We start from the raw sequence: 53,869 nt of genomic DNA on the forward strand, positions 1-53,869 counted from the left end.
GCCGATTTGCCTCCTCGGTCAGAGCGTTCGTATGAGAGTGTCGGAGAGCGCGCCCAGCGCGACAACAACGAGGAAGAGCGACTTACGACGGATCGGTGTCCACCAGGGCCGGCGTGGCGATGCTCGGCGAGGTCACTGCTCGCTGCGGGACGCGCGTCCCCCGCGGTCGCCACCCGTCGCCGAACCGAAGGCGTGCAGATCGAGCTCGACGCTCAGAAGGTCGGAGGCGACTCGCCCGCGCACACTCGTCCCCTGCTCATCGAGAGGCGGGCTCATGACCGCGGCACCGAGCCGCCCAGGGGCGGAGAGCACGATCGCTCCGGAGACACTGGACTTCGCGGGGATGCCGATTCCACGCATCCAACGGCCTGAGCCGTCATACACACCGCAGGTCGCCATGACCGAGACGACGTCGCGAGCCACGGCCGGTGGAACGACGCGCTCCTCCGTCACCGGGTTGACCCCGCCGCAGGCGAGGGTCGCCCCCATCACCGCGAGTGCCTTCACGTCGACGAGGACAGCGCACGCGCGAGCGTAGACGGCGACGGCATCGTCGGCACCGACGTGCAGGGTTCCTTCCGCCCGCATGAGGTGTGCAAGCGCGTGGTTCCGGTCACCGAGGAGGTGCTCGTTATGTGCGACGCTTTCGTCCACTTCGAGCCGACGCCCGGCGAAGGCGGAGAGACCTCGGAGGATCCGCTCGTGACGCTCGTCGACATCGCTGCCATCGATGAGCGATGCCGTGAGCAGCGCTCCTGCGTTGACCATCGGGTTGGGTGGGCGGCCGGTGCCGCTCTCGAGCTTGATCGCGTCGAAGGCTTCGCCGGTCGGTTCGATTCCGATGAGATCCAGGGCCTCGCCGTCCGTGTCCAGCAGCGCCAGGGCGAACAGGAACGGTTTGACCGCCGACTGCACGCTGAACGGCGACTCCGCCTGCCTAGTGCCACGCACAGTCCCGTCGGGCAAAGCCAGGGCCAGCGCGCATTGGTCGGCGTCCGCGGCGGCGAGTTCGGGAATGCTGTCGTCCACCGATCCGCCGTTCTTCTGCATGACCCGCGCCCGCAGATCCTCGAGGTCATAGGTTGCTGCGTCCGGCGTCATCCCCCTACAGTGACACAGGTCGTGCTCAATGAAGGCAGTAACGGGTGCGATCGGCTGCGTGCAGGAATATGGCCTGCCACGACCCATCCGGCTGACCATTCCCTAGCGTGTGTTGGTTGTTGTGAGGATGGCTCTCTCGCCACGGTGGAATGATGGGCCTGTGGGGCTGACTCCGCTGCAAGCATTGAATGGAACCCCGCAATGGCAGTTGCCCACCAGTGCGGCTGCTGAGGACATAAAGGTGCGCGTCGTCGGCGCAACAACCATCCAGAGCATCGGCGTGCTGTTGCTGATGCATATCGGTGAATCCGGCGCCCCCGCCACCGACATGCGGCTCGGCCTGGCCTTCGGTGCCCTTCACATAGCCGTCGGCGCTGCGGTCCTCGACTTCCGGCCGTCCGTCCCAGCCGTGGGCGTGTTCCTTCTCCCGGAAGCCTCCTCGCCCTCATCGCCGCACTCGGAGGAGGGTACTGGGCCGGCGCCTGGGCCTTCGGGCTCACCGCCCGGGCCTTCCTATCCCGCGAACTCACCACAAGCTCACGACGAAGCTGGTCTCACCCGGTTCCACAAAGGGATCGGCTCACGAGCGGTGTTGGGCGTGCTACGTAGTGAGATGGAGCTCTACCTGCTTGATTGCTGAGGTGTTGGTACGCAGCGGTGCGATTGCTTTGCGTGCACAGAGGGCCGCCGCAATCCGCCGGCTTCAGCGGCCATGTGCGCTGTGGCACTCCGACCACACATGATCAGGCTCGGAAGCGGATCGTTCAACCGGACGGTTAGCGGTACTTCAATCGCGTACAGCGGCCACAGCTTCGATCTCCACGAGTTGATGCTTGTATCCAAGGACTCTCACACCCAACAGAGAGCTCAGGACGTCATGTGCACCGAACGCTCTGCGGACAACCTCCCAGGCAGTGACGAGATCATTTCGATCGGTCGATGCCACGAGCACGCGTGTACTGATGACGTCCTCGAGTGTGGCTCCAGCTGCCTTGAGAGCGGTCACTGCTGACGCCATCGAAACTCTGCTCTCCCTCGTGCCTGCGAAGCTTCAGCTTCTCACCTGTCACGACACGGAGGAGTACCGTTCACCGGACTGCCGAGCTTCCTGGCAGCAGGGGCTCCCACCTCAGCACGGCGTCGCGGAGTTCCGCTACAGACATTCCGCTGCTCAGACGCAGAACTGGTCGATCGAGTTGATCGAGCCATGCTTCATGACGTGCCCGGCTTCTGCCGTCGAACGCCGGATCGTCATATCCTTTCGCCCAATCCAGGAAGTCGGACCACGCCGCCTCATCAAAGGCTCCGCCGGCCCGGCGATGGACCTCGCGGGCTTCAAGGCGTCGCAATCTCTCACGCGGGTCCAGCGTCAAAAAGACCACGGCATCGCATTCTTCGATGATGCTTTCTCCCCAGCCCATTACTGACCCGGACAGGACCCACCCCTCCCGCGGAACGAAAACGTCGCGCATCAGAGCCCGCCGAGCGTCCTCCGGACGCTTCACCACGTATGGCGGGACGGTGGGCACCCAGAAGTAGTCGTCGGCGTCCGCGTGAGGAACCGACCAATAGTCAGCTAATGCCCTACCGAGAGTCGTCGTACCACTTCCGCTTGCCCCCATCACATGAACCTTCGCGCGCTGCATGACTCAAGTATCGGACGCCTGCTCTGCGAGAAGACCCATGCTGCGCGTCCTCTTCCTCCGCAGCGATGCTGTCTCGACTGCCGCTCGTCAATCGGGCAGGTGCCGGCCTGAGGAGAAGTTGTTGGTTCAGTGAGCGGCGGAGGTCGAATTGCCCTTCACTCGCGTCTCTTCACTTGTTTCACGATGACGAATGACCAGCGAGGCCGTGATGGGTATCGCCGAGAGCAACACGCAGGGAACCAGCAGGACAGCCGCTGCGATGCCGAACCTCAGGCCGAAGCGACCGCTTCATGACATCCATCGAACTGCACCGTGCCCGTCGAACTCCTGCCGGCAGCGGGAGCGGCTTGCAGGCAGCTGGGGTATCAGGCGCAGCCGAGTAGACCTTTACAGGCTAACTACTTAGAGACACAATCTAGTCATGGAAGTCTCCACCTCAACGCCCCGAGACGCAGCAAGCGTGGACTGGCCAAGCGACTGGCTCAGGGCCACCCTGGGGTTTCTCGCCCTCCGTGCCCTATCCCCTGGTCCCTCCTACGGCTACGCGATCATCAGCGAACTTGAGCGCTACGGCTTCGGCACGATCAAGGGCGGAACTCTGTATCCGCTTCTCACCCGATACGAAGCAGCGGGCCTGGTCACGACGGAATGGAGGGCCGGCGACGGCGGTCCGGGCCGCAAGTACTTCGCCCTGACCGACCAGGGCCGCGCTGAAGTGACACGCCTCAGCGCCGACTGGCTGCGTTTCACCGATGTCACTACCCGCTACCTCGACCAACCTACCAGGGAGGGCTCCCCATGATCCAGCAGACCAGCGATAAGAAATGGTTCGACCAACTCGTCATGGAACTCCGGCTCCGCCAAGTCCACGGAAACGCCATCGGTGACACCGTCGCAAGCGCGAAGGAACTCCTCAGCGATACCGGCCAGCAGGCCGAAGAAGCGTTCGGTCCCGCCCGCGACTACGCTGCTGCGCTCGAGCTTCCCGCCGCGCCGAAACACGACTGGGTGCGAAAAGCACTCTGGCCGTCACTGCTCGGGCTTTTGGCCTTCCTGCTCTTCAACCAGGCGGTCGTGTCCTCGACCCGGTCTGAACTACTCCTGATTTCACCAGCACAACTGGCTCTCCTCGCCACGCCCGTGGTGCTCGTAGCCTTCCTGCCGCTCTACCTCGACGCCATTGTCCGACGAATCTGGGTCTGCATAGCGATCACCGCTATCTGCGCCCTCGCCGGCGTCATGTCCGGCGTCGCCACCCCGACCGACCAGGCCGAAGCATGGCTAGCGCTCGATCCGTTGCCCTGGCTCATCGGCAGCGCCCTGGTCATGGTGGCACTCTCGGTCAGGAACACCATTCGGTCATCCTCCACGACGGACGACGATGACATCACCGACCCGAGCTCGGGGGCAGCGAGTAGCACCGGAACCGGCGCGAGAGTCATCGTTCAGGTCACGAACTGGATGTTTCCCATACTCGCCCTCGCCATGCTCGGCCTTGCACTAGCACTCCGTTGAGTCGGGGGGGCTTCCTACTCGACGCTGCAATCCAAACATGGCAGGAGCCAGCCCCCTCATCACCGCTCGACGGGCTCGTGCCTCCCTCCCCCGGATCGATCGGGCGCTTGCCAGTCCCGTTTAGAGTTGGAGGGTGGTTGCCATGGGGGATGTGCTTGAAGCTGATGGTCTGCTGGTCGGGTACGTCGGCACTCCTGTCTGTGGGGAGGTAAGCCTCGGTCTGGCCTCCGGTGAGGTTCTCGCGGTGGTCGGTTTCAATGGTGCCGGTAAGTCCACTGTTGTCCGGACCCTGGCGGGGCGTCAGGACCCGTTGGCAGGGGACGTGCGGGTTCATGGTCTACCGGTGATGCCCGACGCCGTGGAGTTCCGCCGACAGGTCGCGGCCGTGTTCGATGAGGATGTGTTCTTTCCGTCACTGACGGTACGGGAGCACCTGCTCCTGGTGGCACGGGGTCACTCGGTGAGTTCTCCTGAGGAAGCCGTCGATGCTGAGCTGAAGTTCTTCGGCATCGCGGACAGAGCTCACGCGGTCCCTGACGCACTGTCTTCCGGGCAACGCCGGCGCCTGCTTCTGGCCGCGGGTTTCATCCGTCCGTCGTCACTGTTGTTCCTCGATGAGCCCGAGCAGCGTCTGGATCCGGTGATGCGCGATGCGCTGTCCCGACGGATCCAGGGATGCGCTGATGCCGGGACCACAGTCGTCCTGGTCACCCATGATCCCCGGCTGCTGGTTCAGACGGCGACGGCGTGCCTGGTCATCGACGAGACCGTCAAACCCGTGAGTACAGAGCGGGGAGCGCAGATCATTGCAGGTGCCTGAACCCTGGAGGGCAACTGCAGGACTGGCGACGCCCGAGGCTGATTCGGTGCGCCTGGCCCGGAATGTTGTGAGCTTCACCAGGCGCGCGGCCCGGCAGTACAACAGGGCGCGTTCATCAACCCGCGATCTCTTCGTCGACCTGTACTCGAACGCGCTGGCAGGTGCCTGTGTGGTGATGATTGTGGCGTCCCTCGTCGTGGCACTCCGTGGCGAGATCGCGGCGAGAAACATCGGCGGGACGACCCTGGTGGCCGCACACTGGCAGGTCGTGCCCGCCGGTATCGTATGGATGCTTCTGACCTATCTGGCATTGGTCGGGGTCGTTGTACTGGCCCGCCGGCTAGGACCTGTCACCGTCGGCCAGGCCGAAGGAGCCTGGTGGCTACCGCTACCGGTCGACCGCCGGCCCATGGTCCTCCCGTCGTTTCTCCGACGCCTGGTCGCCGTCGGCGCCGTCGCATCGGTCGCCTACGTGCCGTTCAGTCTCCTGACCGCGCTCGACCGGTCACCTTGGGATCATGCGAACTCGGCAGTGATCTTCGGTGGCGCCTCTATCGTGGCTGTTATCGGAGCCGCGGCCTTGCAACTGACATCTGCGGCCGGTGCACTCCGCGCTACGATCCTTCTCGGGCTCATTCCCGTGGCTGTCCTGCCGTTCCTGGGCTTTTCGATGTGGCCGCTCATCCTGGTCCTCAGCCTGGCTGCGGTGCTCCTCGCCTACGTGGTCCCCCGCGTCGGCGACGTGCGCGGTGTGGAGTTGCAGCGTGGGGGTGCCGTCTCGGGCCACGCCGCGGCATCCATCTTCTTCATCGACATGAACGAACTGCGCCGCTCATTGGTGGCCGCACCCTCCACGCGCGTCAGCCGCCGCGGCTCACGCTATTACGGACGACCCACCCGCCGGCCTCTCACAGCCGTGATTCGCGCCGACGTCGTGGCGTTCCTGCGCCTGCAACCCCCGCCCACCGCCGCCCTGGTATGGCTGGGATTATGCGTCAGCATCACCCTCATCACCCCAGCCCTTCCCGTGTTCCTTCAACTGACCGTGACCCTCATCGCCGGCTGTCTCGTGACGGCAGGGACGGGAACTATCGCCCGACGGACAGCCGTCATCCCCGAGCTCGACGCGCTCCTACCCGTCAGCCCGGTCCTCGTGCGGTGCAGCCGGATGATCATGCCCGCATCAGCTATGGCAGCATGGATGGGCGCCCTGACCGGAACACTGGTAGTACTCGGTGCTGGCACTCCTTTTCTCGTGCTCCTAGGCGTCCTCGCCGGTCTCGGCATGGGAGCCGGGGCCGCTCGCGCGGCAACACGCCCCGCTACGGACTGGACCACACCACCGGTGGAAACACCCTTTGGCTCCGTACCGCGAGATCAGGTGTCCTCGCTTCTACGCGGGACAGACATGACCGTCCTCTCGATGGCCCCGCTCCTCCTCACGCTGTACCTGGATACCGTCCACCCCTGGCTGCTTCTCGCTCAGATCACCGCGAGCATCACCGCCATCACCGTCCAGGCCTCGACCCCATCCGCACGATGAGGGATCCGCTTCCGCGCCGACCCCGGGGAGTAGGGTGACGCTGACGGAACGGCTGCAATGTGTTCTCCGCACCAGGAAATCGATGACGGCTCAGTATCAGACCGGGTCTTCTTCTGGTGCCCGAACGCCGACGTCCGGTAAGGGATTTACAGACGTACTGCGTCGGGGCGACACTGCGTGACCTCTGAACCCTCGAACGCTTCTATCGCACAAGCCGAAGAAGGACTCCAGACGAAGGCCACCTGAGCGGATCGGCGCTGAGGCGTTCGGGTGCACCCTTGCAGTACCCGCCTAGGGCTCGAAGTGTTCGAGGAGGGCACTGATGATGCGATGGGCTCGCTCCCGCGTCATGCGCTCGGCCTCGGTCGCCCGCGCGATCGCAATCCCGTCGAGCAGTGCCATGAGCGTAGCCGCGTCGTCGCTCCCGAGAACCGGGTCGACCTGCCGCAGCAACTCCGTGAGCCCGCCTTCCAGGAGACGCCAGGATTCCTGATGTGCTCGGCCGATCAGCTCGCTGGTTGCCGCCTTGGATGCGAACGCCAACCAGACCACGGAAGCCGTCCTGGATTCGTCGTCGACTCCACCAAGGATGTGACACACAGCTGCGAGATTCGCGGTCGGCGTCGCGGTCGGTGTGGTCACGGACATCACTCGCTCCATGAATTGTCCGCTGACCCTGTCCATGGCCGCCATGAGCAGGTCATCCTTGGTCCGGTAGTGATGCTGAACCGCGCCGAGGGAGACGCCGGCAGCCTTCGCGACGTTGCGGATAGTCACGTCCTCGATCCCGTCCGACACGAGGATGTCCTGTACCGCCATCAGGATCCGCTCAGTGGCAGGACTAGTCATTCTCCGAGGCTACCGCCATCTGAACAATACAATCGTATTGTATGGTTGCGCCATGACGCGACTTCAATGGGGTGCCACGCTGTGGATCCTCGGCATGCTGACCCTTCCCGCGCAGGCCCTTGCAGCGATGCTCTGGCCTCAGGGTTACTCCTGGGGTTCGAACTTCATCAGCGACCTCGGTGTGACGGAATGCGGGACGTTCGACGCCGGTACGCGGGTGGAGCGCTACATCTGCTCACCGGGGCACGTCCTGGCCAACGGTTCGACGATCGTGAACGGCGCGTGCCTCGCACTCGGCGCTGTCCTGCTGTGGTCGGCCTGGCCGCGAGCGCGGACAGGCAAGGTTGCGATGGCCTTCCTCGCAAGCGGCGGCCTGCTGGTAATGCTGGTCGGGTTTCTGCCCTGGGACGTTCACCCGGAGGCTCATGACACGGCGGCCCTCGCTCAGGCGGCCATGCAATGGATCGGCATGATCCTCCTTGTCTTCGCGCTGCGCAGGAACACTGATGTTGGACGAGCAGCCCTGCTGACGGGCATGAGCGTTCTCGTTTCCATCATCGGATTCGCCCTGTTCGTCGACGCGATCAGCGGCGGCCCCGCACTGATGCTCGGCGTGGGATTCACGGAACGGATCGCCTTTGACACTCTCACCCTCTGGGGTGCGGCGGTTGGCTTCATCCTCCTCGCATCAACCAGGAGGAAGGCGTGATCCTAAGCCTCATCATCGCCTGCGAGGTCGGGTTCTGGATTGCCATCGTCGCCGGGCTGGTCGCCCGGTATGTCTTCCAGCTGAAGACCGTCAGCGCGCTGCTGCTCCTGTGCGCTCCACTGATCGACGTCGTGCTTCTGGTAACGGTCACGATGCATCTGGCCTCCGGGGCGACCGCGTCCTGGCACCACGGACTGGCGGCTATCTACATCGGATTCTCCCTGGCGTATGGGCACCGGATGATCAGCTGGGCGGACATCCGTTTCGCCCATCGATTCGCAGGCGGGCCGGCTCCGCAGAGACTGACCGGGTGGCAGTACACCCGGCGCTGCTGGAGTGACGTCGGGAGGACCCTGGGTGCAGCTCTCATCGCAGCGGGAATCATTGCGCTCATCACATGGTCCGTGGACGACTCCGACCGCACGGCCGCACTCTCCGGATGGATTCACCTACTCGGGATCGCCATCGCGATCGAGGTCATATGGGCGCTCAGCTACACCATCTGGCCGCGCAAAGCGGCCCTACGATCCGGTCGTACGACCACTTCAGGCTGACATGACCCGGCCATCGGGATACCTGAGGCCTTTTCATCGATGGTGATCCTAGGCGGGCGAACAGTAACCATACGCCCCGTGGCGAAGAACAATCGCTGCACGTGCCTGTTCTCGCAGTGCTGCCACGCTCGTCGGATGGAGCCGCGCGATGGTTCACCCTCATCGGCACGCAGCTGTGAGCGAGAACCGAACGACGTGACGAAAGGGAGGACCACTAGCCGGTAGTAAGGTAGCGGAGCTTCACGAGCTCCGACCCCGGCAGAATGGTTGCGTCGACCAACCGTAGGCCGGCACGGGAGCCCGCATAAAGCTTGTTTCCCGTTCCGAGTAGAGCGGCGCCGACTAGAACGATCAGCTCGTCGACCAGCCCTAGCTCGAGCAGTGGATTCCACGTCGTTGCACTGCCGAACATCAGCACGTCGCCATCGCCTTTTTCCTTGAGTCGGGTGAGCTCTGCCGGCGCCGCGGTTCTGGGGACGATCCGGGTAGTCCGCGCCCATGGAGCGTCCGGATCCGGCACCATGGAGTCGCTGATGAGAATCGAGGGCAGCGTGGTGACGAAGCGCGCAATGCCGTGTTCGCGCTCGTCCGCAGACGAATCTGCCGCAACCTTCGACCAGAAATCCCAGTTCTCCAAGTACCACGTACGCCCGTACACGAGGGTGCCCGCAGTACTCAGCAGCTCGAGATTATGTGTGTTGAACGCGTCCTCGAAGGGCATCACTGTCAGATCACCGCCAGGGCCTTGGAAGTAGCCGTCGAGCGATGTGAGGACCGACACCACGAGTCTGCTCATGCCGTGAGCATACAACCCCTCCACGCGCGCCCTGCAGGTCGGCATCTGCTCCTCCCCCGTCAGCATCAGGTTGCTGATCACGATCGGCGAATCCGGCATCTTTCTCGGAGAGCTCGATCTCCTGGCCGTTGTCACCCAGCCAATAGTAGGAACGCGGCCCAGTATCAGGCTCTGAACGCTTGACCATCGTGTACGTCACACCACCGTGCACCTTCACCGTCGTGGGAAGACCAGAGTCTTCATGGCCTTGGGAAGAGGCTTTCGTGAGGCTGCCCGCGATTCTTCTCTCTTTTGCCGATGGTCTCGACTGCTGCAGCCATACCGAGCATGGCGGCTGAGCCGAAGGTCGCGCCGAAGGCGAGAAGTACTGCCCCTACCGCCCAGAGGCCGCTTGCATCCATTGCAGAAGCCGTGCTGATCCAGGCGAGCGTGAAAGAGGCCGAAAGTACCACCACGGCAACAAAGAAGTGCAGAAGGCGATAGGCAAGTCCCACTACCACGATGCCGCACAGCAGGGCAGCCACGCCCTGCCATATCTCGTACGGGCCGGTCATCCTGCCGGTGTCCGGATCGGACTGGTACTCGGTATCCCAGCCGAACCACCCGAACCAGAGCCCTGCGGACAGGAGCGCAATCAGGACGACGGCGGCCCCTTGTTCAAGGGGAGACCAGTCACGGCTGCGTGTCAGGCGCATCCTTCACTCCAGATCGTTGCCGGTTCACGTCTTCCGCCCAACCGGCGGATGATCACGTGCTATCACAAGCCGACTGCCGCTGCATGGAACAGCGCAGGGTGGAGCTGCCGCCGACAACGAGAACGACGACCAGGCAGACGTAGGAAAGCAGGCCCATGCCCCGGAAGAGGAGGTTCACCAAGGCACCGGCGAACGCCGGCGCGACGATGATTCGTTCGGTTCTGGTCACTGAAGTGTCGTGGCGTCAGCTGGTCAACGGCATGCGCTGCGACACCCAGATCGGGCCGATCTCGGTCATGAACTCGTCGTCGCAGGCCTGCATGATCTGATCGGAAGGCGGTCCATCGCCACTGTAGGAGGACTGGAAGCCGAGCTGGTTGCCGTTCTGTTCAACAAGTGGTCCGACGCCGAAGCCTTTGTCCTGGAGGCAGCCGCGTGTCGCATCAACTGCGTCGCGATACTCGGCCTCGGTCACGACCAGGTCTTCCAGGACCGCCTGCTGGTATCCGCTTGCGCTGTCCCTCATCTGCTGCTTCTCATCCTCGGAGAAGGACGGAGCACTGGCGCAGCCGGCCAGCAGAAGAGCTGAACATCCGATGACACCAGCCACAGCTGCGGTGTGCCTGGTGATCATGCTCGGGTAGTCGATCATCGGGACCCGGACTGCGGATCGGGGCCAGGAGTCCGCGAAGCGCCGGCGTAATAGGACCGCATGCCGTGCTTCACACCCAGCCGGATGATCAGGTACAGCACAAGACCCATAGCAGCTATTACGACAAGCCATACCAGCAGGACGATGAAAACTTCCGGTCCACCAAGAGCCATTGCAACCCCCATGTTCGCTGTCAGTCGCTCGGTGATCAGAGCCTAGTCCCGCTCTGATCACGGAGCACTCCGGACATGCCAGGGCAGCGCCAGCTGTAGCGGGCGCTCACCGAACCGGGTGATCACCCTCGTCGTCGTTCCATTTGCCGGTTGGCACCTGCGCGGCGAACAGCTGATCGTTCGACGACGCGTCTTGGCCAGCGAAGTCCATCTAGTTCACGCTGAACCCGTCTTGAAGGGTCGACTCGTGCTCCACTGCGGCGGCACAGGTCCAAAAGCGGGAGTAGTTGGCTTCAGCTATGCGGTAGGCCTTGACGCGATCGACCTCGCGGCCACAGGCCGAATCAGTAGTTCCCAGCACGGTGATCGCAGCGAAGAGCTTCGGCACCCAGGTTGTGAAGGGTCTGGCAGGCGGAGATCCCCATCGATAGGATCAACCGAGCTCTACACCTTGTGCCTTCGATACCTGTTCCGGACGGCATCGGATCGTCTGCTCTGCTGTGGCTGATGCGCTCGGTGACGATGTCTCTGCATCGCCTCGTAGGGTCGATGCACAAAGGCCTGCCAGCGCCTGTCCCATGGGGGTTCTCGTGACCGTTGCTTCGCTTCTCGTCGGCTGTGCGGTGGGGTTCTACACCGATGTCAGCAGACGAGATGATCAGGTAACGAGGCGCCGCCTGATCTGGCTCATCGCCGCCATAGCCTGGTGTGCGATCATCCTCACCGCAACCGATGGGCAGGGTGAGCTCGAGAATTCTCTTCTGGCCTACGCCAGCGGGACATTCGTCGGTCTACTCAGCCGGGAATACCACCGCGCTGGACCCCGATGAGCAGTGCGTCCGCTCGTGCTACGGTCCTTGGGTTCTTGCCGCGTCGGGCCCGCGCCGTGCGCTACACCGCTGCATGTCAGGGTTACGCCATGTCCTGCTTCGTGGCTGGCACACTGGCCGCATGGCCTTCGAACGATTCCCGATCCGGAGACTGACCGAGCATCCCTCCAACGCCCTTGATCGACGGATCTGGCCGGCGACCTTGGCACCCGTCGCTACGATCCTCGATAGCGGACTGGATCTCGGCCCGGCTACCGTCCTGGTGGGTGAGAACGGGTCCGGTAAGTCCACCATCATCGAGGCGATCGCGTTGGCCTACGGGCTGTCCCCCGAGGGAGGCTCGACCGGAGCGCAACACAGGACGCGTACAACAGAATCGGTACTCGCTGATCACCTCCAGCTGGTCCGAAACGCCGGCACCACCCGACGTGGGTACTTCCTGCGCGCCGAGACAATGCACGGCTTCTACACCTACCTCGAGTCGAACCCCAGCACGAGCGGGCCGGACGTTTCCTTCCACGAGATGTCTCACGGTGAATCGTTCCTCGAGCTCGTGGTCGATCGGTTTCGTGGATCGGGTCTTTGGATCCTCGACGAGCCGGAATCAGCGCTGTCCTTCTCGGGTTGCCTGGCGTTGCTCGGCGTACTGAAAGAACTCGTCGCGTCGGGGAAGTCTCAAGTGATCCTCTCGACGCACTCACCGCTCCTGGCTGCCATGCCGAATGCGCAGATCTTCGAAGTCGGCAGCTGGGGCCTACGTGATCGACAGTGGGAAGATCTCGACCTCGTCACAAGCTGGCAGGCCTTCCTCACCTCGCCCGAGCGCTACCTCAAGCACCTCTAGCTGAACGCTGCCCCGGGTACGCATACGCTGCACGGCAGTGCGCTGCCGCTGCAATCCTGCTTCCCGGCCTACGAAGGCTGTTGCCAACCGTCCGAGAACGCCCGTGACATCGTTGTCGCTGCAAGCACCGGTACCGGCACCGGCCGTGGCAGCGGAGGCGTCACGGGTGTCGTCCAAGGCGATCCCGGCGTCGGTCATCGTGCGGATCCACAGCAACCGGATCATCTCGTCAGAACCGCAGCGGCGGCGATCATCGCTGCCTCGCTCGGGCTCGGGAAGCAAGCCGATCTCGTGGTGGCGACGGATCGCGCGCGGTGTAATGCCGACGAGCGAAGCCGCATCACCGATGCTGACCGACGCGGCGGAATGAAGGACGACGACATGAGCGGGCCTTCCTCCGGAGGGCGGGTGCAAGTCCACCGGACCACGTAACGCTACGGAAGGTGCACCTCCGAGTACTGCGCCCGGCATCCGTGCCAGCAGACGGCTATCAGAACTGGAGCCTCACGAAGCACGTCCACGCGAGTGGGAGGGCCTCCGTCGACACTGGCGACGCTCGCAGTATCAGGAGTATCGGACCAGAACCTTCCTGTGATCGACCGGTCATTCTTGGGCCCGTCCCGCTGAAGGATCCTCTGCCGGGGCTCTTCAGTCTTCGGGGCGGGCTTCTTCCAAATGGTGGTCAGGCCCTCCAGCCGAGGACTGCACCGCCGGTCACCATCGCACTGAACAACGTGGCGAGCGACACCGCGGGCACAAGAAGGACCCAGTAGGAGCGATGCAGCATCAACCTGACGCCGATGTAGGTCATGACCGCCCACCACCCAAGAAACAAAGCTACAGCCCAGGGCGGGGCGGCAAGGCCGCTGATCAGGGAGAGATATCCGACCCCAAGCTGCGCCACAGCAGCGCAGGCGGCCACCACTACGAAAAGCACAAGACTTCCGCCATGCCTGACAGCCGGCGAGGGATGGTGCATACCTCAAGTCTATTGGGCCTCAGAGCTGAAGGTGCTGCAGCCAGGACACCACTTCACAGGGAAGGGCCAGTTCGCTTTGTCAGTGCCCGCAGCTCCACCCTGCAACGGACGGGCTCGAGGGTAGCGGCGCCGTCGTCGTGTGCCTGCCACGAGTCGGCCGAAGGGGCCGGGTTAGAGTCGTGGGAGCCCTTGATGAAAGCAGGATCCGATCTTCCGCCGTATTCCACGTAGCAGTGTTCCCCTTGCTGTGGCGATAGTCCTTGTCATGACCGGTTGCACATCGGGTCAGTCACCCATGCCGACCGTCAGTGAATCGGCGGCGGACGCCGATCCCTCGGTGGTGCTTGCGGCCCCCGCGGCCGGCACGCGCGAGGTTCTGGCGGGCACCGGCGGGCAGACCTCCCTCGAGATGAGCCGCGCGCTGTTCGACACCAGTCCTGCCGTCGTGGTGTTCGTCCGTCAGGCGGAGACTGTTCCTGATGTCGCGGACGCCGCTCTCATAACGGCTGTCAGTGCTGCGGTAGGTCTGCGCGTTCCCCTGCTGGTCGTAGGGCCGGGAGGGTCAGATGCCTCAGAGGCTATGGCTGAACTCGACCGCCTCAAGGCTGAGACGGTCGTCGGGTATGGTGATGCGACGGCGGACTGGACTGCCCTGGCCGGGCAGCGAGCCCTCGTCATCGGTCCTACCGGGGAGACCGATTTCGCCGCCGTCCTGAACCTGTCGGTCACCCCGGTTTCTGTTCCGGAGACGGACGTCGCTGCCGCAGTGAGTGAGCTTGATGCGAGCGAGCCACGCCTGATCACCCTGCAACCCCGTCACGGAGCAGCTCCCGCACCGCAGCAGGGCGGACCGGCTGCAACCGCCCGCCCCACGCCCACGGCCCCCGCCCACTCGGCACTGGTGGAATCCGCCACGACAGAGAAGGTCCCACGCTTCACACCTGCGGGCCGAGCAACGGACGCCCTGATTCTGGTGACTCATTCCTCTGCTGTAGCACCGCTGGCCACGGCACGGGCTGCAGGCGCTGATGTCCAGATGGTCGCCGACGCGGACCCACGATCGACCAGCAGGGCGATAGATGCCATCCGGTCCAACGCCGGCCATGCGGTATTCGCGATCGGTGATTCGTTCGGCTCCCGGGATACCTTCGCCCAGCGGGTTCGTGTTGCGGCAACAGCACCCCAATTAGCGGGCGGTGGCCAGACAGTATTTCCCGGCCGTCGGATGGTGGCCCTGTACGGGCACCCCAGCGGCCCTGCCCTCGGAGCGCTGGGTGAGCAGGGCATCGACGAGACGATCGCCCGCGTCAAGGATCTCGCCGCCCAGTACCAGCCGTTCAGCGACGAGCCCGTTGTTCCCGCCCTTGACCTGATTGCCACGGTCGCCAGCGCGGAGCCCGGCCTCGACGGCGACTATTCGAGCGCGACGTCCATCGAGGTCCTTCGGCCCTGGGTCGACGCCGCCGAGGAACAGGGCGTGTACGTCGTGCTGGACCTGCAGTCGGGGCGGTCCGATTTCCTGTCCCAGGCCAAGATGTACGAAGAGCTTCTTGCCCGACCGTCCGTCGGGCTCGCACTGGATCCGGAATGGCGGTTGCTCCCCGGCCAGCAGCCTCTTCAGCAGATCGGCACCGTCAGCACCACGGAGGTCAATGCAACCACCACATGGCTTGCCGACCTGACGCGGGACCGGCACCTACCCCAGAAGCTCCTCATGATTCACCAGTTCCGCATCGATATGATCAGTGACCGCGCGGCCCTCGACCTCTCACGCACCGAAGTAGCTGTGACGCTGCACGCTGACGGGCATGGGACTCCGGAGCAGAAACTCGACACCTGGTCGGCGCTGCAAACCGTGTCCCCGGCAGGGGCTTGGCCCTCATGGAAGAACTTCTACGATGAGGACCAGCCGATGCTGACACCCGAACAGACGTACTCAGTCATCGACCCCAAGCCGTGGCTCATCACCTACCAGTAACGATCTTCGCGGGCCATCCAGAGCCCGGCCAGGGCTGACTACTCCAGCCCGTGATGCTAGGCCTCCTTGAGGGCCGCCATAGGATCTGCCGATGTCACCATTCCTTGGTGCTGGTGGCTCCGGAGTGAGGGTCGTCGCCTGAATCGTTTGTCGAACGAGGAGTGGAGCCAGTGGCGGGATGAGGGTCGGGTGGCGCGTCCTTTAGCGCGTCCTGCCGTGAGGCAACAGGGGTCCGTTCTTCCAGTAGGGAGGAGTGGGCGTGGGCCTCGTCGTACTCCTTCACGTGATCTCCCGCGGGGCGCTGAGCATCCGCGCCGTCCACGTTGTCCGGGCTATCCGCTGTATCGCGAGGATCGGGGGTGTTGCTGGGTCCGTGGCCTTGCTCGTCCATGAGGGTGTGGGCTTCGGCTCGAATGATCTGGTGATCGGTGATGTCCTCGTCTCGCTCAGCGTTCCACGCTTTGATGCCTGCCCAGGCGACGGCGGTGAGGGGGACGGAGAGAACAGCGCCGATGATGCCGGCGAGGACGGTACCTGCGGTGAGCGCGACCAGGATGACCAGAGGGTGGACGTTGAGGGTGTGGCCCATGACGACGGGCTGCAGGAAGTTCCCCTCGAGCTGATTGACGAGGACGACGACACCTAGGACGATCAGGGCGGTCACGGGTCCGTTGGTGACCAGGGCGACGACGGTGGCGAGGGCTCCGGCCAGTGTCGCGCCGACCAGCGGGATGAACGCTCCGATGAATACGATCGCAGCCAGCGGCAGGGCTAGCGGTACTCCGAGGATGACCAGGGCGAGGCCGATGAAGAATGCGTCGACAGCTGCGACGATCGCTGTTCCGCGGACGTACCCGCCGAGCACCGCTACGCTCTGGTCTCCGACTTTCCGCGCCTTGACCAGGCGGGTTCCCTTGAAGGCCCGAAGGACGAACGCCCAGATCTTCTCGCCGTCCTTGAGGAAGAAGAACAGGATGACCACCAGCAGCAGCAACCCGGTGATGAAATTCGTGGCCGCACTGAGCCCGGCCAGCGCGGTGGTGCCGGCGGTGCTGCTGGTGACGAAATCTGCGGCAGCTTCCCGGAGGGCGTTCAGTTGCCCGTCATTCACGGGGATGGGCCCGTCCTGCACGAAATCGATGAGCTGGTTCACGCCCTGTCCGGCGCTGCTGACGAGGGTGTCGGTCTGTCCGATGACGGCGAACACGACCCCTGTCAGGAAGCCACCGATGAGCGAGAGCAGAAGGGCGAAGGACACCCCTGTCGCCAGGGAACTCGACCAACCCTTACGCCGCAGCCAGGACACGAAGGGTCCTATCGCCGACGCCAGGATCAGCGCCAGCAGCAGCGGGATGACGACCAGGCGGACCTGGACCAGGGCGTAGACCACCACGGTGAACAGGGCCAGCAGGACGAGCACCTGGATCGCCTTGTGAGCTGCGCGCCCCAGCGGACCTCCCCAGGGGTCCGCCATGGTGGGTGGACGGACGATCGCTTGTCGTGGAGCTGGTTGCGAAGTGGTAGAGCTCATGAGCAGTGGCCTTTCGGTCCGGTCCGGGTCGGTGCTGAGCTGCGTGAATGACGCTGCTCATTCAAGGCCAAAACGATACTGTCGGGGGCGAGAGTCAGAAGTGGCAATCGTCGTCAAGATGTGTCGCCGGCAGGAGTGCGTGCACCAACGACTCGCCGTTTCCGACAGCTTTGGCTCGAGCTTGACGGAGACCTCTAGTAGGCAGGCGACAGGATGAAGGTAGTGTTCACGAATCCCGCTACCCTGATCTGTCGGAAAGCTAGCCGCTGGGGTCGGAAAGATCGAGGAGAAAGTATCTCGAGGACATCGACGTCAGCGCTTCAGCCGCGTATGTGCAACAGGAAGGCTTGCGGGTCGCGGTCGCCGGGTGCTTCTGGTGCTGGTGACAGGACGCGGGTCTCCTGGTCGTCAGGGGAGAACGAGGGCGAGGGCGAGGACTGTGGCACCGAGGCCGAGCAGGAAGGTCCCTGCCGCGAGCAGCAGGAGTGGCCATGCACCGAACGGGGTGTGAGGCCGCGATACATGATGGTGGTAGAACGCGCGGTAGCGCCATTCGGAGGTGGCCCAGATCAGTGCCGCGCACAGGACGCCGACGAAACCTGTAACCGACCAGGAGGGGTTGCCGAGTAGTTCTGGCAGCAACCTGAAGGCGACAAGAGATCCTAGAGCAACGGACAGCGCAGTGCGCCTCCAGGCCAACGCTGTTCGTTCGGGCTGCAGGCCGACGTCGAACAGCTCCCGGTCACCGCTCACGCAAGCACGATGCCGAGGATGACACAGATACCGGCGGCGCAGACGAGGACGGCGATGACCAGCCCCGAGATCGAGCTCGGGAGGGAACGCTGATGCCGCAGCGACCGCTCCGTACTGAGCCAGCCGAACCACGCCTGAACGGGCGCCAGGACCCCTGCCCCGATGAGCAGGAAGGACGCCGTCAGGCGGAACCCGGGATGCAGGCTCAGCCCGAAGACTTCAAGAGCCACACCTCCGGCGATCAACGCCAACGCGGTGCGGATCCAGGCGAGGAATGTGCGCTCGTTGGCCAATGTGAATCGCGGATCCGGATCCTCACCGGCGCGGAACAGGTTCTTCGGGAACCGTTGATCGGTCATGCGTGTACCTCCAGACAGGCGATCATGACGCCCTTACCCTCGCAGCCATGGCAAGCACAGAAGCCGCACATAACCCTCGACCAACTCTCAGGTGGCCCTCACGCGGACTTCTTCAAGGAGGACCAGCGGTGACGTTATCAGTGACCGAGGTCACCGGCGTTGCAGCGACAGGATCGTCTTTCACGTCGTGTCGCTCATTCGCCTCTCGTGTTCGCTCGTTAGCGTAGTGGTACGAGGTGCTGATGGTGCCTGCGCCGTGGTGGCCGTCTGGGGAGGTCGCCAACCGAGTTCATTGCCGAGGTTTCACCATGCACAATCCACCGAGCCCCTTCTCCTGCCCGGCATCGTCGTCGCTTCCGGTACCGACGCCGCGAGTGCTGATCGTGTCCACGGGACGTGATCGAGGGGCCCTCGCCGCGGCCCGAGCTTTCAAGAGGGCTGGCTGGTACGTGGGCGTAGGAACTCCTGATGGCGGCGGTGTCCTTGGTTCCTCGAGCTCGTGCGATGTGACCTACCGTGTTCCACGGCCTCGCAATGACGGAATGCCTTTCGTCGAGGGGGTCCGTCGCGCTGCGGGCTCGGGCGGCTTCGACCTTGTGTTCGGTGGTGGAGATGACTGGATGGCGGCCCTGGCCGCGTACCGCACGCAGATCCCCGTTCCCGTAGCCCATCCAGACTATGACGTCGTCGAAACAGTCCTGGACAAGGTCAGGCTTGCACAGTTCGCCGAGAAGGCCGGACTGGCGTCTCCGCACACGGAGCTGGCGACCGATCAAGCGTTGGCTGCATGGTCGGGGCCGCTGGTGATCAAGTGCAAGGAGCACTGGGCGCCGAATCAGACCCATCCCTTGCGCATCGAAGCCAAGCTCTTCGCCAACGTTGCTACCGCCCGCCCGCAGGTCCTCCGAATCCGGGCAGCCGGAGCAGAGCCGATCCTGCAGCGACCCGTCAATGGCAGCCTCGGGGCACTGATCGGGGTCTTCCACGACGGTCGGTTGCATGGGCGGACACAGCAGGTTTCGACCCGCCTATGGCCGACCCCGAACGGGGCATCGGCCCGCGCCTACACGGTGCCCGTGAACGAGGACCTGGTTACGAAGGTCGAATCGATGCTCCTGGAACTGGGGTGGCACGGCCTGGTGGAACTGCAGTTCCTCACCGGCGATGACGGTGTGCCCCACCTGATCGATTTCAACGGGCGTTTCTTCGGGTCTCTCGCCCTCGCCGAATCGGCACGTCCCGGACTCGTTGCAGCCTGGGCCGAGTCCGTTCTGGGATCGAAGAGCCCCGATCTGGGAGACGCGCGTATCGGCGCCCGGTACTCCTGGGTCGCCGGGGATCTGCGACGCGCACGGATAGAACGACGCGGCGGTCTCCTCCGGGACCTCGTCGACACCCTGCAATGGTCTGCCCGCGCCCGCCACAGTATCTGGGACCCGCAGGACATCCGCCCCTCGGTGGTGCTGACGCTGGGGCGCTTCCGCCGGTCCTAGCTCCTGGCTTCTGTGGTCCGATCTCATCGGAACCTGACACAGTCAGCGTGCCCCCTGTTGCGGGGCGATCGCCCTTCCCGATCTGGTTGTGCGGAGGTTCGGAGAAGCGCGGATGGGTCGCTCTCAGGCTCGACGTCGCCGGGCGGCCTTGAGCATGTCCAACGGTACGCGGCGTTCCGGGGCCCGCATCAGCACCAGACCAGCGACGTAGGCAGCGAGGACGACGAGTCCGGTCAGTCCGCCCTGCAGCAGTGCTGGTGTTCCTTCGCTGAGACGCAGGGCGGTGAGGCCGGCGACGACGGCGACGATACTGATCGCCGTGCTTCGTCCTATCAGCCTCATTCCCTCCCCCACAGCCAGTGCCTGATGCCGGCGCGCCAACAGCCATCCGTTGGCGATCGCTGCGAAACCCAATGAGGCGCTGGTCGCCAGCGCGATGCCGGCCACTCCCATCACGGGCGCGAGGGAGATATCGCCGGCGACGTTGATGACCATCGCGATCAGGGACACGACCACCGGCGCTTTGGAATCCCCCAGCGCATAGGAGGTGCTGACCATGACTTGCCTCACGCCCATCGCCACCAGGGCAGGCGCGTACCAGAGGACCGCTACGGCGGTCGCCCGGGCGTCCTCGACGGTGAACTCTCCACGACCGTACGCGACGAAGGAGAGTGGGAACGCCGCCACCATCAGGACAAGCGTCAACGGCACCAGGATCGTGACCGTGACCGACAGGCCCCGGTTCACCAGCCGCCTGATCTCCGGGAGGTTGCCGGCCGCTGCCCCGAGCGCCGGGTACAGCGGAACAAGGAGGGATGCGATCAGCAAGGTCTCCGGCAGGTTCACCAGGCGCCACCCGTAGGACAGGGCAGTGATCGCGCCGTCGCCCAGTGTGGAGCCGACAGCCCGGTCGACGAGCGAGTTCACATTGCTGATCGCACTGCCGACGAGCAGCGGTGGCATGAGCCGAGCGATCTCACCGAAGCCTCGATCCCGCACGTCCCAGCGCGGTCGCACCCGCAGACCCAGCGACCGGAGGGGGGGAAGCTGCAGGAGCAACCTGGCCGCGGATCCGATGACGAAACCGACGGCGAGGGCCTCGATGCCGAAGCGGGGGCCGAACAGGCCTGCAGCACCGATCATGATGATGTTGAACGGGACACCCTGCAGGGAGGACCAGACAACTTTTCCATGAGCCTGCGCGACGGCGGCAAGGAGATCCGTGCCCGCGATCAGGACGGTGGCGAGCAGCACGATACGGGTCAACAGGACGGCGAGATCGGCCTGCTCGCCCTCGAACCCGGGCGCGAGGAGGGCTGTCACCGGACCCGCGCACATCCCCACCACGATGGCACCCAGACCGAGAACCACCATGGTGACGGTGATGGCAGTGTCGAAACTTCGATGACTCGCGCAGGTTGATCCTTCAGCCGCGACTTCGCGCGCGATCACGGGAGTGACCGAGCGTGCCATCGCATACGCCACCAGACCCAGAACCACGTTCATCAGGCCCTGCGCCACCAGATAGGCATCCAGTGATGGGCCGGCTCCGTATACGGCTGCTATCACCACGTCCCGGACGAAACCGAAGATTGTGGAGACCGCCGTCAGCGCCGTCACGACGACGGCAGCACGGGAGACACTCACCTGTTTGCCTCCCGACCCGATGCCTTACCCAAACCTTCCCATTCAAGCACGAGCCCGAAAGGGCCGCTAATCAACTCGCCAGCAAGGGCTGGGCGAAGAAGTACCGGGCAAGTGCGCCCGACCTGTTGACGAGGTGACGAAGGAGTGGCCTCGGTGGAGGACTTGGTATTCTCCTCCCTCCCGCGAATCTGATCCATCGTCGGATTCCATCCTGAACGACACCAACCACCCCGGCGTGAGGCTTGGTGGCTGGTCCTACCGTTTCTGACCGACTATCACCTGTTGTTACCGTTGAGTACACTCAAGCTTTGCTTTCCAGGACCTACGCCTGGCACGGTCTGACCGGACCGAGCAGTCACGGGCACTGCTCGATGGGGTTCCAGCATCAGGACAGACGCAAACTACTATCGAAGTGAATCTGCGAGGTTTTCAGTGTCCAGAACTCCGCCGTCCCCCCACCTATCGGGCCCGCAAGAGGCACGGCATGCCAATGTGTCGGGCGAAGGCGGAGGATGGGAACAGATCCGCCTGATCAAGACCTTCCTGATCCTGCTCATACCGTGTGCGGTCCTGAGCTTCATCAGCGGCGCCCTTTACCTTGCCCTTGGAAGAACCAGCCCGGAAACCTTCGATGATGTTCACTTCTGGTTCTATTTCTTCGACGTAGGCCGAGAGATCAACATCCCCACCTGGTACAGCTCGATCATGTGGGTGGTTGCCGGTCTCCTCGGCGGCTATTTTGCGCGCAAAGCAACTCGCTTCCGACTCTCGTGGGCCCTGTTCGCATTCATCTGCGTGTTGTTCTCCCTCGACGAGATGCTCGAGATGCACGAAAGACTCGATGTCATCGGGGCCGAGTTGAGCAAGCACATACCTCTCGACCTCCACTTCGTATGGGTGCTCCCCGGCTTGGTCATCGCAGCACTCTTCGTAGCCCTTCTCCTACGCATGGTGCTGTCCCTACCCGCTGGAGTGCGCAACGGACTGCTCCTCGCTGGCGTCACCTTCGTCGGTGGAGGTATTGGAGTAGAGACACTTTCCGGACTGGCACTGGCCGACAGCGGATTCGAGTCAGCCTTTTTCGTTCTCACTCTGCTCGAGGAGACTCTGGAGATGAGCGCCATCGCCCTGTGCATAGCCTCGCTGATGCACTTCATCGAGTATCGGCCGAGCGAAGGTGGCACGACTTACCGCCTGACCAGCCGCTCCAAGCCGAGCTAGTAGCGGGGAGACACACTCACCAACCCCCACAGAGGTCGAAGCGAGCTTCCGCTCCGAACCGGCCGATGTGCTCGGTCAGGTGATGCTGCTGGCTGAGAACCACAACATCGATGTGGAGTCGGCCCTCCAGGACAGGTGGTCGGTATGGCTGCCGGACGACACCTGCAACAGTGACCAGCGGTTCGCATGCCGGCCTGATGCGCGGGCAGGATGTCGTTGTCCACGCGGTCCCCGACATACATGATCTCGCCAGGGTCGAGCTGTGCCGCCTGAATAATCTGGGCGAAGAGGGCTGCCGAGGGTTTCGCCGCGCCCCAGGCGGCTGAGGAATCGACGAAGCCCGCATCGAAGCCGAGCCCGCGGAGCTGGGTTTCGACGCCGCTTGGCTGGTTTCCGGCTATTCCAACGACGAGGCCGGCGTGTCTGGCCGCCCGCAGGCAATCCAGCGCGTCCGGGTACAGGTCAATGTGCTCGATCCGGGCAGGATCTGCTGGGCGCTCAACCCCGAGCATCTCCCACACCCGACGGTGGTCCTCGTCCCGCGCGATGAGGGCACCTAGCAGCCCCATCAACGCGAACGGTGTAACTCCCGCGCGTTCGGCCTGTATCGTCCAGGCGCGGGACTCATCGACCAGTGTCTCCCCGACGTCGAAGACCACCCCGCGGACTCCGGCTGGAATGCTCATCGTTCCAACCTTCCCATCCCGTTATCCCGCGTCGTACGGAATTGCAGGTAGTAGCTGTCCTTGCCTAGGAACACACCGGGCCCACCCTCCCCTGTCTCCTGCATCCCCACGGAGCGAAGGATCTTCACGGATGCGATGTTCGCGGCGAGGGCTTCAGCCCAGACGCATTCCAGGGTCAGTTCCTTGAACCCGTACGTAAGCGCGGCTTCTGCGGCTCGTCGGCCAAGCCCGGATCCCCAGTGGCGTGAAGGGCCGATCACGAACCCGAGCTCCCTCTCGCCCGGGTTAGAGCCATGAAGATCCACGTACCCAACTAGCTCTCGGTCGGCGTCTTCGGCTGCCAACCGGACCAACCCATCAGGCGGCTCCTCAATGTGCCTCACCCAGAAATCATCCAGGGCTGCCGACGAGGTCACGGTCCATCCGGCGTGCCAGCAGAAAAGCTCATCCTGACCCCAGCCGGCTAGGGTCTTCGCATCCTGGTGCTGCAGGGGTCTCAGACGCAACGCCGTCGGGTGCATGCCCCCCCAACCTACCGGCCCGCCCATCAATGCTGGTGGTGCCAAGCTGGCAGACTCGGAGGATGAATCTGCCCGAACTCACCGACCTGTGGCCTGCCATCGACCCGGCCTTCGGGAACGTCACGCTGCGGGCGTTCCGCCCGGAGGACGCCCCCATGGCCATGGAACTCTCCCGGGATCCCTACGTCCCCGCGATGGGGACTCTTCCCCTCAACGCGGCAGATGACCAGGCACAGCAATGGATCCATCGTCAGCAGACACGGCACACAGCCGGCACGGGATTCTCCTTCGCGATCGTCGACCACACGGAAGGGCGCTGCGCAGGATTCACCGGCCTGTGGGTGCGCGAGCTGCCGGCCGGCCGCGCGACGATCGGCTATGGAATCGCCCCGTCCTGCCGGGGCCGACATCTTGCAGCCGATGCGTTGCGCGCTGTCACCTCCTTCGCCTGGACGATCCCCGGACTGCATCGGACAGAGCTCTACATAGAGCCCTGGAACACTGCCTCCATCAGGACAGCGGAGCGGGCCGGGTACCTCCGCGAGGGACTGCTCCGCTCCTACCAGGAGATCGCCGGCCGGCGACGTGACATGCTGTTGTACTCCGCCGTACGCAATTGAAACCGCCAGGTCAGCAGGCGCAAACCGTAGTCTGGCCCGATGACTGACCGATACAGTGCCGGCATCACCATCGAGGCGCTGTAAGACAACACCTGGCTGATGAGCCCGGCATGGACATACACCGGTACATAGCCGGCAGGTCCGCTGTGCTGCAGGACATCCTTGCCGTCTCAGACCTCACCGCGGAGGAGAAGCAACAGATTCACGACCTGAACAGCCGCCAGTAGTCATCGACGCCCCTCGATCACGTTCTGAAGTGCCTGCTACCAAAGGCGGAACCCGCCGACATCCCTCGAAAAGCCCGCCTGACTCGAAATAGCTCACAGTGTCGCCGACCGCTGACGGATGATCGGCCGCCTAGGCCCCCCATATCAGGAACTTCATCGTTGGTTCAGGGGTTCCTAGCAATACGGCTTCGGCGACGTACGGGTTTGTCGGCTGACGATCGTGAAGCGCACCATCCGCTGGATCATGACCGGATATCCGTGCAGCACGAATCCAGTGAGCAGTAGCTGAGCAGATCCTTGAGCATGTCCCGTGGCCGCTGCAAGAACCGCCAGTAGTGCTGTTGCAACAGCACCGAGGAGATGAGCAGTCTCTGACTGCTCCGTTCCCCTGAGAAACCGGGACACCATGGAGGATCCGCTCTCCGAATGTCGCATCCGGCTGATGATTCGGTTCCAGCCCACGGAGTCAAGGACGCGACGGACCGCCTCAGCACCGACCAGCGCGTAAAGCCGGGGTTCAGTATCCCTGACCCGATAGCGGGACCGTCCGACGTCGACCAGCGCGGGTCCCACCAGCAGGGCCATGAGGAGGAAGCCGGCCTGTGCGACGACGGCGAAGACAGGATGATCCGGACCTATCGCTGACCAGCCCGCAACGGCCAGGCCGACGCCTATCCCTAGACCTGCAACCACTGAGCCGAAAGGCTTCCCGCGTTCGGCCATCGCCGGCTATCCGGCCGTCGTGCGCGCGACCCGATTGGCAGCTGCAGCAGACCGGGAAAGGATCATGGTTTGTATGACAAGCGCCACGAAGGCGGTAACGGGTCCGGCCAGACCGCCGGCCAGGAAGTGAGCACCCACTGCTATCAGGATCCCGGCGACACCGGCCACCCACATCCTCCTCACGACAGGAAGAGCTGCGGTGTGCCCTGCGATCCATGCTTCATCGGAGGCTTGGGTGTACCTGGTCCGGATCCCGGCACTGGCGTTCCGGCTGATGAGGCCTTCGGCTGCTTGGCGGGTCACGAAGACGCAGACAGCAGGCAGAAGGATGAGGGTGAGAAGTAGGACGGCCAGGCCGATCGTTTCTTCAGACACGGTGCGCTACCAGCAGGACGCCCAGGGTCAGTGGCCGCTGGCAATTCGCATGGCCCGATCGTGATCGTGGTTGTCCGTTCCTTCCCAGGGTCATGCTCGTGAGTCTAGACCGAGGTGCTCGACGTATACCGCGGTCGCGCCCGAGCGGGCCGGGAATGTGCAGCGACGCAGGCCGAGGAGTGTGGTGCAGGTCAGGCCTTGTGGTCGAATGACGGAAAGGCCCCTGTCTCTGAAGCGTGTCTCGCCACTGGGAAGAGCAGATGCGGGCGGCGGGGCATCGGCCCCGCCGCCCGCACCTGCGATATTTCCGTTCAGTTCTCCTGATTGCGCTACTGAGGTTTGCTGTTGCCCGGTCGCACGGTGATCTCGGCCGTGGTGGTGGTTTCGATACCGGCGTGGTTGACCGCGGTGGCAGTCAGTTCGAAGCTGCCTTTGAGGCCTTCGATGGGCAGCTCGTAGCGGCCATCGATCCCGGCGAGCTCTTGTCCGTTGAAGGTGACGGTGAGTGAGCGGATACCCGACTCAGCATCTTCTCCTCTCACGTCGACCGTGAGGCCACGCTTGGCACCTACTTTGGTGTCCTTGAGCTCGGTGACCAGCGGTGCTGTCTTGTCGGGCGCCGGGGCGTTCACGTAGGCGATGCTCGGCGCGGGCGGCGTCGTCATTCCCTCGCCGAGGAAGAAGCTCGTGTGAGGGGGCTGGTTGTAGGCGGTGTTCTGCCACGCAACGCCCAGCCGGTACACCGGGTCGTGCATCAGGGTGCGGATCCGGTGCTCGGTGAGATCGGTGGTGGTGAAGATCTTCAAGGACGAATGGTCCGCGCTGCGATAGACGAGCTCCTCGCGCCAGTCACCGAACAGGTCGGCCTGAAGAGCCGGGTTGCCCTTGGTGCCGTTGCCGGTGAGGGTGCCGTCAAGTGTGAGCAGGCGGTCCTCGGTGCTCGACTCCCAGTTCCACTTCGAGATGGTGGGCGTCGCGCCGGTGGCAAGCTCAGCCGGGTCGGTGTAGTCGTGGTCGGTTATCTCGCGCAGCAGGTCCCCGTCCCACCAGGTGAGGAAGTTGGCTGCGGGGATGCTCGTGCCGAGGTCAGTGCCGTCTGCCGCGCGGAGCGATCCGACCTTCGAGTAGAACTTGTAGGTGCCTCCGATTGCCCACGCCTCATTGCCTTCATGGGTCGGGTCGATATCGCCCGCGGCGCCACGGCCGGTGTCACGGGTACCGGGTATCGACCAGAGGATCTCACCGGTCGCCGCGTCGCGCATCGTCGCTGCACGCTGTCCGCTGCTCGGCATGCTCTCGTGCACCGAGTAGACCTCGAGCCCTTCACGGGAGGGGATGTGGTCGGTGACGTGCATCGCGTCGCCGTGACCGAGGCCGGTGGTGTATAGCGGGGTGCCGTCACTGTCGATGGTCATCGATCCGAAGACGATCTCGTCAGCGCCGTCGGCGTCGACGTCCGCGATCGAGAGATTGTGGTTGCCCTGCCCGGCGAACTGGTTGCCGGACGTGGTGGAGTCGAATAGCCAGCGCTCTTCGATCTCACCATCGACGAAGTCGAATGCGGCGATAGTGGTCTTTGCGTAGTACCCGCGGCTGAAGATCATGCTGGGCTTCTCGCCGTCGAGATAGGCGGTGCCGGCGAGGAAGCGGTCCATCCGGTTGCCGCTGGTGTCACCCCATGATGCAAGCTCTCCGCGCCCCGGTACATAGTCGATAGTGTCCAGTGCCGCACCTGTCATGCCTTCGAAGACGGTCAGGTACTCGGGTCCAATCAGGATACGGCCGCTCGTATTGCGGTAGTCCGCCGCCGCGTCGCCGATGACCGTGCCGGCACCATCGACCGTGGCATCCGCGGTCTTCATGGCGACTTCTGCTCGGCCGTCACTGTCGTAATCGAACACCTGGAACTGTGTGTAGTGCGCTCCAGCGCGGATGTTCCGGCCGAGGTCGATCTGCCACAGCCGGGTGCCGTCGAGCTTGTAGGCGTCGAGGTACACGTTGCCCGTATAGCCGGTACGTGAGTTGTCCTTCGCGTTCGTCGGGTTCCACTTGAGGACGACCTCGTACTCCCCATCGCCATCGAGGTCACCTACCGACGCGTCGTTGGCTTCGTATTCGTAGGCCTCACCCGTGGGCGTCGTGCCGCCTGCTGGTCGCTGGAGCGGGATGTCCAGGGACTGATCACCCCACGGCGTGAACTCGTCAGTTACAGTCACCTCGCGCTGATCGATCAGCGCCGTCACACGATAGACCGAATCACCGGTTCCTTCCGCGTCGAGCATGTTGGTACTGCCCGTAATCGGGGTTTCAGTGATACGGACGCCGTCGCGGTAGACGTGGAAACCGATCGACTCGGCGTCGAGGCCGAGCATGCGCCAGCCGACGTAGACTCCGCCCTCGGTCGTGACAGCGACCGGGGCGCGGTCGAGGTATTCCACCTGGCGGATCGGTGTGTTGTCCGGCGCCCCCGCGGCCGGCGTCACCACGAGCGTCGCGGCAGCGACGGCGGCAACTGCCGCGGCTCCCAGTGCCCGCCGTGGCATTCGTGGATGGATGAACGAAACCATACTCATCTCCCTTGATGTGTGCTGGTGGAGGGACCATTGGTCCTTCCACCATGGAAAGCGCTTTCCTTAACGGCTCCATGGTGCTTCCGTCTTCGATCAGTTGTCAAGAGCAACAGACGCATCGGAGGCATACCAACCTGGCCCGTCCGTGTGGCGGAAGCCCCAGAAGGACCGCGACGCCGCGCAGATCGGGGGCTGGTTGCTGTTGCGGGGGGCGTACCCGTCCGTGCACCGACGGATAGATGACCGCTGGAAGCATCGGCCCTCGCGAGCAGGCAGTGATCCGAGATCTCGGCTCGGTTCCAGGAGGAACCTCAACTGCACGAGAGGCAGCGCCTCACTGCGTCGGTCCGATCGCTGCTATGGAAGACTGCTGGCGTGAAGACCTCATCGCGCGATCACGACCTCGTCCTCTTCGGCGCCACCGGCTTCGTGGGTGAACTGATAGCCGACTACCTCGCGGATCATGCTCCGGCGGACCTGCGTGTGGGACTCGCGGGCAGGTCGAGGGAGAAGCTCGAGGCGGTGCGGTCGAGACTGCCCGTCGCGGCACGTCACTGGTCCATCATCGAGGCCGACACGGAGCACCCCGATTCCCTCGCCGCGCTGGCCGCGGGCACGAAGGTACTCTTCACAACGGTTGGTCCCTACGCACGGTTCGGACTGCCGGTCGTCGCGGCGTGCGCCCGGGCCGGTACGCATTATGGCGATCTGACAGGCGAGGTGTCCTTCGTCCGCGACGCCATCGACCGCTTCGACGCCTTGGCGAAGACCACCGGTGCGCGGATCGTCCACGCGTGCGGCTACGACTCCGTCCCCTCGGATCTGGCCGTGCTGCTCCTGCACAGGGCCGCGCAGGCCGATGGTGCCGGCGGGCTGACCGAGGTCCAGCTCGTGGCGACGGCCAAGGGCGGCATCAGCGGAGGCACGATCGAGTCGATGCGCGGACAGCTCGACGGCGTGCGATCGGACCCGGTGTTGCGATCGCTCGCAGCGGATCCCTACTCTCTCAGCCCGGACCGAGCGGCGGAGCCCTCGACACGGCAGCCGACCGACCTGGGCTGGATCGGCCGTTCGGAGGACGGCCTGTACACCGCGCCCTTCATCATGGCGTCGTCGAACACCCGGATCGTCCGTCGCAGCAACGCCCTGCAGGGCTGGGCCTACGGCAGGTCCCTGCGGTACGGCGAGGTGATGGGCCTGGGGCGCGGACCTGCGGGCGCCGTCGGCGCCGGGGCGACAGCCGCCGGCCTGCGTGCCTTCGGAGCCGTGATGGCCTTCCCTCCGACACGGCAGGTGCTGAACCGGGTGCTGCCTGCGCCGGGTACGGGCCCGAGCGAGGCCGCGCGGCGTGCGGGCTGGTTCCGCTCCCAGGTGGACGCATCGACGGGGACCGGCCGGCGGTACCGGGCCGTCGCAGCCGGACCGGGCGACCCCGGGTACGCCGCAACCGCCGTCATGGCCGGGGAGACAGCGCTCTCGCTGGCCCTCGACGGCGACAGCCTGCCGGCTGCCGCCGGATCACTCACCCCCGCGACCGCACTCGGCGACGTCCTGGTGGAGCGACTACGCGCCGCCGGCCACACCTACGAGGTCACTTCCCTCACCTGACGCAGGACCGGCGTGTCTACACCGACACTCTCGGTGCCGACACACCGGTCCGGGCCGACCACTCCTCGTGAAATCTCCGGCTCGGTCCCCGACCCGATACAGGCCCACTACCTGTTGTGGGTGCTCGCGATGGGCGAGGCCGTGGTCCTCCGCGATGGGGTCGAGGAAAGGCGGTGAGCTCGATCGCCCGATGAGCGCGTGTGTCATCAGTTCAGTGGCAACGGCCCTCGAGGAAGGTCCGACCTCCCTGTGATTCCGCAGTGTGACAGTAGGATGAAACGCTTGTGATGCGTTGACCGCGTTACCCGACCCGAACAGGAAAGTCGTCGTGCCCACACTGCGTGCTCCCCGATCCAGCATGACCCGTGCCCTGTCCACCACTGCACTGCTGCTGGTCCTCACCGGTTGCTCCTTCGCCGATCCACAACCGGATGCCGGGCAGCCTGCTGCAGAATCACCGATGAGTTCGGCACCCTCCGGTGAGCCCGCCACCGATGGGACCGTGACGACGGTCGACGACGCCTGCGCTCGCATCCTCGAGATGGTGCGCACAGCACCCGAACAGCTAGGCACAGACCCGCTGGGACTGCTGATCGAGATCGACGAGATTGCCCGAACAGCCCCGCCGGAGCTGGCCGGCCAACTCACCGAGCTCCGTGACGCCGTCGAGAGCTTCAGGCAGGGCGACGAGTCACTGATCAGTGTGGTGCGCAAGGCCCGACAGCTGCAGGAGCGCTGCTCGGCCTGACGGCAAGCAGTCTGTCCCGAGGCGGTGACCGCTGGACCGACCTGGCTCGAACACCTCTGGAGCATCGGGGTCCTAGCGCGCGTCGGCTCCGTGCTGTGCCTCGATTGCCGCCCTGAGTTTCTTCATCCCGTCCCGTATCCGCGTCTTCACGGTAGGAGCGGGTATCCCGAGATGCTCGGCCACCTCGTTGTAGGTCAGGTGGGAGAAGTAGGCCAGGGAGATGGCCTGATGCTGCAGCGGTGACAGCACAGCCATGGCTGCCCGCACCTCCGCGGCATCCTGACGTCCCAGGACTGCTTCCGTGACGTCGTCGACCCCGGCACACCAGTGCCGCCGTCCCCATCTGTCATCCCGTTCCCTTCGGGAAGTCTCCGCCCGTAGCCGGTCCACTGCACGCCGATGCGCAAGGGTCATCAGCCATGACACCGGGTGGCCCAGCTCCGGCCGGTACCGATCGCCCTGTTCCCACACCATGAGGAACACTTCCTGCGTCACCTCCGCGCAGCTCTCCGGGTTCTGAAGGGTCTTCCGCACCACGCCATAGACCCGGCGGGCGCACTGCTCGTACAGGAGTTGGAAAGCCTCCGGATTCTTCGACCCCACAGCAACAAGGACAGCGACAAGATCCGGCGGGACCCTCCCGGCATCGAAAGGGACACCCGGAGGAGCGCTCACGGGCAGGTTCGCATCGGGCGGCTCGACGGTCAGGCCGCTGTCGGGAGAAGACACGGTGGAAGAGATTGTGGGGCTTCCTGAGAGAGACCGGATCCCAGGGCACTCCTCAGCCGTACCAGAACACGACGTACGCGTTCCAGCAACACGGCCATGTCGCAACCTGAGAACAAGAGGATTGAACCCCTTCGCCCTGAATGTAATCCGTCTCGCTGTTCCCCGTCCACTAGCCACACCGACCGCGGGGCAGGGCTTGCGCCGCTGGAAACAGCTGAATCAATCGGGCGACAACAGAGGTGCTGCTGTGTGCACGTGGTGGATTGAGGTGCTGGTTTAATGAGGAGGTTCGGTGTCACCGGCAGCGAATGCGGGTAACAGAAGGAAAGGCACTAGGAAGCAAGGTGGAGGCAGCGGCCATGCGCGGACGCCCTCAGTGGGCCCTGATGATCCAGGTCATGGCCACTGCAGCACTGGAAATGGAGGACATCGCCGCCTCCTACCGCGCCCGCGGCGGGACTGCATCACTCGAGACCATCGATGGCTACCTGACGGGGCTGGTTGATCTGCCGTCTCGCGAGAGCGACCTCCTCGCCGACACCGTGAACGATCTGAGCCGCGATACGTCATCGACCCTGCCGGTCCCCCACGCAGCGCACGACGCCGCCGACGGGTCTTCCGAGACATCACGACGCGCTCTCGGAGCTGCAGGGGCATTCCTCCTGTCCGATGGCGAGAAGGAACAAGCACGCCTCGAGGCTGTCGACCGTACGAATCTTCTCGACACAGCGTCCGAACAACGTTTCGACCGCATCACCCATAATGCCCAGCGGCGCTTTCACGTCAGCACGGCGATCATCACTCTCATCGACGACAAGAGACAATTTCTGAAGTCGGTCATCGGTCCGGTGGAGCAGAACATGCCCCGGACCCGTTCCTTCTGCAACACCACTATCAAGAACTCAAGCCCACTCATCGTTCGTGACACGTTCCGAGATGACCAGTTCAAGTGGAGTCCACTGGTCCTGGGCGAACCCTTCATCCGTTTCTACGCCGGATACCCGCTCCGAGGCCCCGATGGATGGATCGTCGGCACCCTCTGCATCATCGACCAGCACACACGGGCCTTCTCCCAATCCGACGAACGCTCCCTCCGCCGTCTCGCAACGCTCACCGAACACGAACTCACCGCCTGACGGCCCGCGTAGGAGTATGAGCAGAAGCGCTCACCCACGACTCGTCAGCAGATCCGCATCGCGTCAGCACTTCGACCGCGGACGCGCCACCCCAGCCCGGCGCACTCACGGTCCGGTACTCCCTCTCCGGCCGGACCAACCCGGCGGCCCTGACCAACCGGCTCGTACTCACTCTGTGCGCTACCCCGCTGGGTACGTACGTGGGTTCATCATCGAGCGGGTCATTGCTGGCACCCGTCGAAGAACAGCCGGTTCTCGTCAGCGGTCATCACCCACGGAGGGAGGACGTCGAGCAGGTAGCTTCTTGCCGTTCGCTGAGTAGTAGGTAGCTGTACAGCGAGTAGAAGCAGGCAGTCGTTGTGTAGTCGCCCCGGCGTTTGTCCCAGCCCACGGGGCCGAACCTGTCGAGCAGGTGTGCGGCGAAGGCACGAGCGGCAAGCAGGACCTCAACGAGCCAGGACTCTCGGAAGTCACCCTCATCGCGCCGCAGGGCCAGCTCATTGCGAGCTACTGCGTCAAAGCCGGTTCCTCCAAGCAGGGCAACGGCCCCGAGACCGTCGTCCTGCCTGTGCCTCAGTCACAGGTGACGATCAGCCACTCAAGCGGCAAGGACATCTCCCACTACTCCTACACGTCGGTTCCCACGGCGGTCGTCGGCTCTCCCGTCCCGGAGGGCCCTGAGCTACCTGAGGTCCCCACCCCGGGAACCCCTGAGGTACCCGAGACGCCGAAAACTCCTGAGGTACCTACCCCGGAGGCTCCCGCGACCCCCGCGGTGCCGGCTCCGGAGCTTCCCGAGACCCCCGCGGTGCCGGCTCCCGAGCCTCCCCAAGACGAGAATCCTGTCGAACAGGAGACCCCGGCCGGGGAGCTCCCTGTCGACGGGACTCCTGTCGTCGTCGCGCCTGTCGAGGTGGAAGTCCCCGTGACAGTGGACATGCCCATCACACCCGTCATCGTGGACACCCCCGACAACGTTCTCCCGGTGCTCGACCATCAAGCGGTCGGTGTCTACTACGAGAACTGTGCGGAGGTTCGGGACGTGCTGGGCCGCGCCATCCTCCTGGGTGAGGAGGGCTTCCGTGCCGGGCTGGACCGGGACAGCGACGGTGTCGGCTGCGAGCTCGACACGGACGGCGACCGGACCCACGAGGGCGCCGAGAACACCGTCGGCAACAGTGGACCTCTCATGACCGACGAGGACGAGGCCACCGTCGGCACACAGCAGCTGGCCTCCACGGGCACCGGCGAGAGCACGAGAATCGCCGGCGGTATCGGTGCCGGCCTCCTGGCCCTCGGTGCCGGTACGGTCCTCGCAGGTCGTGGCCGTCACCGTGCCATCAAGGCATAGCACGAGTCAGTAGCACGGGAAGGGGCCGGCTCCAACGGGCCGGCTCCTCCCCCGCCGACGTCGACAGAACGTCATCCTTCGCCGATAGCCCCAGTACCAGGCGCTCGTCGTCCCCGTGACGCGCCAACGGCCCCCGGAGTGCTCGCGCGACAATCCCAGCGGCCGGCGCCAGGGCCCGAGCCATGACCCGCTTCGACCGGTAGCATCCCCCTACGGTAGGCATCCACCAGTGCCCGATACGTAAGGGAGAAACAGATGGACATGAAGCTCGAGCTGGTACCGATCGCCGTCACCGACGTCGACCGTGCGAAGGCGTTCTACACGACTCAACTCGGATTCACTGAGGACGTGGATGTGCGACCGACCGACGGCCTGCGGGTGGTGCAGGTCACCCCGCCCGGGTCGGCGTGCTCGATAGGCTTCGGTTTCGGCGCGTCGATGTACGACGACATCGAACCTGGCGCGGTCAGGAACCTGCACCTGGTGGTCGACGACATCGACCGGGCATGTGCGGAACTGGCTGCCCGTGGGGTCGAGGTCTCCCCGGTGGTCGATGTCGGAGGAGGAGTCAAATACGCGTGGATCAGCGATCCGGACGGCAACACCCTGGCGCTCCAGGAGATGCCATGGCGGACGGGAGACCGCTTCTGACGGCCCCCGAATCACAGGGCAGGTGTCAGCGCGGGCTTCCACGGGATGCCGGCGAACGTCACGGGACCCCACTGTTCAAGGTCGCTCGAGGTAACGCTCGCGGGTGGGCCGGTCCAGCTTCTCGATCGCGGCACGCACGGCCGTCCGCGACATCTTCTCCGCATATTCGTCGAGATGCACGAGCAGCCGGGCTCGATCGACGTCGCCGACATAGCGCAGCATCCAGCCGACTCCCTTCTGGACGAACTCCTCGCCATCATCGGCGAGGAGCGCGGCAATCCTCAGAGTGTCGTCGGTCTCGTCGCGCCTGAGATAGGCGGCGGTGGCGACTATTGCGCTGCGTCGCTCGGGCCAGAAGTCGGATCGCGCCAGGTCGTAGAGCGGTGTCCGCGGCTTGTCCAGAAGCCAGTGCCCGAGTACCTGATGAGCACCAAGATCGACCAGATCCCAGGTGTTGATCCGGTCGTGCCGCCGGAGATACAGCTCGTACAGTTCCTGGCGCCGATCAGAGGTGACCTTCTTCGCCGTTGCCGATTTACCCATGATGGAGCAGGCGCCTACCCGCACTTCGTGCGTCGAACTCTCGAGCAGCGCTTCGAGCTCCGCCACGGGCATGGACAGGGCAGTCCTGGCCAGGTTGAACACATCACCCATCCGAACGCCGATGAGCGAGTCGTCGCCGGGGAAGAACCGCTCGTACTTGATCCGCTGTTCCTCGGTGGCCATCGAACGCAGCGAGGCCTCGGAGTCAGTGGCAGTTCTCTCCGAAGTCATCGTTGCTCCCGACTGCCGTCAGCCGTTCCGTGCGTGTGCGGGACTGCTCATCCTCGTTGATGGCGCGTCAGCCACCGCGGATGCCATGCAGAAACGTTCGCAGCAGACGATGACGGGACCAACCGACACAGTGGCCGGGCTCATCCTGACGCGTCGACGGGCGGCAGAACAATGGTTTCACCCTCGATGACGTGCAGGGCGCCGTGGGAGACGAGTACTGGGCAATGGGCTCGCTCCGCCAATGCGGAGCTGACGGACCCGAGGAGCAGTCCGGCGAACCCGCCGTGGCCGCGGGAGCCGACGACGACCATCGAGGCATGCCTGCTCTGCTGGATGAGGACCTCCACGGCAAGGCCACGCACAACCTGCTGTTCGATGGGGTGGGGGGCTCCATTGGGAAACGCGTCGGTCACGGCCTGGTCCAGGGCCTGGCGAGCGAGCGCTTCGTAATCGTGTTCCGGCGGGGGCGAGTACCGGCCGAAGGCGATGGGGTGCTGCCAAACCGCGAGAGCGCGTATGGTGTCGCCGGCAAGAGGCATGAGACTCACCGCGAGGTGCAGAGCGGCGATCGAGGATGGGGAACCATCGACACCGACGACGATGACGCGGGACTGTGAGGTGGAGGATGCATCCATGACGGCTCCTTCGCTGGTGAGATGCTGCTCCCTATAAGTGTCGCTGGGTACGGTTCGAACAGGTAGGGCCGGAGCCGGATGCGACTACTTCATGATTCCGAAGCCACTCCGGTAGTGTTTATTTCGCCTCATGAAGCGGGGCGCCATGGTTTCTACCGCGAAAATGAGGTCCCTTGTGAGTGATAGCAGCAGGTTGGATCCGGGACAGGCCTTCCCTGAGGATCTGACGTCGATCGACCGGGACGATCTGGACATCCTGAACAGTAGGAATCACCGCTCAAGAGATGACCAGTACATTCGCAACGGTGACGTGGATGCGGAGACCGAGGGTCAGCACCACGAGCTGCGAGAGGAACTGGACCGCAGGCAGGCGATCCGCGACACCCCCGTCCCGGCCGATGATGTAGCCGCTGACGCCGGCAGCGAGGCCAAGGAAGCCTGACCTCTCCTCCAGGGTCTTGACCATCTGCTCACGGCGGCTGGGACGACGCCCAGGATCTGGCCATCGACCAGAGCGATGCCCGTCTCGAGCTGAACGCGCAGCGCACCGACTGCCGAGCAACACCGGCAGGCTTGCAGCAGGAAGCCCCGCATCCCCCCAAGGGGCTGCGGGGCTTCTCCGTGCCGCAGTGTTGTCCGGGAGAAAGGTCCTCCTCGACCTGGACGGAGCCCGGTGCGTCCCCTCAGCCGGCCCGCTGAACTTCACCGCGCGAGTACGGGGATCAGTAGGGATGTCCCGCCGATTCCTTCAGCGCCAGGCACAGATCCACCACACCCCTGGCGGTGTTTTTCAGGATCTCGGTCGATTCGGGTTCGATGGCGGTCTCATCATCGGTGAGAACTGTCCTGATGGTCACTTTGCCGTGCTCGAAGTAGCTGAACGCAGGGAGGCCGGCTGCGATCAGGGCCGCACCATCGGTCTCACTGACGGGGTAGACGACAGCGGGCCCCCCGATCTTCTCTACGACGGTCAAGCCGTCGGCCGAGATGTAGATATTGGCCGGTCCCGAGTTGTCGAGTTCGTCAAGGAAGCCGCCGTCCGGGAGGTCACCGCCGGGTGCGGCTATCACGTCCGTGGTCAGTTCACCCCGGACCTTGATCACCGTCGTCCCATCGCGCTTCACCCGGACTTTCTCGTACAGGTCCTGTACGTCTCCGGCCTTCAGGGTGATCGTGGTGCCGCACGCAGGAAACACGACATCCTCGTAGTACCAGGCAGGCGCTGGCTGGTAACCGTCGGTCTCGGCGGGCGGCCAGGGGGCGGGGGTTTCCTCTTCGTCGTGGGCTGTGGCCGCCGACGCCGACCCGGCGACGAGGGACAGCGTGGCGAGGAGGGAGAGGCACAGCTTCTTCTGACTGTTCATTTCAGGCTCCTGAGTTCGGCAGGAGCCCGGTTGCCGCGGATCCTGCCCCGATAAGCAATGGATGCCGTGAAGGCGACGGGTCCGACGACGGGACCGGCATTGCCGTGTCCGTCAGTCCGGGCGCACATCGCGAAAAACTACGCCCGCTCCATCAGGCAGTCAAGAGAATGCGGGGTCGGGCGACTACCCCATCTGATCCCGATGTTGCACGAAGCGAAGTTATCGGCGTAAGGAGAGCTTGGCGGCTGCCGAGCTTTCCGATGCGAGATCGGTCGGTGGTCGTGCTCGACGCGACGACGAAGCCTCAGGCCGGTCTGGTGGCGGGCCCCGATCCTGGCGTCCCGGCGTCCCATGCGGCGTCCGATCCGGTTCGACTCCCTGGGTGCCCGAAGTGGGACTCGAACCCACACACCTCTCGATACTGCATTTTGAGTGCAGCGCGTCTGCCAATTCCGCCATTCGGGCCGTCCGCGCCGCGGCCGCAGGTGAGAAAGCTGACTTCCGCCTCCGCCGGTGCGCGAATCCACTCTACATGCCGATAGTCTGTTTCCGGGAACGGGAGCACGCCGTCCACGGACCCGTCTGAACGCCATCGTGATCAAGGAGCAACTGTGTCTGAACCCACCGAATCCACGCCCGCCGGACCCGCTCGCCGGGTCATCGTGGCCGAGGACGAGACGCTCATCCGACTCGACATCATCGAGATCCTGCGGGGGGAAGGCTACGAGGTCGTGGCGGAGGCCGACAACGGGGAGAAGGCCGTGGCGCTCGCCGAAGAGCACAAGCCGGACCTCGTGCTCATGGACGTGAAGATGCCCGTCATGGACGGCATCACTGCCGCAGAGCAGATCGTCAAGGCCCGGATCGCTCCCGTGGTGCTGCTCACGGCCTTCAGCCAGAAGGAACTCATCGAGCGCGCACGCGACGCCGGTGCTATGGCGTACGTCGTCAAGCCCTTCACGCCCGCGGACCTCATCCCGGCGATCGAGATCGCGATGTCGCGTTACGAGGAGATCAAGGCCCTGGAGGCCGAGGTATCCGATCTGCAGGAGCAGTTCGCGACGCGCAAGCTGGTGGAACGCGCGAAGAGCCTCCTGACCACCAAGATGGGCCTCACCGAGCCCGAGGCCTTCCGCTGGATCCAGAAGACCTCCATGGACCGCCGCCTGAGCATGCGCGAGGTCGCCGAGACCATCATCAACCAGGTCAACTGAGAAGCGCATCCACCGGCGCGCAAACGCCGGGAACGAACAGGAAGACCCCCACCCTTCCAGGTGGGGGTCTTCCTGTCGACCATGGAGAAACTACTTCTTCTTGACCGGCCAGGGACCGACGCCCTCCTTGATGTAGGAGGTGTGGCCATCCGGAAGCTGCCCGGCGTCGGTGATGTCACCGACCCGGTGCACCTTGATGGAGTTGGTCGAGCCGGCCTGTCCGGGAGGGGACCCGGCGGCGATGACCACGAGGTCGTCCACCTCGACGAGGCCCTGCTCGAACAGCACCTTGTCCACCTGGGCCGTCATCTCGTCGGTGTGCGCGACGAACTCGACGAGCTTCGGCTGGATACCCCAGATGAGGGACATGGCGTTCAGCGTCGACTGCACCGGGGTGAAGGCGAAGACGGGTTTCTTGGGGCGCAGGCGGGACAGCCGGCGCGCGGAGTCACCGGACTGGGTGAACGTGCAGATGTACTTGGCGTCCAACTGGTCGGAGATCTCGACGGCGGCACGCGTGATGGCTCCACCGCGGGTCTTCGGCTTGCTGCCCAGGGGCGGCACTCGCTCGAGGCCGTGACGCTCGGTGGACTCGATGATGTCAGCCATGGTGCGCACGGTCTCGATCGGGTACTTCCCGACGCTCGTCTCGCCCGAGAGCATGACGGCGTCCGCGCCGTCGAGTACTGCGTTGGCGCAGTCGGAGGCCTCCGCGCGCGTAGGGCGGGGGTTGTCGATCATGGACTCGAGCACCTGCGTGGCCACGATGACAGGCTTGGCCCAGCGCCGCGCGAGCTCGACGGCGCGCTTCTGCACGATCGGGACGTCCTGCAGCGGCAGTTCGACTCCGAGGTCGCCACGCGCCACCATGATGGCGTCGAACGCATCGATGATCTCCTCGAGGGCGTCCACGGCCTGCGGCTTCTCGATCTTGGCGATCACCGGGACGCGGCGGCCCTCCTCGTCCATGATCTCGTGGACGCGCTTGACGTCACCGGCGTCGCGCACGAAGGACAGGGCGACCATGTCGACGCCGGTGCGGATGGCCCAGCGGAGGTCCTCCTCGTCCTTGTCGCTGAGGGCGGGGACATTCACGGCGACACCCGGCAGGTTGATGCCCTTGTTGTTGGACACCATGCCGCCGACGACGACCTCGGTGGTGACACTCGTGTCGTCGACCGCCGTGGCGCGCAGGGACACCTTCCCGTCGTCGATGAGGAGCAGGTCGCCGACGTTGACGTCCTGGGGCAGTCCCTTGAACGTGGTGGAGGAGATCTCCTGCGTCCCCTCGATGTCATCGACGGTGATGGTGAAGACGTCGCCCGGGGCGAGGGCGTGCGGGCCGTCGCTGAAACGTCCCAGGCGGATCTTCGGGCCCTGGAGGTCGGCGAAGATGCCGACGGGCTTGCCGAGCTCCTGCGCGGCCCGGCGGACGTTCTCATAGGTGTTGCTGTGCACGGTGTAGTCGCCGTGGCTCATGTTCATCCGGGCCACGTCGACGCCCGCCTCGAGCACGGCCAGGGTGTTCTCGTAGCTCGCAATTGCGGGACCGAATGTTGCAACGATTTTTGCGCGTCTCATAAACCTAGCCTAGTCGTGTTGGGGTAGAAGGTGTGGTGGAAGGGGCCAGTCAGAGCACGGCGATGGAGCGGTCCGTGGGTGCGACGGGCGCGGGCAGCTTGGTGGAGCCCATCAGCCACTTGTCCACCGCGGCCGCGCACGCGCGGCCCTCGGCGATGGCCCAGACGATGAGCGACTGCCCGCGTCCGGCGTCTCCCGCCGAGAACACCCCCGGGGTGTTGGTCATGTAGTAGCCGTCGCGGGCCACGTTCCCGCGCTCGTCGAACTCGGCGTGGACCTGCTCCGTGATGCCCGCTGGCTCCGCCCCGGTGAAGCCCAGCGAGAGGAAGACCAGGTCCGCGGGGATCTCGCGCTCGGTGCCCGCCTTCGGTATGCGGCGCCCGTCCACGAACTCCGTCTCCGCGACCTTGATACCGCGCAGCACGCCGTCGTCACCGACGAACTCGACGGTGGAGGCAAGGTAGCGTCGCTCCCCGCCTTCCTCGTGGGCGCTCGCAATGTCGAAGAGGGTCGGGAAGGTGGGCCAAGGCTGGTCGGGGCGGCGCTCGGCCGGCGGCTGCTGCCCGATGGCGAGCGTGGTGACGCTGGCGGCCTTCTGCCGGTGCGCCGTGCCGAGGCAGTCGGCGCCGGTGTCGCCGCCGCCGAGGATGACCACGTGCTTGCCCTCTGCGTGGATCTGGTCCTCGACCGCCTCGCCGGCGACCACGCGATTGGCCTGGACGAGGTAGTCCATGGCGAAGTGCACGCCCTCGAACCCGCGCCCCGGGATGGGGAGGTCGCGCGGTACGGTGGCACCCGTGGCGACGACGACGGCGTCGTACCGCCGCCGAAGCTGCCCCCAGCTGATGTCCTTGCCGACGTCGACGCCGGTACGGAAGCGCGTCCCCTCGGCCTTCATCTGGTCGAGGCGGCGCTCGAGGTGGATCTTCTCCATCTTGAAGTCGGGGATGCCGTAGCGCAGCAGGCCGCCGATGCGGTCGTCGCGCTCGTACACGGCCACGGTGTGGCCGGCGCGCGTCAGCTGCTGCGCGGCGGCGAGGCCGGCGGGGCCGGAGCCGACGACGGCGATCGTGCGGTCGGTGAGCCGCTCCGGTGGGTGCGGTTCCACCCAGCCCTCCTCGAACGCCAGATCGGCGATGGAGACCTCGACCTGCTTGATGGTCACGGGCGGCTGGTTGATGCCGAGCACGCACGAGGACTCACACGGCGCCGGGCAGAGCCGGCCCGTGAACTCCGGGAAGTTGTTCGTGGCGTGCAGCCGCTCGATCGCCTCGCGGCCCTTCTCCCGGAACATGAGGTCGTTCCACTCCGGGATGAGGTTGCCGAGCGGGCAACCCTGGTGGCAGAAGGGAATGCCGCAGTCCATGCAGCGTCCGGCCTGCGCCTTCAGGACGCCGTTCTCCTGCGCCTCGTACACCTCCTTCCAGTCCATGATGCGCACCGGTACGGGGCGGCGTGGCTGGGTCTGGCGCTCGCGCACCTTCAGAAATCCGCGTGGGTCAGCCACCGGTTACCTCCAGGATCTTGGTCCACGCCTCGGCACCGTCGGGATCGAGTCCCTGCTCGACGGCGGTGGCGCGGGCGCCCAGGACCGCGGCGTAGTCGCGCGGCAGGACCTTCGTGAATCGCTCGACGGTGTCCTCGAAGGACTCGAGCAGGCTTTCGGCGAGAGTGGACTCGGTCTCCTCGACGTGCTGGATCAGCAGGCGTCGCACGATCTCGACGTCCTCGGCGTCGAGCCCCACGAGCAGGAGCTCGCCGTTCTCGAGGCTTTGTTTGTTGACGCGGGCGCGGTCGAGGTCCAGCACGAACGCGGTGCCACCGGACATGCCCGCGCCGAAGTTCCGGCCCGTGCGGCCGAGGATCAGCGCCTGGCCGCCGGTCATGTACTCGCAGCCGTGGTCGCCGATGCCCTCGGCGACGGCCGTGGCACCGGAGTTGCGCACGAGGAACCGCTCCCCCACCTGGCCGCGCAGGAACATCTCGCCGCTCGTGGCGCCGTAGCCGATGACGTTGCCGGCGATCACGTTGCGCTCCGCGCGGAACACGTTGGTGCGGTCCGGGCGCACGATGATGCGCCCGCCGGACAGTCCCTTGCCCACGTAGTCATTGGAGTCGCCGAGCAGCCGCAGCGTGATGCCCGCGGGCAGGAAGGCCCCGAGCGACTGCCCCGCTTGGCCCGTCAGCGTGACGTCGATGGTGTCCGTCGCGAGCGTGTCGAGCCCGAAGGTACGCGTGACCTCGTGGCCCAGCATGGTGCCGACCGAGCGGTCCGTGTTGACGACGTCGACCGAGATCCGGACGGGCGAGCGGTGGTGCAGCGCGTCGGCGCTCATCTCGATGAGCTTGTTGTCGAAGTGCTGGTCCAGCTCGTGGTTCTGCGGGAGCATGTTGCGCATCGGCTCGCCGGAATCGAACTCGTTACCGCGCAGGATCGGGTCGAGGTCCAGGCCGTCGGCCTTCCAGTGCTCGATCGCCTCGCGTGCATCGAGCAGCTCGCTGTGGCCGATGGCCTCCTCGAGCGTCCTGAAGCCGAGCTCGGCGAGGATCTCGCGGACCTCCTCGGCGATGAACTCGAAGAAGTTCACCACGAACTCCGGCTTGCCCGTGAAGCGGCTGCGGAGCTCGGGGTTCTGCGTGGCGACGCCGACCGGGCAGGTGTCGAGGTGGCAGACACGCATCATGATGCAGCCGGACACCACGAGCGGTGCCGTCGCGAAGCCGAACTCCTCGCCACCGAGGAGAGCGGCGATCACGACGTCGCGCCCGGTCTTCAGCTGACCGTCCACCTGGACGACCACGCGGTCCCGGAGGCCGTTGAGCATGAGCGTCTGCTGCGTCTCGGCGAGCCCCAGCTCCCAGGGGATGCCCGCGTGCTTGAGGGAGTTCAGCGGGCTCGCGCCCGTGCCGCCGTCGTGGCCGGAGACGAGCACGACGTCGGCCTTGGCCTTCGTGACGCCCGCGGCGACCGTGCCGATGCCCACCTCGGACACGAGCTTCACGTGGACGCGCGCCCTCGGGTTGGACCGCTTGAGGTCGTAGATGAGCTGCGCGAGGTCCTCGATGGAATAGATGTCGTGGTGCGGCGGCGGGGAGATGAGGGCGACACCGGGCGTGGAGTGCCTTGTCCGGGCGATCCACGGGTAGACCTTCTGGCTCATGAGCTGTCCGCCCTCGCCGGGCTTGGCTCCCTGCGCCATCTTGATCTGGATGTCGTCGGCGTTGGTCAGGTAGAGGCTCGTGACGCCGAACCGACCGGAGGCCACCTGCTTGATGGCGGACCTCCGCTCAGGATCCATCAGGCGCTCCACGTCCTCGCCGCCCTCGCCCGTGTTGGACTTCCCGCCGAGGCGGTTCATCGCGATCGCGAGGGTCTCGTGGGCTTCCTGGGAGATGGAGCCATAGCTCATCGCCCCGGTGGAGAACCGCTTGACGATGGACGAGACGGGCTCCACCTCGTCGATGGAGATCGGCTCGCGTGCGTCACCGCGGAGCTTCAGCAGCCCGCGGAGCGTCATGAGGTCCTTCGACTGGTCGTCCACGCCCTGGGTGTACGCCTTGAAGATGTCGTACCGGCGCTCCCGCGTGGCGTGCTGCAGGCGGAAGACCGTCTCGGGGTTGAACAGGTGCGGCGGGCCCTCGCGGCGCCACTGGTACTCCCCGCCGTTGTCGAGGCCGCGGTGCGGATCCTCGATGCCGTCCTGAGGGTACGCGCTCTCGTGACGCGCCGCGGTCTCGGCCGCGACGACGTCGAGCCCCACGCCGCCGAGCTGCGTCTGCGTGCCGTGGAAGTACTCGTCCACGAGTTCCTGCGACAGGCCGAGCGCCTCGAAGGTCTGGGCGCCGCAGTAGGAGCTGACCGTGGAGATGCCCATCTTGGACATGATCTTCAGGACGCCCTTGCCGAGGCCCTTGATGAGGTGCGCAACGGCCTTCTCGGCGGTGACACCGGTGATGTCCCCGTTGCGGACCAATTCCTCGCAGCTCTCCATGGCCAGGTAGGGGTTGACCGCGGACGCGCCGTAGCCGATCAGAACGGCGACATGGTGGACCTCGCGCACGTCGCCGGCCTCGACCACCAGGGAGGTCTTGGTGCGGTTGGCACTGCGCAGCAGGTGGTGGTGCACGGCACTCGTCAGGAGCAGCGACGGGATGGGCGCCCACTGGGCGTTGGAGTCGCGGTCGGAGAGCACCACGTACTCGACCCCGCGGTTGAGCGCGCTGGAGACCTGCTCGCAGATCTCCGCGAGCCGGGCGCGCAGGGCAGCCTCGCCGCCGTCGTGCCGGTACAGTCCGCGCACCCGGACGGTGAGGCGGTCACCGTCGTCGGTCTCGAGGTTGGCGATCTTGGCCAGCTCGTCGTTGGTGATGACGGGGAACTTCAGCGCGATCTGCTTGGAGCGCACCTGCCCGGTGGAGAGCAGGTTGCCGTCGGGGCCGATCGTGACGCCCATGGAGGTCACGAGCTCCTCGCGGATCGAGTCCAGCGGCGGGTTGGTGACCTGGGCGAAGGACTGCACGAAGTAGTCGAACAGCAGGCGGGGGCGCTTGGAGAGCACGGCGATGGGCGTGTCCGATCCCATCGCACCGAGGGGCTCGGCACCGTTCTTCGCCATCGGGCCGAGGAGGATACGCAGCTCCTCCTGCGTGTACCCGAAGGTGCGCTGGCGGCGGTTGATGGACGCCTTCGTGTGGATGACGTGCTCGCGCTCCGGGAGGTCCTCGAGCTGGATGAGATTCTCGCTGACCCATTCGCCCCACGGGTTCGCGGCCGCGACCTCGGCCTTGATCTCCTGGTCCTCGATCAGCCGGCCTTCCTCGGTGTCGACGAGGAACATCTTGCCCGGCGAGACGCGGCCCTTACGGACAACGCGGGAGGGCTCGACGTCCAGCACGCCCACCTCGGAGGCGAGGATCACGAGGCCGTCCTCGGTGACCCAGTAGCGGGCCGGACGCAGTCCGTTGCGGTCCAGGACGGCGCCGACGAGCCGCCCGTCGGTGAAGGACACCGCGGCCGGTCCGTCCCACGGCTCCATGAGCATCGAGTGGTACTGGTAGAAGGCGCGGCGGGCAGGATCCATGGTGGCGTGGTTCTCCCACGCCTCGGGGATCATCATCATGATCGCGTGCGTGATCGGGCGCCCGGAGAGCGTCAGCAGTTCGGCGACCTCGTCGAAGGACGCCGAGTCCGAGGCCCCCGGCGTGCAGATGGGGTAGAGCTCCTCCGGGGCGTCCCCGAGCATGGGGTGGGACAGCTGCGACTGCCGCGCCCGCATCCAGTTGCGGTTGCCCTTGACGGTGTTGATCTCGCCGTTGTGCGCGATGGTCCGGAACGGCTGCGCGAGGGGCCAGGACGGGAACGTATTGGTCGAGAAACGCGAGTGCACGATCCCGAGCTTGGTCTTGAAGCGCTCGTCGGAGAGGTCCGGGTAGAACGGCTCGAGCTGCGCCGTGGTGACCATGCCCTTGTAGACGATCGTCTTCGACGACAGCGACGGGAAGTAGACCCCGAACTTGTTCTGCGCGCGCTTGCGGACCCGGAAAGCCTTGGCGTCGAGGTCGGAGGCATCGCCGTCGGCGGGCGCGAGGAAGAGCTGCACGAAGTGCGGCATGCAGGCACGGGCCATGGCGCCGACGAGGTCGGCCTCGACGGGGACCACGCGCCAGCCGAGCACGTCCAGGCCCTCCGCCTCGGCGATGGACTCGAGGCCGGCGCGGGCCGTCTCCTCCTCCTTCGCCTCGGCCGGGAGGAACGCCGTTCCCACGACGTAGGAGCCGGCGGCCGGCAGCGGGAAGTCGACGACGGCGCGGAAGAACTCGTCGGGGACCTGTGTCAGCAGGCCGGCACCGTCTCCGGTGCCTTCGTCCGCGCCCACGGCACCACGGTGCTCGAGGTTCCGGAGCGCCGTCAGCGCGGCGTCGACGATATCGTGCCCGGGTTCACCGCGGAGGGTCGCGATGACGGCGAGACCGCACGCGTCCTTCTCGTTCTCCGGGTCGTACAGGCCGGTGGCGTCAGGGATGGCGGCGAAGCGCCGGAAGGGAGACTCCACGGACTCGTCCGTGGACGGCGTCGTTCCCGGGTTCTCCCCGGTCGGCAGTTCTGGGGTCACAGCAGTCATCAGATAAGGATCCTTCCCCCATGATGGAGCGTCGGGAGGGGACAGCCTTTGGCCCCGCGGTCACCGCTGCTCGAAGAGCGGCACCGTCTGTCGGTCTTGTGCGTTCCACCGGCGCCGGCGCTGCCGGCACTTCTGGCGGTTCGGCACTGCACTCGTGCCGCGCCGGGTCAGGGGCGGTTGCGGTGCGGGCTCAGAAGGTGATCCGGCCGTCGCACCGATGGTCCACGCCGGTGTGGTGTTGCGTCCTTCAAGGGCGGTGGCCCGGGGACAGACTACGGGAACCGGTTCCTGAGGGCGCCGCGTCAGCGGAACCCCCAGCAGCACGGAGGGTTACTCAGGAGCCGTTGTTTCGGAAAGATTACCACGGTCGTTCCGCGCCCTCTGCGCCGTGTCCGCGGCGTGGCTACCTGTGGCTGAAGCGTTATGGGTGGCGCTCCGCGGGCTCTTCCCGCCAGCCATCCCCGGAGCGGCGTCGTCGTCCGTCCCCATACCTGTGGCGGTGCCCGCGGACGTCTCTTCCGCCGCACCGCTCTCGGTGTCCTGCTCGCCCGCGGCCGGGGTGTCGCTCGAGCCAGCTGTGACGGTGCCTGCATCCGCTGCGCCCTTCGGTTCGCGCCCGGGGAGGTAGACGGACGTCTCCTCGACACGGCCACGCCGGAGGGACAGGTGGACGAGGATCGCCAGGGAGACGAGGAAGACGGCGATGCTCGTCCAGACGTTGAGCCGCTGCGTGACACCGAAGAGGGTGACCATCTCCGCGTCGTCGATGCGGAGCGTCTCGATCCAGACGCGCCCGAGCGTGTAGTAGGCCGCGTACAGCCAGAACATGCGTCCGCCACGGAGCCTGAACTTCCGGGCGAGCAGCAGCAGCAGCGCCACGCCGGCGAGGTTCCACAGCAGCTCGTAGAGGAAGGTCGGGTGGAACAGGGTGCCGGGCGCCTGGTCGGCGGGGAAGTTGACGTTGTCGGCGTCGATCTGGAGGCCCCAGGGCAGGGTGGTGGGCGCGCCGAAGAGCTCCTGGTTGAACCAGTTGCCGAGCCGGCCGACGGCCTGTGCGAGGAGCACGCCCGGTGCTGCGGCGTCGGCGAAGGCGGACAGCTTCACACCGGCGCGTCGGGCTCCGATCCATGCGCCGACGGCACCCAGGGCGATGGCACCCCAGATGCCGAGTCCGCCCTGCCAGATCTGCGGGATCCGGGCGAGATCCCCCTCGGGACCGAAGTAGGCGTCGGGCGAGGAGAACACATGGTAGAGCCGCCCGCCGATGATGCCGAACGGGATGGCCCAGATCGCGATGTCCCACACGGCGTCCGCATGGCCGCCGAAGCCGACGAAGCGCTTCTGCGTCAGGACGAGGGCCAGGAGGATGCCGGCCAGGATGCAGAGCGCATAGGCGTGGATGGTGACCGGGCCGAGGGCGAAGCTCGCCCACTCCGCGGGGGGACTCGGGATCGATGCCGCGACGCCCACGGCGCTCGTTCCCGCGATCATGCCGACCCTCCCGCCGGTGTCTTCGCCGCGCCGGTGCTCAGCTCGCGTGCGAGCTCCGCGACGGCGTCCACGCCGCCGTCCCGCAGGGCCGCCACGAGGGCCGTCCCCACGATCACGCCGTCGGCATAGGCACCGATCTCCCGGACCTGGGCGGACGAGGAGACTCCCAGTCCCACACAGACACGCTCGGCGCCGGCTCCATGTGCGGCGTCGACCACGGCGCGCGCGGCGGCACCGACGGAGGTCCGGGCACCGGTCACGCCCATGACCGAGACGGCATAGACGAAGCCCCTGCTCGCGTCGACCGTGTTCTGCATGCGCTGCGGTGACGTGGAGGGGGCCACGAGGAACACACGGTCCAGGCCCAGCTCCTCGGAGATCTCGAGCCACTCCGCGGCTTCGTCGGGGATGAGGTCCGGTGTGATGAGCCCGGCACCGCCGGCGGCGACGAGGCGCTCGGCGAAGGCGCGGACGCCCATCCGCATCACGGGGTTCCAGTAGGTCATCACCAGGACGGCGGCGTCGGTCTCACGCGTGATGCCCTCGACGACGTCGAAGATGCGGGGCACCGTGAAGCCGTTGGCCAGCGCCTCGACGGTGGCCTCCTGGATGACCTGCCCGTCCATGACGGGATCCGAGTAGGGGATGCCGATCTCGATGAGGTCCATGCCGTTGCGCGCCATGGCGATGCCGGCGTCGATGCTGGTCTGGACATCGGGGAAGCCCCCTGGAAGATAGCCGATGAGGGCCGCGCGGCCCTCGCTGCGGGCTTTCTCGATAGCAGCCGCGGCCCGCGACCCGCCGAGAACCCGGCCCGGTCGGTCTGCTGGATCCGTGGTCACAACTGCTCACCCTCCTCGGCGATCTCCTGCTCGGCGCTGTCCTCCGGCAGGAGGTCGAAGTAGCCCGCGGCGGTCGCCACGTCCTTGTCGCCGCGGCCCGAGAGGTTCACGATGATGATCCTGTCCGACGGCTGCTCCTCAGGGCCGAGGTCCGCAGCGAGGCGCCGGCCGACCTTCATGGCACCGGCGAGCGCGTGCGCGGTCTCGATGGCGGGGATGATGCCCTCGGTCCGGCTCAGGAGCTGGAAGGCCTCCATCGCCTCGGCGTCGGTGATCGGCTCGTAGTTCGCCCGGCCGATGTCGGCCAGGTGGGCGTGTTCGGGGCCCACCCCGGGGTAGTCCAGGCCCGCGGAGATGGAGTGCGACTCCATCGTCTGACCGTCCTCGTCCTGCATGAGGTAGGACCGGGCACCGTGCAGCACACCGGGACGCCCCAGCGTGATGGTGGCGGCGTGCCGCCCGCTCTCGACGCCGTCGCCGCCGGCCTCGAAGCCGTGGAGGGCCACGCCGCGGTCGTCGAGGAAGCCGTGGAAGAGGCCGATGGCGTTGGAGCCCCCACCCACGCAGGCGCAGACGGCGTCGGGAAGCCGGCCGGTCTGCTCGAGGATCTGCTCGCGTGCCTCCTCGCCGATGACCTCGTGGAAGTACCGCACCATGGCAGGGAAGGGATGGGCTCCCGCCGCCGTGCCGAGGAGGTAGTGCGTCGTCTCCACGTTCGCCACCCAGTCGCGCAGGGCGTCGTTGATCGCGTCCTTGAGGGTCTGCGAGCCGTTGGTGACGGGGACCACCGTGGCACCGAGCAGCTGCATGCGCGCGACGTTGAGGGCCTGGCGGCGCGTGTCCTCGGCGCCCATGTACACCACGCACTCGAGGCCGAGAAGGGCCGCGGCCGTCGCACTCGCCACGCCGTGCTGGCCGGCGCCGGTCTCGGCGATGACACGGGTCTTGCCCATGCGCTTGGCGAGCAGGGCCTGGCCCAGCACGTTGTTGATCTTGTGGGAGCCTGTGTGGTTGAGGTCCTCGCGCTTGAGGAACACGCGGACGCCGCCGCAGTGCTCGGCGAACCGCTGCGCCTCGGTGAGCAGGGATGGCCGGCCGGCATAGTTCCGGTTCAGGTCCGTGACCTGCGCGGTGAACTCGGGGTCGGCCTTCGCCTTGTCGAAGGTGTCCTGCAATTCGTCGAGGGCCGCGATCAGGGATTCAGGCATCCATCGGCCGCCATACGCGCCGAAGTAGGGACCCGGGGCGTGGCGGAGGCTCTCGTCGTGGCTGAGGAAGGCCTCGGCCGTCCCGGCGTCGATGCCTTGCGCCGTTCCGGCGTCGGCTCCGTCTGCTACTCCGGCGTCCGTGCCGGGGAGGCCCGTGCCCTGGTGCATGTCGGTCATGGCTTCAGCGTTCCTGTCCTGTTGGTCCTGGCCCGGACGGGGGTGCCGTCCGGTGTCCTCTCGAACCGGTGGCTGCCGGTCCTTGCTGCTGTTCGCTGCGCTCGTGGCGCCTGTCCGCCCCGGTTCTGCGCCGCGGCGCCGAGGGAGGTCCGTCTCAGCCTCGCGCCCCCGCGCCGGCGGTCCGGGCCGCACGGCCTGCCTGCCGGAAGGCGTCGATCGTCGCCGCGGGGTCGTTGTGGCGCACGAGCGCCTCCCCCACGAGGACGGCGTGAGCACCGCTGCCGGCGTAGTCACCGACATCACCGGCGTCACGCACTCCCGACTCGGCGATGACGACCGTCCCGGACGGGACGAGGTGCGCCAGCCGGGCGAACACTCCGCGGTCGATCTCCAGCGTCTTCAGGTTACGGACGTTCACGCCGATGATGGAGGCCTCGGCGGCGACAGCGCGGCGCACCTCGTCCTCCGTGTGCGTCTCGACGATCGCGTTCATCCCGAGTTGGTGTGTCAGCGCGAGGAACGCGGCGAGTTGCTCGTCCGTGAGCGCGGCGACGATCAGGAGGACGACGTCGGCGCCGTGGGCGCGTGCCTCCCAGATCTGGTACTCGTCCACCGTGAAATCCTTGCGCAGCACGGGGATGTCCACCGCGTCCCGCACGGCGTCGAGGTCGGCGAGCGAACCACCGAAGCGCCGCTCCTCGGTCAGCACGGAGATGACCGCCGCGCCACCCCGCTCGTAGGACGCGGCAAGAGCTGCGGGATCGGGGATGTCCGCCAGTGCGCCCTTGGACGGGCTGCTGCGCTTCACCTCCGCGATGACGGCCAGCGAGCCCCCCTGGCCCGCACCGAGCGCCTCGAAGGCATCGATGGGCGGGCGGGACCCGAGGGCCGCCGCGCGCACGTCCTCGAGCGGCCGGACACGGCGGCGCTCCGCGAGATCCTCGCGGACGCCTTCGATGATCTCGTCGAGGACGGTCATCTAGTGCGCGTTCTTCTTGAGCTTGGATCCACCCACGCCGTAGCCGATCTTGCGCAGGATGAATCCGACGATCAGTCCCACGAACATGACGCCGATCCCGGCCCAGAACAGTACGGTCCCGAAGTCCTTGTTGCCCTCCGTGCTGGCCAGGATGAACGCGAACGAGGCCACGGCCGCACCGGCCAGCATGATCAGCACGCAGGTCCAGGCTGCAGGGCTGTTGCCGTGACCGATCGTCTCGTCGCCCATCTGGGCGTGGTTGGCGGGGGTGTTGCGGGTCTCGGATGCCATGGGAAATCTCCTTCGAACGGGTCTCGTTCCATTCTGCCATCTACAGGTCGGCGCGGCGGAACGCGGGACGCCGGGCCGGGACCGGTGCTCGCGCGGTCGGGCTGCAGCACCGATGGTCCCCTGTCCCCTTCCGGCTGCACGTCGCGTACCATCCAGCGTCAGGGCATCCGCTTCCGACGGAGTGAGGACGATCATGGGCAAGGTCGCTTGGGGATTCACGTGTTCCATCGACGGGTTCATCGCCGGACCCGGCCATGACATGAGCTGGCTTGCCGCCGGGGAACCGGTGGCGGACCGCCTGACCGAACGCCTGGCGGGTGAAGTCTCGGTCATCATCGCCGGCAGGGCCGGGTACGACGCCGCTCGCGCCCAGCGGGACGAGCGGGACGAGATGACCGCGGAGGCATACGGCGGCGCGTGGTCGGGAACCGAGTTCATCCTCACGCACCGCCCGCAGGAGATCGCCGACGATCCTTCGATCATCGCGCTGGACTGCGGCATCGTGGAGGCAGTGGAGCGCGCCCGGGCCATCGCCGGCGGCGGGGACATCCAGATCATCAGTGCCGACATCGCACGGCAGGCCCTCGAGCACGACCTCATCGACGAGCTGCAGGTCTTCGTCGCCCCGGTCTTCCTCGGGGACGGTACCCGCATCTTCGACGTACCCGGCGGGTGCCGCTACGACTGGGAGCTCGTGCAGACCTATGAGGGCGCGGAACGCAGCTTCGGGCGGACCTATCGTCCGAAGCGCGACCGGCCGAGCTGACGGCCGGCACGTCAGCAGGCCGGGTCACTTCTTCCCGGGGGCAACCGCTCCCCGGTAGAATGCGGGCGACCGCTTGCCCGTCACGGGCACCGTCGAAGGGATTGCGCATGCCGGACACCACCTGCCACATGTCGATCTCGCTCGACGGTTTCGTGGCCGGGCCGGATCAGAGCCGCGACCACCCGCTCGGCCGGCGGGGCATGGAGCTGCACTCGTGGCACCTCGGCGACGGGCGCGCCAACGAGGCCGACGCGATCGCGGGCAGCTGGCTGATGCGGCCGCGCGGCGCGTACGTCATGGGCCGCAACATGTTCGGACCGATCCGCGGCGAGTGGGACGACGACTGGCTCGGCTGGTGGGGGCCCGAACCGCCGTACCGTGCGCCCGTGTTCGTGCTCACCCACCACGCGCGGCAGCCGGTCGAGATGGCGGGCGGAACGACCTTCCACTTCGTCACCGACGGTTTCGACGCCGCCTTCGCACAGGCCCGGGCAGCGGCCGACGGGAACGGCGTGGACATCGCCGGCGGCGCCTCCACCGTTCGGCAGGCCCTCGCGGCCGGGGTCGTCGACGAACTCACGCTCGACATCGCCCCCGTTCTGCTCGGCTCCGGCGAGCGGATATTCGACGGCACGGGAGACTTCGGATTCCAGCCGGTCGAGGTGCTGCACTCGTCACTGGCCACCCACGTCCGATACCGCCGGGTGGGCTGACGTCCGATCGTCGAGGCGTCCACCGCGTTGCTCCTCCGGATCGCCCCTGCGTATGCCGGAAGTCCCCTGCGGATGCCGACGAGGGATGCCCGGCCGTCCCATCGAGCGCGACACCGCGGGTGTCGATCGACGACGGCCTGCGCGTCAGCGCGTGGGGTCGTTGCCGCGCGAGAGCTCGTCCCAGCTGTCGATCTCATCGGCGTGACTGCTCGCCCTGGCTCCGCGCTTCGAGGGCCGTCCGGGATCCCGGGGCCCCGCACCATCCGCTCCACTGCGGTCCTGCTCAGCAGCATCGGAGGTCCCGGCATCGCCCGTCGGCGCATCCGTGGTTGCTGCATCGGGTCCGTCGATGCCTTCAGGCCCGTCCGGCACGACGCCGGGGGCCACGTCTCCGGTCGACGGCAGCGGGGCGCCGGGTTGGCTGCTGCCCGGGGGCGGGTGGACCGCGCGTGACGCCCCGGCGTCGTACCGCCTGTTGACGCCCCACGTGCGGCCGGCGAGAATCACCCACGCCGCGGCCAGGACCAGCAGGACGCCGGAGGCGACGGCGAGCCATGGCATCGCGCTGCCGGTCACCTCGGCTCCCGCGTCGCCGCTGACCCCGATGGCCGCGCCGATGGCAGGCTCCGCGGCGGCGGACGGATCGAGGGCGACCGCCAGGCTGGACAAGGTGATCCCGATGCCGGACAGCACGAGGATCACCGCGACGACCCAGCGGGCCACGCGCCCCGCGATCGAGACGGCGAGGGCCGCGGCCAGTGCGACGAGCGCGAACGCCGTGACGGGGGTCGCCGCGTCGCTGCCGGGGATGGCGAGGTCGGGTGTCTGGACGGCGTCCTGGGGCAGGCGCACCGTGAGCCAGGTCTGCGTCGTCGAGCCGAACGCCAGGAGCGCCAGGACCACGATGCCGAGGACCACGATGCCGCGCCGGGTGGAGCGGCCGCGGTCCGGGTGCCCCGCGGTGCCGACCGTGCTCACGGCACGTCCGCCGTGGCGGGCTGCGCCGTCGGTGCGGCTCCGTCCAGCGGGGCGTCCGCCGCCGTGACGCCGACGCCGTCCGCCGTCGCCGGCCGCAGCCC

Annotated in this window: 52 protein-coding genes, 1 tRNA gene and 1 pseudogene; 20 read left to right on the forward strand and 34 right to left on the reverse strand. The window is 66.0% G+C overall.

Going from position 1 to position 53,869, the window contains the following annotated elements; genetic code table 11:
• Window positions 1-132: 132 nt before the first annotated feature.
• Window positions 133-1,101 (reverse strand): glutaminase A, encoded by a 969-nt coding sequence (glsA, locus tag CI785_RS03645; protein WP_105030740.1) that lies wholly within the window; start codon window positions 1,099-1,101, stop codon window positions 133-135.
• Window positions 1,102-1,261: 160 nt separating this feature from the next.
• Here glsA and CI785_RS03650 point away from each other — a divergent pair, with 160 nt between their 5' ends.
• Complete coding sequence (locus CI785_RS03650) at window positions 1,262-1,741, forward strand: hypothetical protein (RefSeq protein WP_105030741.1); 480 nt, start codon at window positions 1,262-1,264, stop codon at window positions 1,739-1,741.
• Window positions 1,742-1,888: 147 nt separating this feature from the next.
• Here the strand turns inward: CI785_RS03650 and CI785_RS03655 are convergent.
• Both CI785_RS03655 and CI785_RS03660 read right to left on the reverse strand, forming a co-directional pair.
• A pseudogene (locus CI785_RS03655) lies at window positions 1,889-2,101 on the reverse strand (RidA family protein); the annotation flags it as partial.
• Window positions 2,102-2,189: 88 nt separating this feature from the next.
• Window positions 2,190-2,747, reverse strand: coding sequence for a P-loop NTPase family protein (locus tag CI785_RS03660; RefSeq protein WP_105030743.1), 558 nt, complete (start codon window positions 2,745-2,747; stop codon window positions 2,190-2,192).
• A 421-nt stretch (window positions 2,748-3,168) separates the two neighbouring features.
• On the opposite strand from CI785_RS03660, the gene CI785_RS03665 reads away from it, so the two are divergent.
• The 4 genes from CI785_RS03665 to CI785_RS03680 all read left to right on the forward strand — a co-directional run bounded on the left by CI785_RS03665 (window position 3,169) and on the right by CI785_RS03680 (window position 6,625).
• Window positions 3,169-3,549, forward strand: a complete 381-nt coding sequence (locus CI785_RS03665) for a PadR family transcriptional regulator (RefSeq protein WP_105030744.1) — start codon at window positions 3,169-3,171, stop codon at window positions 3,547-3,549.
• Window positions 3,546-4,262, forward strand: a complete 717-nt coding sequence (locus CI785_RS03670; RefSeq protein ID WP_105030745.1) for a hypothetical protein — start codon at window positions 3,546-3,548, stop codon at window positions 4,260-4,262. The genes CI785_RS03665 and CI785_RS03670 overlap by 4 nt, the downstream gene beginning before the upstream one ends.
• Before the next feature lie 142 nt (window positions 4,263-4,404).
• Window positions 4,405-5,082, forward strand: coding sequence for an ABC transporter ATP-binding protein (locus CI785_RS03675; protein WP_105030746.1), 678 nt, complete (start codon window positions 4,405-4,407; stop codon window positions 5,080-5,082).
• A gap of 67 nt (window positions 5,083-5,149) precedes the next feature.
• Window positions 5,150-6,625 carry a DUF6297 family protein gene (locus CI785_RS03680; protein WP_105030747.1) on the forward strand — a complete coding sequence of 492 codons (1,476 nt, stop codon included), beginning with the start codon at window positions 5,150-5,152 and terminating at the stop codon, window positions 6,623-6,625.
• A 291-nt stretch (window positions 6,626-6,916) separates the two neighbouring features.
• Here CI785_RS03680 and CI785_RS03685 read toward each other — a convergent pair whose 3' ends face one another.
• A complete protein-coding gene (locus CI785_RS03685; RefSeq protein WP_170068209.1) occupies window positions 6,917-7,444 on the reverse strand; it encodes a TetR/AcrR family transcriptional regulator in 528 nt (175 codons plus the stop codon).
• A gap of 124 nt (window positions 7,445-7,568) precedes the next feature.
• Between CI785_RS03685 and CI785_RS03690 the strand changes: the two genes are divergently transcribed.
• On the forward strand, window positions 7,569-8,183 hold the full coding sequence (locus tag CI785_RS03690; protein WP_157940146.1) for a DUF998 domain-containing protein: 615 nt from the start codon (window positions 7,569-7,571) through the stop codon (window positions 8,181-8,183).
• Window positions 8,180-8,737, forward strand: coding sequence for a hypothetical protein (locus CI785_RS03695; RefSeq protein WP_105030750.1), 558 nt, complete (start codon window positions 8,180-8,182; stop codon window positions 8,735-8,737). Before CI785_RS03690 ends, CI785_RS03695 begins: the two co-directional genes overlap by 4 nt.
• 214 nt (window positions 8,738-8,951) lie before the next feature.
• Here the strand turns inward: CI785_RS03695 and CI785_RS03700 are convergent, their stop codons facing one another.
• From CI785_RS03700 to CI785_RS03710, 4 genes are all read right to left on the reverse strand, one after another.
• Window positions 8,952-9,614, reverse strand: coding sequence for a dihydrofolate reductase family protein (locus CI785_RS03700; RefSeq protein WP_157940147.1), 663 nt, complete (start codon window positions 9,612-9,614; stop codon window positions 8,952-8,954).
• A gap of 158 nt (window positions 9,615-9,772) precedes the next feature.
• Window positions 9,773-10,228 (reverse strand): hypothetical protein, encoded by a 456-nt coding sequence (locus CI785_RS03705; protein WP_105030752.1) that lies wholly within the window; start codon window positions 10,226-10,228, stop codon window positions 9,773-9,775.
• A 52-nt stretch (window positions 10,229-10,280) separates the two neighbouring features.
• Complete coding sequence (locus tag CI785_RS16970) at window positions 10,281-10,457, reverse strand: hypothetical protein (protein ID WP_157940148.1); 177 nt, start codon at window positions 10,455-10,457, stop codon at window positions 10,281-10,283.
• 15 nt (window positions 10,458-10,472) lie between these two features.
• A complete protein-coding gene (locus tag CI785_RS03710; protein ID WP_157940149.1) occupies window positions 10,473-10,862 on the reverse strand; it encodes a hypothetical protein in 390 nt (129 codons plus the stop codon).
• A 1,142-nt stretch (window positions 10,863-12,004) separates the two neighbouring features.
• Between CI785_RS03710 and CI785_RS03715 the strand changes: the two genes are divergently transcribed.
• Window positions 12,005-12,727: an AAA family ATPase gene (locus tag CI785_RS03715; RefSeq protein ID WP_105030754.1), complete on the forward strand. Its 723-nt coding sequence runs from the start codon at window positions 12,005-12,007 to the stop codon at window positions 12,725-12,727.
• Here CI785_RS03715 and CI785_RS03720 read toward each other — a convergent pair.
• Window positions 12,638-13,198, reverse strand: coding sequence for a MerR family transcriptional regulator (locus CI785_RS03720; protein ID WP_205753554.1), 561 nt, complete (start codon window positions 13,196-13,198; stop codon window positions 12,638-12,640). The two genes, CI785_RS03715 and CI785_RS03720, sit on opposite strands and share 90 nt — an antisense overlap.
• A 211-nt stretch (window positions 13,199-13,409) precedes the next feature.
• A complete protein-coding gene (locus CI785_RS03725) occupies window positions 13,410-13,706 on the reverse strand; it encodes a hypothetical protein (protein ID WP_105030755.1) in 297 nt (98 codons plus the stop codon).
• Between the two features lie 265 nt (window positions 13,707-13,971).
• On the opposite strand from CI785_RS03725, the gene CI785_RS03730 reads away from it, so the two are divergent.
• Window positions 13,972-15,684 carry a hypothetical protein gene (locus tag CI785_RS03730; protein WP_157940150.1) on the forward strand — a complete coding sequence of 571 codons (1,713 nt, stop codon included), beginning with the start codon at window positions 13,972-13,974 and terminating at the stop codon, window positions 15,682-15,684.
• Between the two features lie 94 nt (window positions 15,685-15,778).
• On the opposite strand, the gene CI785_RS03735 is transcribed toward CI785_RS03730, so the two are convergent.
• The 3 genes from CI785_RS03735 to CI785_RS03745 all read right to left on the reverse strand — a co-directional run bounded on the left by CI785_RS03735 (window position 15,779) and on the right by CI785_RS03745 (window position 18,327).
• Window positions 15,779-17,215, reverse strand: a complete 1,437-nt coding sequence (locus tag CI785_RS03735) for an AI-2E family transporter (protein WP_105030757.1) — start codon at window positions 17,213-17,215, stop codon at window positions 15,779-15,781.
• Window positions 17,216-17,623: 408 nt separating this feature from the next.
• Window positions 17,624-17,968 carry a DUF202 domain-containing protein gene (locus tag CI785_RS03740; RefSeq protein ID WP_105030758.1) on the reverse strand — a complete coding sequence of 115 codons (345 nt, stop codon included), beginning with the start codon at window positions 17,966-17,968 and terminating at the stop codon, window positions 17,624-17,626.
• Window positions 17,965-18,327 (reverse strand): YidH family protein, encoded by a 363-nt coding sequence (locus CI785_RS03745; protein WP_105030759.1) that lies wholly within the window; start codon window positions 18,325-18,327, stop codon window positions 17,965-17,967. The genes CI785_RS03740 and CI785_RS03745 overlap by 4 nt, the downstream gene beginning before the upstream one ends.
• 542 nt (window positions 18,328-18,869) lie before the next feature.
• On the opposite strand from CI785_RS03745, the gene CI785_RS03750 reads away from it, so the two are divergent.
• Window positions 18,870-19,820, forward strand: a complete 951-nt coding sequence (locus CI785_RS03750; RefSeq protein WP_240614983.1) for an ATP-grasp domain-containing protein — start codon at window positions 18,870-18,872, stop codon at window positions 19,818-19,820.
• 123 nt (window positions 19,821-19,943) lie between these two features.
• Here CI785_RS03750 and murJ read toward each other — a convergent pair whose 3' ends face one another.
• Window positions 19,944-21,467 carry a murein biosynthesis integral membrane protein MurJ gene (murJ, locus tag CI785_RS03755; protein WP_240614984.1) on the reverse strand — a complete coding sequence of 508 codons (1,524 nt, stop codon included), beginning with the start codon at window positions 21,465-21,467 and terminating at the stop codon, window positions 19,944-19,946.
• Window positions 21,468-21,959: 492 nt separating this feature from the next.
• Here murJ and CI785_RS03760 point away from each other — a divergent pair, with 492 nt between their 5' ends.
• On the forward strand, window positions 21,960-22,688 hold the full coding sequence (locus CI785_RS03760; protein ID WP_105030762.1) for a hypothetical protein: 729 nt from the start codon (window positions 21,960-21,962) through the stop codon (window positions 22,686-22,688).
• On the opposite strand, the gene CI785_RS17740 is transcribed toward CI785_RS03760, so the two are convergent.
• Complete coding sequence (locus CI785_RS17740; RefSeq protein WP_105030763.1) at window positions 22,685-23,374, reverse strand: HAD family hydrolase; 690 nt, start codon at window positions 23,372-23,374, stop codon at window positions 22,685-22,687. The two genes, CI785_RS03760 and CI785_RS17740, sit on opposite strands and share 4 nt — an antisense overlap.
• Entirely contained in the window at window positions 23,371-23,895 is a 525-nt protein-coding gene (locus CI785_RS03770; RefSeq protein WP_157940151.1) for a GNAT family N-acetyltransferase, read from the reverse strand. Before CI785_RS03770 ends, CI785_RS17740 begins: the two co-directional genes overlap by 4 nt.
• 62 nt (window positions 23,896-23,957) lie before the next feature.
• Here CI785_RS03770 and CI785_RS03775 point away from each other — a divergent pair, with 62 nt between their 5' ends.
• Window positions 23,958-24,515 carry a GNAT family N-acetyltransferase gene (locus CI785_RS03775; RefSeq protein ID WP_105030765.1) on the forward strand — a complete coding sequence of 186 codons (558 nt, stop codon included), beginning with the start codon at window positions 23,958-23,960 and terminating at the stop codon, window positions 24,513-24,515.
• A gap of 401 nt (window positions 24,516-24,916) precedes the next feature.
• Here CI785_RS03775 and CI785_RS16975 read toward each other — a convergent pair whose 3' ends face one another.
• The 3 genes from CI785_RS16975 to CI785_RS03790 form a co-directional block, all read right to left on the reverse strand.
• Entirely contained in the window at window positions 24,917-25,465 is a 549-nt protein-coding gene (locus tag CI785_RS16975; RefSeq protein WP_157940152.1) for a glycosyl-4,4'-diaponeurosporenoate acyltransferase CrtO family protein, read from the reverse strand.
• 6 nt (window positions 25,466-25,471) lie between these two features.
• Window positions 25,472-25,840 carry an SdpI family protein gene (locus CI785_RS03785; protein WP_157940153.1) on the reverse strand — a complete coding sequence of 123 codons (369 nt, stop codon included), beginning with the start codon at window positions 25,838-25,840 and terminating at the stop codon, window positions 25,472-25,474.
• 329 nt (window positions 25,841-26,169) lie between these two features.
• Complete coding sequence (locus CI785_RS03790) at window positions 26,170-28,413, reverse strand: rhamnogalacturonan lyase (RefSeq protein WP_205753555.1); 2,244 nt, start codon at window positions 28,411-28,413, stop codon at window positions 26,170-26,172.
• A 372-nt stretch (window positions 28,414-28,785) separates the two neighbouring features.
• Between CI785_RS03790 and CI785_RS03795 the strand changes: the two genes are divergently transcribed.
• Window positions 28,786-30,018, forward strand: a complete 1,233-nt coding sequence (locus CI785_RS03795) for a saccharopine dehydrogenase family protein (RefSeq protein WP_105030767.1) — start codon at window positions 28,786-28,788, stop codon at window positions 30,016-30,018.
• A 328-nt stretch (window positions 30,019-30,346) separates the two neighbouring features.
• On the forward strand, window positions 30,347-30,766 hold the full coding sequence (locus tag CI785_RS03800; protein ID WP_105030768.1) for a hypothetical protein: 420 nt from the start codon (window positions 30,347-30,349) through the stop codon (window positions 30,764-30,766).
• Window positions 30,767-30,838: 72 nt separating this feature from the next.
• On the opposite strand, the gene CI785_RS17685 is transcribed toward CI785_RS03800, so the two are convergent.
• Window positions 30,839-31,672: a sigma-70 family RNA polymerase sigma factor gene (locus CI785_RS17685; RefSeq protein ID WP_105030769.1), complete on the reverse strand. Its 834-nt coding sequence runs from the start codon at window positions 31,670-31,672 to the stop codon at window positions 30,839-30,841.
• A 167-nt stretch (window positions 31,673-31,839) separates the two neighbouring features.
• Here CI785_RS17685 and CI785_RS03810 point away from each other — a divergent pair, with 167 nt between their 5' ends.
• From CI785_RS03810 to CI785_RS03820, 3 genes are all read left to right on the forward strand, one after another.
• The gene (locus CI785_RS03810) at window positions 31,840-32,631 is read left to right on the forward strand and encodes a GAF domain-containing protein (protein ID WP_157940156.1); all 792 of its coding nucleotides are present in this window, start codon (window positions 31,840-31,842) and stop codon (window positions 32,629-32,631) included.
• 412 nt (window positions 32,632-33,043) lie between these two features.
• Window positions 33,044-33,982 carry an excalibur calcium-binding domain-containing protein gene (locus CI785_RS17635; protein ID WP_105030771.1) on the forward strand — a complete coding sequence of 313 codons (939 nt, stop codon included), beginning with the start codon at window positions 33,044-33,046 and terminating at the stop codon, window positions 33,980-33,982.
• A gap of 255 nt (window positions 33,983-34,237) precedes the next feature.
• Entirely contained in the window at window positions 34,238-34,633 is a 396-nt protein-coding gene (locus tag CI785_RS03820) for a VOC family protein (protein ID WP_105030772.1), read from the forward strand.
• Between the two features lie 75 nt (window positions 34,634-34,708).
• Here the strand turns inward: CI785_RS03820 and CI785_RS03825 are convergent, their stop codons facing one another.
• The 5 genes from CI785_RS03825 to CI785_RS03845 form a co-directional block, all read right to left on the reverse strand.
• Entirely contained in the window at window positions 34,709-35,407 is a 699-nt protein-coding gene (locus CI785_RS03825; RefSeq protein ID WP_105030773.1) for a DNA alkylation repair protein, read from the reverse strand.
• 140 nt (window positions 35,408-35,547) lie between these two features.
• Window positions 35,548-36,042: a universal stress protein gene (locus CI785_RS03830; RefSeq protein ID WP_105030774.1), complete on the reverse strand. Its 495-nt coding sequence runs from the start codon at window positions 36,040-36,042 to the stop codon at window positions 35,548-35,550.
• 277 nt (window positions 36,043-36,319) lie between these two features.
• On the reverse strand, window positions 36,320-36,508 hold the full coding sequence (locus CI785_RS16980) for a hypothetical protein (protein ID WP_157940157.1): 189 nt from the start codon (window positions 36,506-36,508) through the stop codon (window positions 36,320-36,322).
• A gap of 256 nt (window positions 36,509-36,764) precedes the next feature.
• Window positions 36,765-37,406 carry a hypothetical protein gene (locus CI785_RS03840; RefSeq protein WP_105030775.1) on the reverse strand — a complete coding sequence of 214 codons (642 nt, stop codon included), beginning with the start codon at window positions 37,404-37,406 and terminating at the stop codon, window positions 36,765-36,767.
• 383 nt (window positions 37,407-37,789) lie between these two features.
• Window positions 37,790-37,871: transfer RNA gene (locus CI785_RS03845), tRNA-Leu, on the reverse strand.
• A 146-nt stretch (window positions 37,872-38,017) separates the two neighbouring features.
• Here CI785_RS03845 and CI785_RS03850 point away from each other — a divergent pair.
• Window positions 38,018-38,620 carry an ANTAR domain-containing response regulator gene (locus CI785_RS03850; protein ID WP_105030776.1) on the forward strand — a complete coding sequence of 201 codons (603 nt, stop codon included), beginning with the start codon at window positions 38,018-38,020 and terminating at the stop codon, window positions 38,618-38,620.
• A gap of 90 nt (window positions 38,621-38,710) precedes the next feature.
• Here the strand turns inward: CI785_RS03850 and pyk are convergent, their stop codons facing one another.
• From pyk to CI785_RS03890, 8 genes are all read right to left on the reverse strand, one after another.
• The gene (pyk, locus tag CI785_RS03855; RefSeq protein WP_105030777.1) at window positions 38,711-40,201 is read right to left on the reverse strand and encodes a pyruvate kinase; all 1,491 of its coding nucleotides are present in this window, start codon (window positions 40,199-40,201) and stop codon (window positions 38,711-38,713) included.
• A 49-nt stretch (window positions 40,202-40,250) separates the two neighbouring features.
• Window positions 40,251-41,708, reverse strand: a complete 1,458-nt coding sequence (locus tag CI785_RS03860; protein ID WP_105030778.1) for a glutamate synthase subunit beta — start codon at window positions 41,706-41,708, stop codon at window positions 40,251-40,253.
• Window positions 41,701-46,323, reverse strand: a complete 4,623-nt coding sequence (gltB, locus tag CI785_RS03865) for a glutamate synthase large subunit (RefSeq protein WP_105030779.1) — start codon at window positions 46,321-46,323, stop codon at window positions 41,701-41,703. Before gltB ends, CI785_RS03860 begins: the two co-directional genes overlap by 8 nt.
• 330 nt (window positions 46,324-46,653) lie before the next feature.
• A complete protein-coding gene (gene lgt / locus CI785_RS03870; protein WP_105030780.1) occupies window positions 46,654-47,814 on the reverse strand; it encodes a prolipoprotein diacylglyceryl transferase in 1,161 nt (386 codons plus the stop codon).
• Complete coding sequence (gene trpA, locus CI785_RS03875; protein ID WP_105030781.1) at window positions 47,811-48,656, reverse strand: tryptophan synthase subunit alpha; 846 nt, start codon at window positions 48,654-48,656, stop codon at window positions 47,811-47,813. The genes lgt and trpA overlap by 4 nt, the downstream gene beginning before the upstream one ends.
• Window positions 48,653-50,032, reverse strand: a complete 1,380-nt coding sequence (gene trpB, locus CI785_RS03880) for a tryptophan synthase subunit beta (RefSeq protein ID WP_105030802.1) — start codon at window positions 50,030-50,032, stop codon at window positions 48,653-48,655. The genes trpA and trpB overlap by 4 nt, the downstream gene beginning before the upstream one ends.
• A 163-nt stretch (window positions 50,033-50,195) precedes the next feature.
• Window positions 50,196-51,020 (reverse strand): indole-3-glycerol phosphate synthase TrpC, encoded by an 825-nt coding sequence (trpC, locus tag CI785_RS03885; RefSeq protein WP_105030782.1) that lies wholly within the window; start codon window positions 51,018-51,020, stop codon window positions 50,196-50,198.
• Window positions 51,021-51,311, reverse strand: a complete 291-nt coding sequence (locus tag CI785_RS03890) for an HGxxPAAW family protein (RefSeq protein WP_105030783.1) — start codon at window positions 51,309-51,311, stop codon at window positions 51,021-51,023.
• Between the two features lie 193 nt (window positions 51,312-51,504).
• Here CI785_RS03890 and CI785_RS03895 point away from each other — a divergent pair, with 193 nt between their 5' ends.
• The gene (locus CI785_RS03895; protein WP_105030784.1) at window positions 51,505-52,077 is read left to right on the forward strand and encodes a dihydrofolate reductase family protein; all 573 of its coding nucleotides are present in this window, start codon (window positions 51,505-51,507) and stop codon (window positions 52,075-52,077) included.
• Window positions 52,078-52,184: 107 nt separating this feature from the next.
• On the forward strand, window positions 52,185-52,790 hold the full coding sequence (locus CI785_RS03900; protein ID WP_105030785.1) for a dihydrofolate reductase family protein: 606 nt from the start codon (window positions 52,185-52,187) through the stop codon (window positions 52,788-52,790).
• Window positions 52,791-52,934: 144 nt separating this feature from the next.
• Here CI785_RS03900 and CI785_RS03905 read toward each other — a convergent pair whose 3' ends face one another.
• Window positions 52,935-53,768 carry a Trp biosynthesis-associated membrane protein gene (locus tag CI785_RS03905; RefSeq protein WP_105030786.1) on the reverse strand — a complete coding sequence of 278 codons (834 nt, stop codon included), beginning with the start codon at window positions 53,766-53,768 and terminating at the stop codon, window positions 52,935-52,937.
• Between the last annotated feature and the right edge of the window lie 101 nt (window positions 53,769-53,869).

The sequence above is a fragment of the Arthrobacter ruber genome, assembly GCF_002954225.1.
In the GTDB taxonomy this organism is placed as follows: Bacteria; Actinomycetota; Actinomycetes; order Actinomycetales; family Micrococcaceae; genus Arthrobacter_D; species Arthrobacter_D ruber.

Excerpts from the sequence above, each read along its gene's own strand:
- glsA (WP_105030740.1), bottom strand. The coding sequence starts at position 1,101 with ATGACGCCGGACGCAGCAACCTATGACCTCGAGGATCTGCGGGCGCGG.
- CI785_RS03660 (WP_105030743.1), bottom strand. The coding sequence starts at position 2,747 with ATGCAGCGCGCGAAGGTTCATGTGATGGGGGCAAGCGGAAGTGGTACG.
- CI785_RS03665 (WP_105030744.1), top strand. The coding sequence starts at position 3,169 with ATGGAAGTCTCCACCTCAACGCCCCGAGACGCAGCAAGCGTGGACTGG.
- CI785_RS03670 (WP_105030745.1), top strand. The coding sequence starts at position 3,546 with ATGATCCAGCAGACCAGCGATAAGAAATGGTTCGACCAACTCGTCATG.
- CI785_RS03675 (WP_105030746.1), top strand. The coding sequence starts at position 4,405 with ATGGGGGATGTGCTTGAAGCTGATGGTCTGCTGGTCGGGTACGTCGGC.
- CI785_RS03685 (WP_170068209.1), bottom strand. The coding sequence starts at position 7,444 with ATGGCGGTACAGGACATCCTCGTGTCGGACGGGATCGAGGACGTGACT.
- CI785_RS03690 (WP_157940146.1), top strand. The coding sequence starts at position 7,569 with ATGCTGACCCTTCCCGCGCAGGCCCTTGCAGCGATGCTCTGGCCTCAG.
- CI785_RS03705 (WP_105030752.1), bottom strand. The coding sequence starts at position 10,228 with ATGCGCCTGACACGCAGCCGTGACTGGTCTCCCCTTGAACAAGGGGCC.
- CI785_RS03710 (WP_157940149.1), bottom strand. The coding sequence starts at position 10,862 with ATGATCACCAGGCACACCGCAGCTGTGGCTGGTGTCATCGGATGTTCA.
- CI785_RS03715 (WP_105030754.1), top strand. The coding sequence starts at position 12,005 with ATGGCCTTCGAACGATTCCCGATCCGGAGACTGACCGAGCATCCCTCC.
- CI785_RS03720 (WP_205753554.1), bottom strand. The coding sequence starts at position 13,198 with ATGCCGGGCGCAGTACTCGGAGGTGCACCTTCCGTAGCGTTACGTGGT.
- CI785_RS03725 (WP_105030755.1), bottom strand. The coding sequence starts at position 13,706 with ATGCACCATCCCTCGCCGGCTGTCAGGCATGGCGGAAGTCTTGTGCTT.
- CI785_RS03730 (WP_157940150.1), top strand. The coding sequence starts at position 13,972 with ATGACCGGTTGCACATCGGGTCAGTCACCCATGCCGACCGTCAGTGAA.
- CI785_RS03735 (WP_105030757.1), bottom strand. The coding sequence starts at position 17,215 with ATGAGCTCTACCACTTCGCAACCAGCTCCACGACAAGCGATCGTCCGT.
- CI785_RS03745 (WP_105030759.1), bottom strand. The coding sequence starts at position 18,327 with ATGACCGATCAACGGTTCCCGAAGAACCTGTTCCGCGCCGGTGAGGAT.
- CI785_RS03750 (WP_240614983.1), top strand. The coding sequence starts at position 18,870 with ATGCCTTTCGTCGAGGGGGTCCGTCGCGCTGCGGGCTCGGGCGGCTTC.
- CI785_RS17740 (WP_105030763.1), bottom strand. The coding sequence starts at position 23,374 with ATGAGCATTCCAGCCGGAGTCCGCGGGGTGGTCTTCGACGTCGGGGAG.
- CI785_RS03770 (WP_157940151.1), bottom strand. The coding sequence starts at position 23,895 with ATGCACCCGACGGCGTTGCGTCTGAGACCCCTGCAGCACCAGGATGCG.
- CI785_RS03775 (WP_105030765.1), top strand. The coding sequence starts at position 23,958 with ATGAATCTGCCCGAACTCACCGACCTGTGGCCTGCCATCGACCCGGCC.
- CI785_RS16975 (WP_157940152.1), bottom strand. The coding sequence starts at position 25,465 with ATGGCCGAACGCGGGAAGCCTTTCGGCTCAGTGGTTGCAGGTCTAGGG.
- CI785_RS03790 (WP_205753555.1), bottom strand. The coding sequence starts at position 28,413 with ATGAGTATGGTTTCGTTCATCCATCCACGAATGCCACGGCGGGCACTG.
- CI785_RS03820 (WP_105030772.1), top strand. The coding sequence starts at position 34,238 with ATGGACATGAAGCTCGAGCTGGTACCGATCGCCGTCACCGACGTCGAC.
- CI785_RS03825 (WP_105030773.1), bottom strand. The coding sequence starts at position 35,407 with ATGACTTCGGAGAGAACTGCCACTGACTCCGAGGCCTCGCTGCGTTCG.
- CI785_RS03830 (WP_105030774.1), bottom strand. The coding sequence starts at position 36,042 with ATGGATGCATCCTCCACCTCACAGTCCCGCGTCATCGTCGTCGGTGTC.
- CI785_RS16980 (WP_157940157.1), bottom strand. The coding sequence starts at position 36,508 with ATGGTCAAGACCCTGGAGGAGAGGTCAGGCTTCCTTGGCCTCGCTGCC.
- CI785_RS03840 (WP_105030775.1), bottom strand. The coding sequence starts at position 37,406 with ATGAACAGTCAGAAGAAGCTGTGCCTCTCCCTCCTCGCCACGCTGTCC.
- pyk (WP_105030777.1), bottom strand. The coding sequence starts at position 40,201 with ATGAGACGCGCAAAAATCGTTGCAACATTCGGTCCCGCAATTGCGAGC.
- gltB (WP_105030779.1), bottom strand. The coding sequence starts at position 46,323 with ATGACTGCTGTGACCCCAGAACTGCCGACCGGGGAGAACCCGGGAACG.
- lgt (WP_105030780.1), bottom strand. The coding sequence starts at position 47,814 with ATGATCGCGGGAACGAGCGCCGTGGGCGTCGCGGCATCGATCCCGAGT.
- trpB (WP_105030802.1), bottom strand. The coding sequence starts at position 50,032 with ATGCACCAGGGCACGGGCCTCCCCGGCACGGACGCCGGAGTAGCAGAC.
- trpC (WP_105030782.1), bottom strand. The coding sequence starts at position 51,020 with ATGACCGTCCTCGACGAGATCATCGAAGGCGTCCGCGAGGATCTCGCG.
- CI785_RS03890 (WP_105030783.1), bottom strand. The coding sequence starts at position 51,311 with ATGGCATCCGAGACCCGCAACACCCCCGCCAACCACGCCCAGATGGGC.
- CI785_RS03895 (WP_105030784.1), top strand. The coding sequence starts at position 51,505 with ATGGGCAAGGTCGCTTGGGGATTCACGTGTTCCATCGACGGGTTCATC.
- CI785_RS03900 (WP_105030785.1), top strand. The coding sequence starts at position 52,185 with ATGCCGGACACCACCTGCCACATGTCGATCTCGCTCGACGGTTTCGTG.